Here is a 41390-nt window from a genome sequence, read left to right as displayed (position 1 = left end):
GCGGGGGCGGTGCCCTCCGTCGCGCCCATGGCACCGCCCCCGCCGCCCGTGGGAGCCCTGTCACCGCCTCCGCCACCGAACGCGGCCAAGGGCCCCGGCCTGGACGAACACCAGCTCGAGGACCTCGCGTCGCGCTGCGCGAAGCTGGACCAGAGCGACTACTTCGAGGTGCTCCTCCTGGAGCGCACCGCCACTCCCGCCGACATCAAGAAGGCGTTCTACCGGGAGAGCCGCACCTACCATCCGGACCGCTTCTTCCACATCGAGGACAAGCAGCTCAAGGAGCAGGTGCACGAGCTCTACAAGCGCGTCACCGAGGCCTACTACGTCCTGCGCGACGACACGAAGCGCAAGAAGTACCTCGCCGACGTGGCGGGCTCGGAGCGCGCGCAGAAGCTGCGCTTCACCGAGGCGTCCGAAACCGAGACGAAGGCCGCCGCGAAGAAGGAGCAGGAAGAGCAGATCGGCACCCACCCCAAGGGGCGCCAGTTCTACCAGCAGGCCCAGAAGGACATCGACGCCGGCAACTGGTCCGCCGCCGAGCGCAACCTCAAGATGGCCCTCACCTACGAGCCCTCCAATCCCCGCTACAAGGAGAGCCTGGCCGAAGCGCAGAAGCGCCTGTCGGACGAGGCCAAATCCAAGGGCGACTCGTTCAAGATTCGCTGACGTCGTCCGGAGGCGCGGCAAAGCCCCATGGTCATCGACCTCATCATCCTGGGCACGGTGCTCTTCTTCGGGCTCATCGGCGCCTTCACCGGCGCCTCCCGACAGGTGGCCAACTGGGTGGGCCTGGCGCTGGGGTTCTTCGCCTCACGCCGGCTCGGCCCCTTCGTCGCGCCAAGGCTCGCGGAGGCGCTCGACGGCCCGCTGCTCCTCGGCCTCCTCCTGGGCACGGTGCTCCTCTTCGTCGGCGTGTGGCTCACCGTGCGCTACGCGCTGGGCGCCCTGCTCCAGCGCTTCCTCTCCACCGGCAAGCAGAACGAGAACCAGGGCATCGACCGCTTCCTGGGCTTCGTGCTCGGCGCGGGGAAGACGGCCGCCTTCGCGTGGATGGCCCTCAGCGCGATGACCTTCTTCGAGCAGCACGTCATCGTCGCCGGCAAGCGCATCGGCGTGTCGCCCAAGGACTCCCTGGCGGCACAGGCCGCGCGCCGCTTCAACCTCTTCGAGATGACCCAGTTCGCCCCCATGGACGACATGGTCCAGGTGGCCAAGGCGGCGGGAGACCCGGAGCGCGCGGCCTCGCTGAGGAACGACCCCGCCTTCAAGGCCCTGCGCAAGGACCCGCGCTTCCAGCGGCTCCTCCAGGACGACAAGGTGAAGCAGGCGCTCGCCCGGGGCGACACCGCCGCGCTGTTGCGCAACGACCTGGTCCTCCAGCTCATCCAGGACCCGGACATCGCCGCCCGACTGGGCGCGGCGGCCCGGGCCTCGGAAGGTGACGGGGACGTCACACGTTGAGCTGCACGGCGTCCAGCCCCACCAGCCGCGGGCGCACGTAGTCCGCGTCCACCTTCACCTGTCGACGTCGCCGCTCGGGCGCCTCGAACATGATGTCCGCCATGACGTGCTCCAGGATGGAGCGCAGCCCGCGAGCCCCCAACCCGCGCGTCGCCGAGTAGTGCACCACCTCGCGCAGCGCCGCGTCGTCGAACTCCAGCTCCAGTTCGTCCATGGCCAACAGCTCCCGGAACTCGCGGACGATGGAGTCCGGCGGCTCCGTGAGCACGCGGATGAGGTCCGCCTCGCCCAGCAAGTCCAACTGCACCACCACGGGCAGTCGTCCGAGGAATTCCGCCAGCATCCCGAACTCCACCAGTTGCCTGGTGCTGATGCGCTTGCGGGGGCCCTTGGAGGCGCCGTCCGCGCCGAAGCCCAGGGGACGGCTGGAGGCGTCGTCACCCGCTTCGTGCAAATCGCTGAAGGTGCCCGCGCAGATGAAGAGGATGTCGCGGGTGTCCACCTGGACGAAGTCGCTCTTGTTCCAGGCCTGGGTGACGTTGAGTGGGACGTACACCTCGCGGCCCTCCAGGAGCTTCAGCAGGGACTGCTGCACGCCCTCGCCGCCGATGTCCCGGCTGCCCGCGCCGTTGCGGGCGCCCTGGGAGCGGCGGGCAATCTTGTCCACCTCGTCCACGAAGATGATGCCCCGCTGCGTGTCCTCGACGGAGTGGTTCGCCTTGAGGAGCAGGTCGGAGATCATCACCTCCACGTCTTTGCCGTAGTAGCCCGCCTCCGTGTACTCGGTGGCGTCCACGGTGGTGAAGGGCACCTGGAGGATGTCCGCCAGGTTGCGGGCGATGTGCGTCTTGCCGCTGCCGGTGGGGCCAATGAGCAGGATGTTGGATTTCTTGATGAGGGACTGCCTCCGCAGCTTCCGAGCCTGTACACGCTTGAGGTGGTTGTGGGCGGCGATGGCCACCGCCCGCTTGGCGGCGTCCTGGCCGATGACGTAGCGGTCCAGTCGCTCGAAGATTTCCCGAGGGGTCAGCGGCGCTTCTTCCCTGCGTGCGGACGACTCCATGTACCCTTCCCTTCTATCCACGCGTCCTCCCGACACTCCGTCCAAAGGGTAGGAATCAGATGGAAGGTCCGCCCGCCAGGACAGGGGCCCGGGGAGGTCGCCTGCTCGCCAGCTCGCTGTCCCTTCAGCCGGCTGTTGTATGCGGGGGTGCTTTCCTATAGTTCCCGCGCCCCTCCAGTGTTGACTGGAGTCCACCCTCCGTTTCCCTGGGAGCCTCGAACCGCCGATGCCCGCAAACGCCCCTCCGCACCGCTGGACCCTCGCTGACGCGCACGAGCTCTATGGAATCCGGAACTGGGGCTCGCCCTACTTCGGCATCAACGACAAGGGCCACGTCTGCGTCCATCCGGACGGCCCCCAGGCCCCCAGCATGGACTTGAAGGACCTGGTGGACGAAGTCCGTCGCCGGGGCATTGGACTGCCGCTGCTCCTGCGCTTCACGGACGTGCTGCGCCACCGCGTCGTCCACCTCAACGAGGCCTTCCGCAAGGCCATGGCCGACCAGGGCTTCAAGGGCGGCTACCGGGGCGTCTACCCCATCAAGGTGAACCAGCACCGCTACGTGGTGGAGACCATCATCGAGGCGGGCAAGGGCTACAACTACGGCCTGGAGGCCGGCAGCAAGCCCGAGCTGATGGCGGTGATGGCGCTCCTGGAGAACGAGGAAGCGCTGGTCATCTGCAACGGCTACAAGGACGAGGAGTACATCGAGACGGCCCTCTTCTATTCGCGCCTGGGCCGCAACGTCATCCTCGTCGTCGAGAAGCCCAGCGAGCTGCCCCTCATCGCGGAAGTCTCGCGCCGCACGGGCATCACCCCGCGGCTGGGCATGCGCGTGAAGCTGTCCACCCGTGGCGCCGGCAAGTGGGAGGCCAGCGGCGGAGACCGCTCCAAGTTCGGCCTGTCCTCGTCGGAGTTGATGAACTGCATCAGCTTCATGAAGGACACGGGCCTGTTGCCCGCCTTCGAGCTCCTGCACTTCCACCTGGGCAGCCAGATCTCCAACATCCGCAACGTGAAGAACGCGCTGCGCGAGGTGGGCTGCTTCTACGTGGAGGTGGCGCGGCAGGGCGCGCCGCTGAAGTACCTGGACGTGGGCGGCGGCCTGGGCGTGGACTACGACGGCTCCCAGACGAACTTCGCCTCCTCCATGAACTACACGACGGAGGAGTACGCCAACGACGTCGTCTTCGGCGTGATGGAGGCGTGTGACCGCGCTGGCGTGCCGCACCCGACGCTCGTCTCCGAGTCGGGCCGCGCCGTCGTCGCGCACCACGCGGTGCTGGTGGTGGACGTGCTGGGCACCAGCGAGTTCGACCCGGCGCACGTGCCGGACAAGGTGGACGACAAGGCGCCCTCCGTGGTGCGCAACCTCCTGGCCACCTTCCGCGAGGTGACGAACAAGAACCTGCTGGAGGCGTGGCACGACGCGCAGGACGCCAAGGAGGAGAGCCTCACCCTCTTCTCGCTGGGCCACCTGTCGCTGGAGCAGCGCGTGGCGGCCGAGAACATCTACTGGGCCACCTGCCACAAGATCATGCGCATCGCGAAGGAGGCCGGCGAGATTCCCGAGGAGCTGGACTCGCTCGAGAAGGCGCTCAGCGACACGTACTTCTGCAACTTCTCCGTGTTCCAGTCGCTGCCGGACTCGTGGGCGATTGATCAGCTCTTCCCGATGATGCCCATCCACCGGCTGTCGGAGAAGCCGACGCGCCGGGCGACGCTGGCGGACATCACCTGCGACTCGGACGGCAAGATCGAGCACTTCATCGACAAGCGCGAGGTGAAGGACGCGCTGGAGCTGCACGCGCTCAACGATGATGACTACTACCTGGGCATCTTCCTGGTCGGCGCGTACCAGGAGATTCTCGGCGACCTGCACAACCTCTTCGGAGACACGCACACGGTGCAGGTGTCGCTGGCGCCCAACGGCGGCTACCTCATCGACCACGTGGTGGCCGGTGACACCGTGACGGAAGTGCTGAACTACGTCAGCTACAGCAGGGACGACCTGGTGGCGCGGCTGCGCAAGTTCACCGAGATGGCGCTGCGCCAGGGCCGCATCTCCCTGGACGAGTCGCGCACCCTGCTGCGCATGTACGAGGACGGCCTGTCCGGCTACACGTACCTGGAGCGCGGCGTGGACGCGAGCTTCGCCGGCAGCGCCAGCCAGCTCCGCCTGGTGCCGGTGCCGGACGCCACCCGTCCTCCGGTGTCTCCGTCGGGCACGTAGTCACTTCGCCTTCGCCGCTTCAATCCCCGCCCTCCGCCGCGCCCCTCGAGGGGAAGCGTCGGGGGGCGTGGTGTTTTCAGTAGCTGGCGATGAGGGGCTCTCCGGCGCCGAAGGGCGTGGGCTCGTCCGCGAAGGCGACGTCCGCCGCGCGGGCCCGCAGCCGCTGGAGCCCCACCTGTTGAAGCTCACCCCGGGCGAGGAGCGACTCGAAGTCGAAGCTCGCCAGTCGCAAGTCATGGAGCTGGAGTCGGGCCAGCGTGCTCCACAGGGACAGGCGGGCCTCGGTGGCCGTGCACAAGGCCTCCAGTTCGACGAGGCGACTCAGGGGCGAGTAGCGCACCCAGTGGCCGTTGAGCTTCAGGCGGCCCGCCTTCTCCATCACCCACGCGACGCGGGACTTGAGCGGGTCCTTGCGCACGGCCAGGGCCCGCATCACCGCTTCCAGGGTCCGCTGGTCCTGCCGCAGCTCCGGGATGAGCGCGGCCAGGAAGTGGCCCACGGGGTTGCCGTGGTTCTCGGACTCGGTCCGCCGCGCCAGCTCCAGGCCCGCCACCGAGCCCGCGTGGTGATCGCTGAGATAGATGCCCAGCCGCTTCGCATCCATGTCGTCCCTCCCCGCCCCGCGGCTCCATTGCCCGCCAGGGAAGGGTTCTCACGCGGAAGCCCCCGGGCAGCCTTCGCCCGGAAGCTCCAACGGACGGTGGACAGACGGACAGGCGCCCGGCTCAGTCCGGGTAGCTGAACGTCATGGGCAGCTTCACCTCGGGGTGGAGGCTGCGGGCCACCGGACACTCGCGGCCCACCTGCTCCAGCCGGGCGCGGTGCTCGGCGGAGAGGCCCGCGGGCATCTGGAGGTCCAGCACCAGCTCGCCGATGCGGCGCGGCGGCGGCGTCATGCGCTTCTCCACGCGGGCGCGAATCTCGCCCAGGGAGATGCCCTCGCGAGAGGCGAACAGGTGCATCGTCGTCACCGCGCAGGACATCAGCGCCGCGCCCACCAGGTCCGTGGGCGAGAAGCTGCCGCCGGTGCCGCCGTTGTCCCGGGGCGCCTCCGTCTGGAGGCCCGCGTTGGAGGGCCCGTGGGTGAGCTGCGTCTTGAACTGGGCGTGGCTGACCAGGGTCATCACCACGCCGGTGGCAGGGGGCTGTTGCGTGCTCATGGGTTGGCGCTCCTTGGAGCCTGGGGGTGCTCTAGCGGACGTAGGCGTCGTGCTTCTTCGCGTCCTTCTTCGTGGAAGGCTCCGCCTCCTCCACGCTCCAGTCCAGCGTCTTCATCAGCGCCTTGCTGCGCTTCTTCACGTCGGCGTCGAGGAAGGTGATCGCCTCCGGCAACCGGTCCATCAGCCGCATGGGCTTGCGCTTGTTCTTCGGCTCGTTGAGCAGCGCGTGCGTCAGCCAGGGGAACACGGCCGTCACGTCGCAGTGCACGTAGACGGAGCCCGTCTCCACTGCTTCCACGGAGACCTTGCCCCAGGTGTGGCCCTCGCCCGCGGGGCAGCTGGACAGCGCGCCGTTGTCCACCGGGTCCACGCAGAACTGCACGTCGATGTCGAAGCCCGACGTGGGGACGTTGAGAATCTGGTCCAGCAGCGGCTCCCCCTGCAGCGTGTAGTTCTTCGGCACGCCGCCGCCGAGAATCCAGATGGCCAGCCGCTTGCTGCCGTTGTGCCGGCAGAAGTGCTGCATCGCCGCCATGGAGTAGACGTCGTCGTTGATGTCGAGCTCGAACTTGAACTCGGGCCCGAGCAGGCGCTTGAGCTTGACGATGTTCAGGAAGATGGAGCCGTCCTGCACCGCGCCCACCCAGATGGGGACCGCGTGCTTGTAGCAGGTGGACAACAGCGACGGCTGCTTCACACCCAGCTGCTTTTCGATGCCGTGGATGGCCTTGCCGAGCAGGAAGTGGAACTCCGGCGTGGTCATCTTCTTCTGGAACTCGGGCTGCCGGATGATGGCGGAGAAGAGGCGGTCGGTGTCGAGCAGCGCCTCCTCCCAGAACCCCAAGTCGTAGATGCGGATGATGCGCGCCAGCCGGTACTGGAGGTCGCCCGCGTTGGGGTTCACCTCGCGGATGGCGTGGCCGATGATGCGGTGGGCGTCGTGGTAGAGGTTCGCCCCCGTGGTGGTGATGGCGGAGATGATGCCCTTCTCGATGAGGGGAATCAGACAGCTCTGGTGCAGGCCCGCCGGCGTCATCGCGCCCGACAGAGTGAGGAAGATGGACGCGTCGTCCTCCATCGACTTGGACATCAGCTCGAACGCCGTGCGCTCCTGGCGGCCCACGTAGGCGCTGAAGGCATGGGCGAGCAGCTCCGCCGGCTTCTCCTTGCCGGTGATGGGACGCGGGTCCGCCTTGCGGGCGCCGGAGTACGCGGAGCGGAGGGACTTCTTCGGGTTCGAGGAGGTCTTGGCCATGGCGCGGCGATCTAACACCGCCCGCCCGCCAAGGGGAGCACCGCCTGAGCCTCCGCCCCTACTTGCGACGGCTCCCGCGCTTCTTGGGGGCGGCGTCGGCCGGAGGCGCGCTCAACACCCGCTCCCGGACCTCGTCGGGCGTCAGGTCCTCGGTGTCCGCCACCACACAGGAGACGAAGGCCAGCTCCGCGAGCACTCGGCGGGCGCGCTCGCGCTCCGCGGGGTCCTTGGAGCCCAGCGCCTCCGAGGCCGCCGCCACGTAGCTGCTGGCGAGCGACTCGAAGAGGTACACCCGGTTCTCGATGCTCGTATCGGCTTTCTTGGCCATGGGGCGGGCAGTCTAGGCCCGCGCCGTCACGGGCGGCGAGCCGGACTCCGGGGCGCCCTTGAGTTCAGTCATCGCCAGACGGTCCAGCGTGGTGGAGCGGTACACGTCCAGCATCCGCTGCTGGCCCAGCTTCCAGACGCCGTACATGGTGCAGCTCCCGGTGGCCTTGCAGCCATCGTGCTGCGTGTCCTGGCAGACATTGACGTGGACGGGCCCCTCGACCGCCTCGATGACGTCCAGGAACGTCACCTCGCGCGCGGGCCGGGACAGGGCATAGCCCCCGTGCGCGCCCCGGGTGGAGCGGACGAGCTTCCGGGAGACGAGGACCTTGAGGATCTTCGCGAGGAAGTCCTCGGGCACGTCCATCCGGCGCGCGATTTCCCGGAAGGGAACCATGCGCTCCAGGGGTTGTGAGGCCAGGAAGGTCATGGCCCGCAGCCCGTACTCAATCTTTCGTGAGATTTGGAGTGGGTGCGGCGGCATCGCCCTTGACGTCGTCCGTGGTTTGAAGAAGAGCCTAGGTCGCGACAGTGCGGCTTTCAACCGCTCGCCCCGGAGCCCGAGATGATCGACCTGCACTCCCACACCACCGCCAGCGACGGCCAGTACTCGCCCACGGAGCTGCTGGCGCGCGCGGCGGCGGCGGGTGTGACGGTGCTGTCGGTGACGGACCACGACACGGTCGCGGGGCTCGCCGAGGCCCGCGAGGCCGCGCGCGCGCATGGCGTGGAGCTGGTGCCGGGCATCGAGGTCTCCGCCTTCGTCCTGGGGCGCGAGGTGCACATCCTGGGGCACTTCGTGAGGCCGGATGACGAGGACCTCGCGCGCTTCGCCCAGCGCCTGCGCGGCGAGCGCGAGCAGCGCATGGAGGCCATGGTGGCGAGGATGCAGCACCTGGGCTTCCCTGTGCGCATGGAGCACGTGTTGGCCGTCGCGGGGGATGCGCAGTTGGGCAGACCTCACCTGGCGCGAGTGTTGGTGAACCAGGGCTGGGCGGTGGACATGAAGGCCGCGTTCGACCGCTTCCTGGGGACGCGGGGCATGGCCTGGGTGGAGCGCTTCAAGCTGGACGGCGCGGACGCCATCCGCCTCATCCGCAACGCGGGCGGCACGGCGACGCTGGCGCACCCGGGCTCGTCCAAGGCGGAGCGGATGGAGATTCGCGAGCTGACCAAGGCGGGGCTCTCCGGCCTGGAGGTGATGCACGCGGACCACAACCCGGGGCTGCGGCAGAAGTACCTGGCGCTGGCGAAGGAGCACGACCTGGTGCCCACCGCCGGCAGCGACTTCCATGGCGAGGCCGTGTCCGCCGAGCACCGCCTGGGCACGGCCGCGATGGCGCCGGAGCTGTTCGCGAAGCTGAAGTCCCGCGCCACGGCGTGAGTCCTCCGACGGGGCGACACTTCAGCCCCAGGAGACCACGGGCTCGGGCGCCTCCGCGTCTTCGTCCCGCGACTCCAGCCTCCGGGTGGGCCCGAAGACACGGGCCACGAAGTCGTTGACGAACTTCCCATCCGGGTCCTGGGCGCGCTGCACGGTGCGCAGCGCATGCCAGCGAACGCCATACATCCGCTCCATGTCCTCCTCCGTGGCCCGCGTCGCCTTGCCCAGGTGCACCTGGCCGCCGTACTTGAGGAAGATCTGCTCCGCCTCCTGGAACACGGCGCTGGAGTCGACGGACAGGCTGGGCGCCAGCTCGATGAAACACGTGCGCCGTCCCACGCCCGGCCCCACCGTCGCCATGGACGTCGCGGGGGTGAAGCGCACCTCGACGATGCAGACGAAGCGCCTGCGCTCCAGCAGCTCCAACACCTCCTGGAGACACTGCCGGTGCCGCGCGAAGGGAACGCCGTATTCAATCTCGTCGTGGTGGTAGAAGAGCTGTCGCGCGAAGGCGGCACACATCGGCAGCACCGTCTTGCGCCCCTGCTGCGTCAGCTTCATGAAGAACAGGCCGAGCTTCGCGAAGGGCTCCGTCAGCATCAGCACCCGTGACAGGCCGAGCAGGTAGCCCGACAGCAGCATGTCCATCAGCTCCAGCCCCATCTTCTTCACGTGACAGAGCACGGAGGGCGGATGCGTCGTGCGGTTCCACACGTTCATCCGGATGTGCTCCGCGTCCACGCCGCCCACGTAATAGAAGCTGACGTGGTCATTCGCGTCGAGGACCTCCTCCAGGTGGTCCTCGGCCCACCGACGCGGGACGACCTCCAGGCGCTTCTCCAGGTTGAACGCGGAGACACACTGCAGCTCCAACTCGGTGACGACGCCGCAGGTGCCAATCGAGCCGGCCACCGCATGGAACCCGGGCGTGCCGCGCACCAACGTCCTCGCCTCGCCCGCCGCGTCCATCACCCGCAGCGACAGCACCTGTTCGGAGAGGAAGCCATGCGACTTGCCGGTGCCGTGCAGGTCCGTGCCAATCAACGCCCCCAGGCTCTGCGCGTTCGTGGACCCGAGCACCGGTAACGAAAGTCCGTGCGCCAGGAGTTGTCGGGTGAAGTCGCGCAGCCGGATACCAGCCTGCACGCGCACCACCTTCCGCTCCACGTCGACGTCCAGGATGCGGGCCTGCGCGTCGAGCGAAATCAAGGTCCCCTGGGTCAACGGACAGCGGTTGAACGAGTGGCCTCCGCCCACGACGCGGACCTTCTCCGACTCCCGGACGATGCGCCCCAGCGCCTCTTCCGTCTCCGGCCGCTCGAAGCGCGCGGGCTGACATTCGAAGGTCCGGCTCCAGTTGCGCCACGTTCCGCACCAGCGGGTGAAGCGACCTTCATGCAGCGTCGTCGTTCCCCCCGACGCGACGTAGACAGCGGTATTGAGCGTGTTGAGGCGCCACGTGCGAGCGATGCGCCGGATGCGGTCCAGAGTCATGGTCCCCCCTCTTGTCTCGAAGGAGGGAGGCGCGAAGGCCGGGGGTGTGAGCCGTCGGCGCGGAGCAACGCTCGCCTGGACGCTCGGGTTCGGGAATGGAGACCTCGCGCACCGCCCCCCAGGGCAGCTCGCCTCTTGCGCCACCCCACCCCACCTTGCCAATCGGCCGGACGGAGTTCACCGACGGCGGGGCAACGGGGGCGGGCGCATGGCGTTGATCGGAAAATCCAAGAAGAGCAATGGCAATGGCAATGGCAATGGCCACGGCAAGCAGCCGGGAAAGAAGCCGAACATCCTGGTCATCTGGGGTGACGACATCGGCCTGTGGAACGTCAGCGCCTACAACCAGGGGATGATGGGCTACCGGACGCCCAACATCGACCGCATCGCCCGCGAGGGCGCGTTGATGACGGACTGCTACGGCCAGCAGAGCTGCACCGCGGGCCGCGCCGCCTTCATCACCGGCATGAACCCGCTGCGCACGGGCCTCACCACCATCGGCATGCCGGGCGCCCCCTACGGCCTGCAGGACTCCGACCCCACCATCGCGGAGCTGCTCAAGCCCCAGGGCTACGTGTGCGGCCAGTTCGGAAAGAACCACCTGGGCGACTCGAACCGCTACCTGCCCACGGTGCACGGCTTCGACGAGTTCCACGGCAACCTCTACCACCTCAACGCGGAGAACGAGCCGGAGTGCCCCGACTACCCGAAGGACCCGGCGTTCAAGGAGCGCTTCGGTCCGCGCGGAGTCCTCCACTGCTGGGCCACGGACCGCGATGACCCGACGGAGGAGTCGCGCTGGGGCCGCGTGGGCCGGCAGAAGATTGTCGACACCGGGCCGCTCACCAAGAAGCGCATGGAGACGGTGGACGAGGAGTTCCTCAAGTCCTCCCTGACGTTCATGGAGCGCGCGGCCAAGGACGACAAGCCCTTCTTCATCTGGCACAACACCACGCGCACCCACGTGTGGACGTTCCTTCAGGAGAAGTACCAGAACAAGACGGGCAAGGGCCTGTACGCGGACGCGATGACGGAGCTGGATGACCACGTGGGCGTCCTGCTGAAGAAGCTGGATGACCTGGGCCTCGCGGACAACACCATCGTCGTGTTCTCCACCGACAACGGCGTGGAGAAGATGGGCTGGCCCGACGGCGGCAACGCGCCGTTCCGCGGAGAGAAGGGCTCGACGTGGGAAGGCGGCGTGCGCGTGCCCTGCGTCGTGAGGTGGCCCGGCGTCATCGAGGCGGGCACCGTCATCAACGACATCTTCGCCCACGAGGACTGGATGCCGACCTTCGTCGCGGCGGCGGGCGGTCCCGAGGACATCGTGGAGAAGTGCAAGCAGGGGCACACCGTGGGGAAGAAGAAGTTCCGCGTGCACCTGGATGGGTATGACCAGCGCGGGCTGCTCGCGGGCACGGAGCCGGGACAGCGGCACGAGTTCATCTACGTGCTCGACAGCGGCAACATCGCGGCGGTGCGCTACGACGACTGGAAGGTCATCTTCAGCTACCAGGATGGCCGCGGGCCGGACATGTGGTTCAGCGGAAAGCGCTTCAACCCCGCGTGGCCCTACCTCATCAACCTGCGCTCGGACCCGTTCGAGGAGGGACTCTTCTCCGGCCTCTATACGAGCTGGTACGGCGAGCGCATGTTCCTCTTCGTCCCGGCGCAGGGCCTGGTGAAGAAGTTCGCGGAGAGCCTCATCGACTACGTGCCCAGTCAGGCCCCGGGCAGCCTGAGCATCGGCCCCCTCAAGGACAAGGTGAAGGAGAAGATGAAGGAGGCCCAGCGCGAGGGGAAGTCGGAGGTCGGCGACCAGGTGATGTCGCTCGCCAACGAGGTGGAGGAGGCCATCCGCCGCTTCCAGCAGAGCCACGCCTGAGCCGGCGCGACGGGGCCTCGTGACGTGACTACGAGGCCCTGATCTCCTCCGCCGCCGCGAGCACCTCGTGAACCACCGTCGCCACGTCCTCGCGCGTGGTGCGGTGGTTCACGAAGCAGGCGCGCAGGCAGAAGCGTCCCTCCAGCGTCGCGTTGGAGAGGTAGACACGGCCGCGCCGGTTGATTCGCGCCAGCAGCCGCGTGTTGAAGTCGTCGAGCCCCGCGTCAGGAAGTCCACCCGTGTAGCGGAAGCACACCGCGCTCAACGTCGCGGGCGAGCGGAGCTCCAGTCCGGCTGTCTCCCGGACGAGCGTCTCCAGATGCTTCGCGTTCTCCACATCGCGGCGGATGGCCTCGCGGAACGCGGCGAGCCCGTGGAAGCGGACGGAGAGCCACACCTTCAGGGCGCGGGCGCGACGTGACAGCTCCATCGACTCGTCGAAGAAGGCGAAGCCCTCCACCGGGTCCGAGTTCAGGGCGCGCGCGTAGTCCCCCGTGAAGGAGAAGGCGCGACGCGCGGCCTGGGCATCGCGGAACAGCAGCACGCCGCAGTCCGCCGGCTGGTAGAGCCACTTGTGCGCGTCCATGGACAGCGAGTCCGCCAGGCTCAGTCCCTCGAAGCGCTCCGGGAAGGCCATGGCCGCGAGCGCGCCATAGGCGCCGTCCACGTGCATCCACAACCCGTGCTCTCGCGCGAGGCCCGCAACGGCCGTCAGCGGGTCCACCGCGCCGGTGTTCACCGTGCCCGCCGTCGCCACCACGGCCAGCGGGCGCAGGCCGGCGGCCTTGTCCTCCGTGATTGCACGGGCCAGCGCATCCGGCCGCATCCGCCACTGCGCGTCGGTGGGAATCAGCCGCAGGTGCTTGCGCCCCAGGCCCAGGAGCGCGACGGCCTTGGGAATGGACATGTGGACTTCAGCCGACGCGTAGACAACGCCGGAGGGCGCGCCATCCTCGTTGGCGGGGGCGAGTGACTCGCGCGCCATGGCCAGGGCCATGAGGTTCGCGGAGGAGCCGCCGCCCGTGAAGCTCCCGGTGAAGCCCGCGCAGCCCACCGCGCTCGCCAGGCTGCGAATCACCGAGCGCTCCAGGCTCACCACCGTGGGTGCCGAGCGCCACGCGGTGACGTTCTGGTTCACCACGCTGGCCACGTAGTCGCCCAGCACGCCCACCGGCTCGCCCGAGCCGAACACGTACGCGAGGAACCGGGCGTTGCCCGCGCGAGAGCCCTCCATGAAGGGCTTCAACGCATCCAGCGCGGCGTCTCCGAGGCCCTGCTCGGGAAGTCCCTCGGAGAACATCGCCTCCGACGCGGCGCCAGAGATTGAGGGTGCGATGGGGCGCGAGTCGAGCCCCTTCAGCCACTCCTCGGCCAGGGTGGAGACACGGTCAGCCAGACGCCGGAAATGCGCGGGGGACAGTTCGAGCGAGCCCATGCGCGCGCACAGTAATGAAGTTCGACGGGTTTGCACGCCGCTGGCAGGATGACGCGATGGCGAAGCGACCCAAGCGAGACATCGAGAAGGTCTACCCCCGCGCGCAGTTCGTCGCGAAGCTGCGACGCCTCGCGGACGCGGTGGAGAGCGGCAAGGGGTTCAGCATCCAGGTGGCGGGAGAGCGGCTGCACGTCCCCGCCCACGCGCACTTCAGCATCGAGCACGAGCGCGAAGGCGACGTGGACGAGCTGGAGCTCCAGGTCCGATGGACGCGCGAGTAGCCGCTAGCTCCGCGTCGTCCTGAAGCGGCTGGTGACGGCGGTGAGTCCCTCGGCCACCGCCTGGAGGTCCTGGGCGATGCGCGTGGTGCGGCCCGTGGCATCCACGCCCTGCTTCACCAGCTCCGCCACGTTGCGCGCGCCCTGCACGGCCTGCTCGCTGGACTGACGCTGCTGCCTCGTGGCGATGGTGATCTGCCGCGCGGCCTCGCTGGTGCCGCGCGCCAGCTCCACGATTCGCTGGAACACCGAGGACGCCTGCTCCGCCACCTCGACGCCCCGGTCACTGGTGGCCATGCCCACGCGCGCCTTGGACGCGGCCTCCTCGCCGGAGTCCTGAACCTTCTCGACGATGCGGCCGATGTCTCGCGCGGACGCCGACACGTTCTCCGCCAGCTTGCGCATCTCCGCCGCCACCAGCGAGAAGCCCCGCCCCACCTCGCCCGCCTTGGTGCCCTCCAGCGCCGCGTTCAGCGCCAGCAGGTCCGAGCGCTCCGCCACCTGGTTGATGACGTGGGCGATCTTCGACACCTGCTGCAGGTCCTGGTTGAGGCCGACAATCGCGTCCGCCACGCCCTTGGACTCGGTGCGGATGTCGTTGATGCCCGCCACCACTTGCGCCACCACCGCCATCGCCTCGGCGACCGCCTCGTGCGTGCGCCGGGCGCTCGACTCCACGACTTCGGTGGAGCTGGAGATCTGCTCCGCCGTGCGGCTCAACTCCTCGAACGTCGCGGCGATCTGCTGCGCATAGGCCGCCTGCTGGCTGATGACGTGCTCCTGGTCCGCGGACGCGCCCAAGAGGCCACGCGACGCGCCGGAGAGCTGCTCCGTGCGCGACACCAGCTCCAGCACCGTGATGCGCAGCGTGCCGAGCATCTGGTTGAAGGACTGCGCCATCAACCGCACCTCGCCCGTGGCCGGCACGTCCAGCTCCACGCGCGACACGTCTCCGCGAGCCACGTCCCGCACCACGTCCGTCACCTGCGACACGGGCTCGACGATGGTCCGCCCGATGAGCGCCGCGAGCAGCAGCCCCAGCACCAGCGCGCCCACCAGCCCCGCCACCACCGCGCCCTTCAGCTCGGTGACGGACGCCGCCGCTTCATCCAGGCCCAGGCCCACCACATACGTCCGCTCGCCGCTCGCGCACCGCACCGACACCTCGCGCAGCGCGAGGAGCGACGTCGTACACCCTTCCTTCGTCACCGCCGCCTTGCCGCGCGCATGCTCGGGCAGCCGCGTCACGGACTCGTACACGGGGCGACCGTCCGGGGCGAGCAGCCCCTGGTAGCTCACCGTGAAGCCGCCTCCACCGTCGACGTCATGCGCCTCCAGTTGGGCGAGCACGGTGTCCAGGCGCTCCTTGGAGGCCTCCGAGCCGTCCCAATCCCGCGTCGCGGGGTGGTTGGCCACCAGCGTGCCGAGGACCCGAGCGCGCTTCTGCAGCAGCTCCAGGGAGACCTCGCGCTGCCGGGCGGAGAAGTTCCAGATGCACAGGCCGATGACCGTGAGACAGGGCACGAGCACCGCGATGGCCACCTGCATCCGCAAGCCGAGCCGCCCCCACATGCCGTCATCTCCCCTCGTGATGCGCTGATCGCCGGCCGTCGGCGCCGCCCGACGCTAGGCGTGCGTCCCTGGGAGCGTCAAACGAGCCCGCCGCTCGCGGGACGTGCGGGGAGCCGTCCGAGGCGCCTGGTCGCCGCCTGCGTGGACAAGCCCTGCTTTTCATCGTCATCTCAAGGGGTTGCGACGCCGAGCAGGGGGACTTTCCCTTTGACATGGCGAGGCCGGTGTCATTAGGTTCCGCGCGCGATGACTCCCTCTCCCCTCTCGCCCTACCTGCCCCTGGCGGTGGTGCTGCTGTTGGCCGGCATCATGGGCGTCGCGATTCCTTTCATCACCTCGCTGCTGGGCCCCAGTCGCCCGAGCGCCATCAAGTCCACTCCGTTCGAGGCCGGCTCCGAGTCGAGCGGCCCGGCACGCCAGCGCTTCGCCGTGAAGTTCTACGTCGTCGCGTTGTTGTTCATCGTGTTCGACGTGGAAGCCGTGTTCATGTACCCGTGGGCGGTGAACTTCCAGGCGCTCGGTTGGTTCGGGTACGTGGAGATGCTGGTCTTCGCGGTGACCTTGGTGGTGGGCCTCATCTACGTCTGGAAAAAGGGCGCCCTGGATTGGGAGAGCTGAGACATCATGGCTGATTCGGACATCGCTCCAGTGCTGACGACCCGCCGCGACGAGGCCATGGGCTTCTTCCAGCGCATGGTCTCCAAGGGCCTGGGTTGGGCCCGCAAGTACTCGCTGTTCACCTATCCGTACGCCACCGCCTGCTGCGGCATGGAGTACATGTCCGTGGCGGCCAGCCGTCACGACATCGCGCGCTTCGGCGCCGAGTTCCCCCGCTTCTCGCCGCGTCAGGCGGACTTGCTGATGGTGGTGGGCACCATCAACCTGAAGCAGGCCCCCATCCTCAAGCGCGTCTACGAGCAGATGACCGAGCCCAAGTGGGTCGTGTCCTTCGGCGTGTGCGCGTCCTCGGGCGGCTTCTACGACAACTACGCGGTGCTCCAGGGCATCGACCGCATCCTCCCGGTGGACGTCTACATCCCCGGCTGCCCGCCCCGCCCGGAGCAGGTGCTGGACGGGCTCATGCTCCTCCAGGACAAGATCGCCAACCAGGTCCACCGCATCGCCGACCGCGAGCAGCCCAACCAGACGGCCGCCCGGCACGACCTGCTCATCTCCATGGGCAAGTAGTCCTCGAGTCTCCGCTGTCCTCCCGGGGCCCCGCGTGCCTCCCCTTCCCAGGGGTGGCGTCGGGGCCCCGGGTGTTTCCACCGTCACCAGCGGTGGTACGCGGGGTGGCCTTCCTTCACCGCGACGAAGGTGCCCCGGCACAGCGCGGTCACCTTGCCTCCGGCGGTGAGGGTGCCCTCGATGATGGCGCGGTCGCCTTTGATTTCCACCGGCTTCGCCTCCAGCCGCACCGGCCCTGACATGGGCGTGGGGCGCTTGAGGGTGATGGAGTAGTCGGCCGTCACGGTGCACGGCGGCGAGGACGCGCCCTGCGCCTTCATCAGGTGCCAGGCCGCCGTCCAGTTGCAGTGACAGTCCAGCAGCGCGCCGATGATGCCGCCGTTGAGCACGCCGGGAAACGCCTGGTGATGCTCGGAGGGCGTCCAGTCGGCGACGACGAGGTCACCCTCCGCGCGGCTGCGGATGCGCAGGCCCTGGGTGTTGGCCGGGCCGCAGCCGAAGCATCTGTTGTGGGGGGCGTACTGTTCCTGGAGAGACGGGGCGTCTGGAGTCGTCGACATGGCCGGCGACCTTACGCGAGTCCCCTTCCGGCGTCCGTCCTCGCACCGTGTCCAGCCACGACTCCAGCGACAGCGCGTCCAGCCCTTCACAGTCACCCGAGCACACCCGCAGCAAGGTGCCATCCGCCTGGGGACGGTCCACCCACCAGCGCTCCCCGTCGAACGCGCCCCGGTCCTTCTCCAGCACCACGGCCTCGTGCGCCGCGTCACCCAGCTCCACCACTCCGTCCGGGCGGATGCGGTACGCGTCGAACGCACGCGGCGCGCCGGGCCAGTGCCCCGCGTCGAACACCTCCGGCGAGACATGCGTGAAGCCCGTCTCCGCGTACAGGTTCAGCGGCGGCGGCGACTCACCGCGCAAGTGCGGCGCCAACGACACGCCAGCGACATCCGTCAGCGCCGGTAGGCTCGACAGCTCCAGCAGCGTGGGCCCCACGTCCACCAGTCGCACCAGCGCGTCCGAGGTGGCGGGCGCGGTGAAGCGCCCCTTGGGAGGTTTCACCGCGAACAGGATGCGGTTCTCCAGCTCGGTCAGCCGCGCGCCATGCACGGGGGTGGCGCCCGCGAGGTCCGGCCTGTCCTCGTGGAAGCTCTCGCCGTGGTCCGAGATGAGGACGATGAGCGCGTCGTCGTAGCGCCCCGAGCGTCGCAGCGCGTCCAGCAGCATGCCCACCTGCGCGTCCGCCTGGGCGATCAGCTCGTCGTAGAGCGCCTCCGCCCCGTCGCGACTCCACCCGCCCTTCGCGCCTGGAGACACCGGCGCGAAGTGCATCCGCAGCCGTCGCTCCAGGGGCTCGGACGGCGACACGAAGCGCCGGTAGAAGGGATGGACGGGGTCGCCCGGAAAGTGCGCGGCGGTGGCGTGGAAGGCGAACAGCGTGGGGCCCTGGCTCGCCTCGTCCAGGAGCGTGTCGGTGAGTCGCTCCGCGTAGCCCATGGGGTCATGGATGCCGGCCAGCGCACGGTTGTCGATGAACTCCGGCACCCACGCGGCACCGACGGAGTGGTCCGCGAAGACGCCGAGCGCGCGGTAGCGCAGCTTCTCCAGGAGGAAGTTCACCGCGCCGCGTGGTGGTTGCAACCGGGTGGCGAAACCCGAGGACGGCCCCTCCGCGTGGAAGCGTGAGCAATCCGTCGCGAACACCGTGCGCCACCCCGCCCGCGCGAAGGACTCCGGGAAGGTGGGCTGGAGCTTCATGCGCGACTCGGACGTCAGCGCGTAACGCACGCCCGTCTCGTGCGGCCAGCGCGCGGTGAGCAGCGAGCGCCACGCGGGTTCCGTCTGCGCCACCGGCGTGTACGCGCGGGTGAAGAGCGTGGAGTCCGCGACGAAGCGGTCCACGTGAGGCGCCACCTCACCTGTACCGCCCAGCGTCCGCAGCCGGTCTGGTCGGAAGGCATCGATGCCGATGAGCACCACCAGCGGAGGCTTCGTGTCATCCGTCCCGCCGCCCACCATGCGCCCCGCGACGAACAGCACCACCACTCCGGCCAGGAGCCCCGTGCCCGCCTGGAGCCGCCGCCTCCACGTCGGAAGCCGGGCCAGGAGCGCCGCGGCATGCACCAGCGCCAGCCCCACCGCTACCGCGCGCGGATGCCACGGCGCGCCATGGTCCACGAGCCACGCCAGCAACGGACGCACCGCGGGCAGGTCATCGAAGAGGGCCGGGCGGGCGATGGCCCGGTCCCACGCCAGCAGCAGCGCGAGCACGCACCAGCCCAGCACCGTCGCCCCCACCCCACTCCGTCCCCAGATGCGAGCCAGGCCCCAGGCCACGCCCGCGAGCACGCCTCCCGCCACCACGTAGACGGCCGCGACGCGCAGCAGCAGGCCGGGCAGAATCGGCCGTACCGCCGCCGACAGCGCCGCGTAGGGCCCGTCCACGTTGATGTCCACGCCGACCAGTCCCGAGCGCAAGAGCAGCCAGGACTCCACGGCGAACAACACCAGTCCCAGGCCCGCGCCCAGCACGAGGCGCCAACCGAGCGAACGGAACGGATGAGGGGGAACGGGCTCAGCCATGCGTCCCCGTGTATACCGCAACGCGACACGCTCGCGAGGACAGGAGCCTTTCCGACCCGGAAGGTGCGAGCGCCGTCGAGACGGGGCAAGATGCGCGTGCAGCGGAAGGGTGGAGCCTGGGATGGGGGGTGAGGCCCTGAGGTCCAACGCGCCAGAAGGCATCCAGGACTCGGTGAACCGGGCCCTCGACGACGAGCGCCGACGCAACGCGCGCCAGATGTCGAGGATTCGCTTCGTCGCCGTCTCCGTCATGCTCGTGATGTCGGCCTGCCTGGGCCTGGGCGCGGGCAAGCCGGACTGGCTCGAGTACCTCCGCCCCCTCTCCATCTACTGGCTCTGCACCGCCGCGGTGTGGGTGGCCGTGGCCCGCTCACCGCGCGCGGTGCGCTGGGCCGGCATGTCCGTGGCCTTCATCGACGTGCCCGCGGTGTACTGGCTCCAGAGCCAGGCGATTCCGGTGTCCCCCTCCCCCGGAGGCGTCGCCGGCTTCACGCTCGGCATCTTCGCGGTGCTGGTCATCCTCGCGGCGCTCTCCTTGCGCAACACGGTGACGCTCGTCGTCACCGCCTTCGCAGCCGTCGCGGAGATGGCCCTCCAGCACCAGGCCGGCATCGGCATCGGCGCCCAGCTGGCCTCCGTCGTCATGCTCTCCGTGGCCGCCGCGGGCGCCCGCCACCTGCTCAACCGCATCCGCGCCCTCTCCGCCGCCGTTTCAGAAGAGGAGCTCAAGCGCGCCCGCCTGGGCCGCTACTTCGCCCCCGCCGTCGCCGAGCGCCTCCAGCGCCTGGCCTCCCCCGAACCCGAGCTGCGCGAAGTCACCGTCCTCTTCGCCGACATCCGCGACTTCACCGGGATGAGCGAGCGCCTCCCTCCGGGCGAGGTCGTCAAGCTCCTCAACGCCTACTATGGCCGGATGGTGGAGGTGGTATTCCGCCACGGAGGAACGCTCGACAAGTTCATCGGGGACGCACTGATGGTGTACTTCGGCGCCCCGCTGGCGGACGCCGAGCACGCCACCCGCGCGGTGTGGTGCGCCCTGGACATGGTGAAGGAGCTGGAGTCCTTCAACGCGGAGCGGGCCCTCCAGGGAGCCCCGGCCATCCGGATGGGGGTCGGCGTGCACACTGGCCCCGTCATCCTGGGCAACATCGGCTCCACGGCCCGGCGCCTGGACTACACGGCTATTGGCGACACGGTGAACCTGGCCAGCCGGATTGAGGGGCTGACCAAGCGGGTGGGCGTCCCGGTGCTCGTCTCGGAGGCCACCCGGGAGCAGGTGGGCCCCCTCTTCCACTGGGAGGCCATCACCCAGGCGCTGGTGCCCGGCAAGAGCCGGCCGGTGGCCACCTTCGTCCCCCTGCCGCGGGCCCCCTCGCTCGTCAGCACCCCGGGCTCGGCGGCTTGAATTCCTCCTGGACGGAGATCCACGTGCCCGCTCGGACGCCGCGTGCGCAACGCGGGCTTCTGGGCTTCCTAAGTGGCCTACATGGTTGAGGGTTTACGTTGACGCCCCCCTTCTGGGCTCCTTATAAAGCCGCGGATTCTTCTCCCTCAGTCATTGGGTCCCCCTTGAGCACTTTCGCGTTGGACAGGGTCTCCGCCCACTTTCCCGAGGCGGTGGTGGAGCGTTATGTGGACCGGGCCGGTGGCGCCTGGGCCGTGATCCATCCCGACTCGCTCCCGAAGGTCGCCGCGTTCCTCAAGAACGACGCGGAGCTGGAGTTCAAGCTCTTCGGCTCCATCGACGGCGTGGACCGGCTGCACCTGGCGGAGAGCGACCCTCGCTTCGAGGTCGTCTACTTCCTGTACTCGTTCAAGCGCCATGAGCACGTGCGGCTCAAGGTGCGCGTGAGCGAGCATCAGCCCGTCATCCCCTCGCTGGCGACGCTGTACCGGGGCGCCAACTGGTGGGAGCGCCTGACCTTCGACTTCTACGGCATCCGCTTCGAGGGCCACCCGGACCTGCGCCGCATCCTCCTGTACGACGAGTTCCAGGGCCACCCGCTGCGCAAGGACTACGCGCTGCGAGACAGGCAGCCGCTCATCCCTGAGCGCCCCATCAAGGACATCTTCCGCGGTCCCGGCACCAGCGGGCACTCCTGAGGACGACACCATGGCCGACAGCCACACGTTTGATGCGAAGGGCCACAATCCGGACACCGACGGCTCGCTGCCGCCGGAGGGCTCGGAGCTGGAGGCTCACCTCCAAAGCAAGCACATGGTCATCAACATGGGCCCGTCCCACCCGGCCACGCACGGCACCGTGCGGCTGAAGGTGGAGCTGGACGGCGAGACCATCGTCAAGATCGACCCTGAAATCGGCTTCCTGCACCGCGGCTTCCAGAAGAGCTGCGAGAACGTCACCTGGACGCAGTGCCTGCCGTACACGGACCGGCTCAACTACCTGTCCGCGATGATGAACAACTTCGGTTTCCTCAACGCCGTGGAGAAGCTCATCGGCCTGGAGATTCCGGAGCGCGCCCAGTACATCCGCGTCATCGGCAGCGAGCTGCACCGGCTGACGGACCACCTGACGTGCGTGGGCGCCACCGGCCTGGAGATGGGCGGCTTCGCGCCGTTCCTCTACGGCATGGAGGCCCGCGAGCTCATCCAGGACCGCGTCACGGAGCTGACCGGCGCGCGCCTCACCACCAGCTTCGGCCGCGTGGGTGGCATCAACCGCGACCTGCCGGAAGGCTGGGCGGACAAGGTCCACAAGACGCTCACCCGCACGGAAGAGCTGCTGGTGGAGATGGACGGGTTGCTCACGCGCAACCGCATCTTCGTGGACCGCACCAAGAACACCGGCGTCATCTCCGCCGAGGACGCCATCGACTACGGCTGGACGGGCCCGGCGCTGCGCGCGTGCGGCATCGACCACGACCTGCGCAAGGCGCACCCGTACTGGGTCTACGAGCGCTTCAACTTCAGCGTCGCGGTGGGCGAGCACGGCGACAACTACGACCGCTACCTCGTCCGCATGGAGGAGATGCGTCAGTCCATCAGCATCATCCGCCAGGCGTTGGAGACCATCCCCGCCGGCCCCATCATCGTGGATGACTGGCGCATCGCCCTGCCTCCCAAGCCGGAGGTCTACGGCACCATCGAGGGCGTGATGGCGCACTTCAAGCTCGTCATGGAGGGCATCCAGGTGCCGCCCGGCGAGTGCTACGACGCGACCGAGGCCTCGAACGGCGAGCTGGGTTGGTACCTGGTGAGCGACGGTCGCGGTCGTCCGTACAAGGTCCATGTGCGCGCCCCGGGCTTCCCGGTGCTCGCGGCGGTGCCCCATATCATCGAGGGGAAGATGCTGGCGGACCTCATCCCCACGTTTGACACCATCAACATGATTGGCGGCGAGGTCGAGCAGTGAGCAACGACGACACGAAGAAGCCGACCGGTGACGCGCAGCCGCCCCCCAAGGGCGCGCCCACGGACACCCCCGCGGCGAAGATCGGTCCCGAGCCCTCCAACCCTCCGGCCGGTCCGAAGATGGACACGCCTCCCGCGGCGGCCAGCAGCGTCACGCCTCCGCCCAAGGCCGCCGCCCCTCCGGGACCGCCGCCCAAGCCCGCGCCGAAGAACCCGGGCTTCGTCACCTGCACCATCGACGGCAAGGAAGTCGTCGTGAAGCCGGGGACGAACATGATCGAGGCGGCCAAGACGGTCGGCTCGGAGATTCCGTACTACTGCTACCACCCGCGCCTCTCCATCGCGGCCAACTGCCGCATCTGCCTCATCGAGGCGTCCAACGCGCCCAAGATGGTGCCCGCGTGCCAGACGCCGCTCGCCGAAGGTGTCGTCGTGAAGACGACGACGCCCAAGGTGAAGGAGCAGCAGCGCTCGGTGATGGAGTTCCTGCTGCTCAACCACCCGGTCGACTGCTCCATCTGCGACCAGGCCGGTGAGTGCAAGCTGCAGGACTACTACATGAAGTACGACTACCGCCCCTCGCGCCTGGAGGGCGGCAAGGCCCTGAAGAACAAGCGCAAGGTGCTGGGGCCGCGCGTCGTGTTGGACCAGGAGCGCTGCATCATGTGCACCCGCTGCGTGCGCGTGATGAACGAAGTGGCCAAGGAGCCGCAGCTCGGCGTGTTCGGCCGCGGCAGCCACGAGCGCATCGACGTGTTCCCGGGCAACGAGCTGGACAGCGACTACTCGATGAACACCGTGGACGTCTGCCCGGTGGGCGCGCTGCTCAGCCGCGACTTCCGCTTCAAGGCGCGCGCGTGGTTCCTCTCCGCCACCCCGTCCATCTGCACGGGCTGCGCGAAGGGCTGCAACACGTACGCGGACTGGATGTCGCAGGACACCTACCGCATCCGTCCTCGCGAGAACGAGGAGATCAACAAGAGCTGGATGTGTGACCAGGGCCGGCTCATGTACAAGTCCTTCAACCTGGGCCGCGTGCTCCAGGCGAGGATTGGCCGCGCCACGGGTCAGGCCGCCGAGGCCGTGCCGGTGGTGACGCGCAAGGAGGCCGCGCAGGCCGCCGCCAAGGCGCTCAAGCCGCTGGTGGGCAGTGGCAAGCTCGCGGTGCTCGCCTCGCCGGTGTCCTCCAACGAGGAGCTGCTGGCGGGCCTCACCTTCGCGAAGGCCACGCTGGGCATCTCCACCGTCTACGTGGGCGGTCGTCCGGCGGGCAAGTCGGACCACTTCCTGAAGACGGCGGACAAGAACCCCAACAGGAAGGGCCTGGAGTGGATCGCCAAGGGCCTGGGCCTGAAGGTGGAGACCTTCGAGGCGCTCACCACCGCCCTGGACAAGGGAAGCGTCAAGGCGCTCTACGCCATCGGCACCGAGGTGCCGGGCGACGTGGCGGCCTTCGCGCAGGCGGCCTCCAAGCTGGACGTCTTCGTGGTGCAGGAGAAGAACGAGTCGCCGGTGACGGCACAGGCGACGGTGCTCCTGCCCGCCTCGATTCACGTCGAGGACGAGGGCTCCTTCACACAGATGGACGGCATCACCCAGCGCTTCCGCAAGGCGTACCCTCCCAAGGGCGACGTGATTCCGGGCTGGAAGTGGGCCGCGGAGCTGACGCGCGAGGTGGGCGGCGAGGCGCCGGCCTGGACCTCCGCGCGCGACGTGTGGCGCGAGCTGTCCGGCAAGGTGGCCGAGTTCGCCGAGTTCAACTGGGACAAGGCCTCTCCGCCGGACCGGGAGAAGCCGGGTATCAATCCGCTGCCCACGGGCGCTGACGGGCGTCCTCCGGGCTACCGTGAGTTCGGTTCTCCCCGGGTGAGGGGTATCTAGCGATGAAGCGCGTACTGACTGTCCTCTTCGCGACGGGCTTCATCGTCGCGACCCTCGCGGGTGTCTCCGCGGCGGCGTATGCCGTGGCCGGCCTGGCCGAGAAGTACCTCTTCCCGGGTGCGAGCCGGCTGTCGAACATCATCTTCCTGATGCTCGTCTTCGTGATGATCATCGCCACGCTCCTCACGCTCGCCGAGCGCAAGTGGAGCGCGCTGATGCAGGACCGCGTGGGTCCCAACCGCGCGCGCATCGACCTGCCCGGCCTGCGCAACCGCTCCCTCGCCGGCATCCCGCACATCCTCACGGACGTGCTGAAGATGCTGACGAAGGAGGACTTCATCCCCGGCACCGCGAACCGGTTCCTGTTCAAGCTGGGCCCCATCCTCGCCTTCGCGCCGGTGTTCGCGCTGTTCGCCGTGGTGCCCGCCGGCCCTTCAGTGACGGTGTTCGGCCACCACGTGGACATGGTGGTGGCGACGCCCGACTTCGGCGTGCTGTACCTGCTCGCGATTGCGTCCCTGGCCGTCTACGGCACGGCGCTGGCGGGCTGGTCCTCCAACAACAAGTTCGCGCTGCTGGGCGGCGTGCGCGCGTCCTCGCAGATGATTTCGTACGAGGTGGCGCTGGGCCTGTCGCTGGTGGGCCTGTTCATGGCGTTCTCCTCGCTGCAGCTGCCCGCGCTCGTCGGAGACCTGGGCCTCGCCGGGGCGCAGGCCACGGGCCAGGCGCAGTACCTGTGGCGCACGGATGGCGCGTTCGACCTCGGCATTCCGGCCTGGGGCTTCATCCTGCAGCCCATCGGCTTCATCGGCTTCTTCGCCGCGTCCTTCGCGGAGACCAAGCGCGCGCCCTTCGACGTGCCAGAAGGCGAGTCGGAGATCATCGGCTACTTCGTGGAGTACTCCGGCATGAAGTTCGGCATGTTCATGATCTCCGAGTTCGTGGAGGTCGTGGTGCTGGCCGGTGTGACGACGGCGCTGTTCTTCGGCGGCCACCACCTGCCCGTCGGCAACGAGTGGCTGGCGAACCAGCCGCTGATGCAGGAGCACGGCTGGCTGTACGGGACCATCCTCGGCACCGTGTTCTGGGTGAAGGTGGTCTTCCTCATCTGGGTGCAGCTGGTGATTCGTTGGACCTTCCCCCGCTTCCGCTACGACCAGATCCAGACGCTGGGCTGGAAGATCCTCCTGCCGCTGGGCCTGGTGAACGTGTTCGTCACCGGCGCGCTGGTGCTGTGGGATCCGTCCCTGCGGGCGCTCGCGGTGGTGGGCATGCTGGAGATTGGCGTGGTGGTGGTGCTGACGATGACGAAGAAGGCAGAAGCGGCGGAGGGCGGTGCGCACGGCGCGCATGGAGCCCATGGCCATGACCACGGGCACGACGCGCATGGGGTGCCGTCCCACGCCAGCGCGGCGTCTACGCACTAGGCCCTAGGGCACCGGGAATCGAGACACCATCATGGCCATCAAGGTTACCAAGGTCACCCAGGACCCCCGCACGGACATCCGGGAGCGGATGTACATCCCGGGGCTGCTGCACGGTCTGGCCATCACGACCAAGCACTTCTTCCGCAACCTCTTCGGCACGCGTGACACGAACACGCAGGTGCAGGACCGCACGGGCTCCAGCCTGATGACGACGGTCGAGTACCCCGAGGAGAAGCCCATCTACCCGGAGGGCTACCGCGGTCTGCACCGGCTGGTTCCGCGCGAGGACGGCAAGCCGCGCTGCGTGGCCTGCTACATGTGCGCGACCATCTGCCCGGCGCAGTGCATCTACATCGAGGCGGGTGAGTACGAGGAGACGGACGCTGACGGCGAGTCGCGCGTCATCGAGAAGTACCCCACCCAGTTCGTCATCGACGAGCTGCGCTGCATCGTGTGTGGCCTGTGCGTGGACGCGTGCCCGAAGGACGCCATCCGCATGGACACGTACATGCACACGCCCTCCGAGTACACGCGGCAGAACTTCGTCTACGACATCCCGAAGCTCTTGAAGGGGCCGGCCGTCTCGCACCCCTCGGACCCGTGGAACAAGCGCGAGGGCTCCGAGGAGCCGCACCACACGCACAAGGAGGCCCACACGCGCATTGGCGAGGGCCTGGTGCAGCTCAAGACGCCGCAGCTGGGCGCGGGGCATGACAATCACGGCGGGCACAGCAAGGCCGTCGTCGCTCACGGGCAGACCGTGGTGACGCAGCAGGGCCCCATCCAGGTGACGAAGTTCCTCAAGTAGATCCATCCCCGCGCCCCGCGCGTACGGATGTGAAGCAGACCGGCCCGCCTCCCCGCTCCTCGAGCGGTAGGCGGGCCGGTCTCATTTCGGGGTGCGGGTGATGACGTTGCAGCTCTTCAATGGCCCTGGCGACTGGCGTCCGGGCTTCCGCCCCCGGGAGGGTGTGGACCGCGGCCTGGCTCACGATGTTGGAGGTCGGCTGCTTTCGCTCGGGGTGTGGACTCCGTAGGGTGGGTGGTGTCTTGGCGATGAAGCGCTACCGCTTGTCCGTGTGCAAAGGGTCGACCTGCAAGGCCGGCGGCGCGGACGGTGTGCATGCCGCCGCTCGGGACGCGCTCTCCGAGCAGCGCCTGGTGCCGCGCTGCGAGCTGTACCGGGGCGGCTGCTACGGCTTCTGCCACATGGGGCCCAACGTGGTGGTCCGCGAGGACACGGGCCGCAAGAGGGACCCGCTGTCACCCGAGGACTTCCAGCTCATGGGCTGGGACGGCGAGGTGTACTACTCGGAGATGACGCCCGAGAAGATGCGCCGCGTCGTCAATGAGCACATCGCGAACGATGCGCCCGTGCGCGAACTCTTCGGCCAGCCGGATACGCCGGACCCCGACGACGGCTGAGGCGCGCGGACACGAGCGTCACGCCGCGACAGCGATGTGCTCACCCTCATCCACGCCGTGCACTCCGTCCCACTCCGCGGGTGGCGGCGTGACGATGAAGCGGGCACATCGCGCCGCGTACACGGCGGAGACGGGGTCCTTGAAGTCGGTGGCGGAGCGCTCGAAGAGGGCATGTGCCTCCGCGAAGCGGCGCTGGTGGTACGCGGTGAGGGCCTTCTCGTGCATCGCGAGCTGCTCCTGCTGCGGGCCGGTGATGTCACCCTTCCGTCCCATCAGCTCGTGCACGCGCAGCGGCTCCGCGCGTCCCTTGAGCCTCACCCGGTCCACCACGCGGAACACGTAGTTGTCGCCCGCGAGCGACGCGGTGCCATCCCCCACCAGCACATAGGTGCCGTACACCTTGTTCAGCGACTCCAGTCGGGCGGCCATGCCCACCGCGTCACCGAGCACGGTGTAGTTGGACTTCAGCTCGCTGCCCATGTCGCCGACCACGACTTCGCCCGTGTCCACGCCGGCGCGGAAGCTCAAGCGGCGGCCGAACTTCTTCTCCCAGGCGTCCTGCTTCTCCGCCAGCACCGCGCGCAGCTTCAACGCGGCCTCGCAGGCCAGGTGCGCATGGCGCTCCGTGCGCACGGGCGCGCCCCAGAACGCCATCACCGAGTCGCCGATGTACTTGTCCACCTGCCCGGCCGTGGAGCGCACCACCGCCGCCATCTCCAGGAGGTACTCGTTGAACAGGCCCACGAGCTGCTCGGGCGTCATGCCCTCCGACAGGCGCGTGAAGCCCTCGATGTCGCAGATGTACACGGACATCCGGCGTCGCTCGGGGCGCATCAGGCTCAAGTCCCGCGTCACCAACCGGGCGACCTCGGGGCTGACGTAGCGGCCCAGCGCCGTCTGCACGAAGTCGCGAATCTGCTGCTCGTTGCGGAAGGCGTAGACGGTGGTGACGGCGAAGGCCCCCACCATGGCCAACAGCGGCCCCGCCATCGCCACCCAGAGCCGCTGCTCGATGAACACGTAGAAGACCGCCGCCGTGTAGCCCGCACCCGCGAGCGCCAGTCCACTCACGTAGAGCAGCGCGCCCCGCAGCGAGCGCAAGAGGAAGCTCAGCGACAGCGCGAGGAAGGCCCCCAGGAACGCGAGCCCCACCGTCAGCCCCAAGTCGTAATCCGCGGGGGCCCGGGAGATGCCCTCGGAGCGCAGGATGTTGGCCAGCGCCTGCCCCAGAATCGCGCCCCCCGGAGTCTCCAGGCCAATGGGCGTGTGCCGCAGGTGGCCGGACTCGCCCGCCGTGCGCGTGAGGACGACGGTGCGGCCCTCCAGGTCGTTGTCGAAGCGCGCGGGGCGCTCATCCGCCACGTCGAAGACATTGAGCAGCACGTTCCACGCGCGAATCGAGCGCGCCAGCGAGCCGCGAGAGCCCCGCCCCGCCGTCGGCGCGTCCCAGCGCATCAGGCTGTAGCCCGACGCATCCATCGGCACCGAATACGCATCCCCCACGTGCAGCCGGCCATCCACGTAGCGAAGCGTGCGCGTGTTGGCCAGCCGCATGGCCGCCGCGAGCGGGAGCGACGGCAGCACGTGGCGCCCATCCCGTGCTGGATACGCCACCAGATGGGGGATTCCGCGCACCACGCCATCCGGGTCCGCCGTCAGGGTGACGGCCCCATAGCCCGAGCCACCGCCCATCAGCGGCGCCACCGGATGCTGGAGCTGGCGCACCTCCACCAGCTTCGCGGGGTCAATCCCCTCGACCTGCACCTCCGCCAGCGAGATGAACAGTTCCGTGGGGCCGATGCGGTACGTGTCGTCCGTGGCACGGCGCTCGGCGATGGCGGCCCCGGGCGAGCCCAGCCGCGTCCCCAGCTCCTTCCCATCCGCCTCGTCCGAGGCACCGCCCCAGACCTCCACCTGACTTCCCGCGGGGATGACGAAGGCGGGGCGCTGCACGGCGAGCACCGCCTGCGCCCTCGCGCGCGCCTCGGCGGAGCTGGGGAACGTGCCCACCTTCACCCGATAGGGCCAGAGGCGACTCGCGGGAGGCAGCACCCGTGAGCCCTGCGACTCCCAGGAGAAGGACAGGAGCGCCTTGCCCGAGTCCCGCTCCAGGAACTCGCGGAACGAGGCGTCGTCGCTGGAGATGGCGCCGGGTGACAGCTTCGGGTTGACGCATGCGTTGGGGCTCAGCTCGGGGAACGGCAGGTCCAACAGCACCAGCAGCGCGCCCTCCTCCACCAGCCGGTGCGCCATGGCGCCCACGAGCTGCCGGGGCCAGGGCTGGGTGGCGATGCCAGGGCGGTCATCCTGACGCGCCTCGGCGAGGGTCTCCTCGTCGATGGCCACGACGACGGCCTCATCCGGCCGCTCCGAGCGAGCCCCGAGCTCCAGCACGCGCCAGTCGTAGGTGCGCCGCTCCAGCCCTTCGAGCCAGGCCTGCGCCATCTCCACGACGCCCGAGGGCACCCACGTGGGCGAGTCCCCTCTCGGGGCCGCCGGCTGGGGGGCCCGCAGATACACGAGGATCCCCAGCACACAGCCGAAGAATGCGGCCATGGCCAGGGAGAAGCCGAGCCGCTTGAAGAAGCGCCGGCTCGCGGAGTGAACGCGGTGTCCTTGCACGAGTGCCCGCAGGATACCCCGAGAAGCCCCAGTGCGCGGGGCTTGTCGCGCGTGCCTGCTATGCTCGGCGGACTCGCCGCACCCTGGGTCCACCCGATGAAACGCCTCCTCCTGTCCGCCTCCGTGACTGCTCTCTTCCTTGCTCCCCTGGCGTGCGACCTGGAGAAGACGGGGGCCCAGCTCACCGCCGACCACGTCATGGTGGGCACCCTCCTGGCCACGCCAGAGGTGGAGATCTCCGCCTCGGCGCTCGCGGGCTTCGACGCTGGGACGTTCAGTCCGGATGGCGGCGACGTCATCTCGCTGCCCGCGCAGACGGCGGCCCTGGTGTTCTTCGGCACGAAGTCTGGCGAGAACTCGCAACCCTCGGGGGTGTCCGGCGCCACGGCGACGTTGCAGCCCACGGGAGGAACCGCCACGGCACTGACGGAGGACGGCTCGGGCAGCTACAGCCGCACCAACGTGGGCGGGAGCGACCCGGGCCTGGCGTACCAGTCCGGCGCCACGTATCAGTTCATCGCCTCGCGCAACGGCACCCGCTACGTGGGACAGGTCGAAGATGCGCCCATCCAGGAGGCCATCGGCAAGTTCCACCCCGCGGAAGGGTTCCTGCGCCACGCCTCCGGGACGTCACTGACGTTCGACCGGGCCGCGGCTTCGGGCGGCAAGGAGCGCACGCTGGGCTTCGTCACCGTGGTGCCGCTCAGCTCCGATGGAGAGAAGGGCCAGCCGACGTACTCGAACATGCCCACCACGCCCCTGGAGTTCCTCCAGCTCGTCGCGGTGCCGGGCTCATTCCGCGAGGCGCAGGTGACGATTCCGGGCACGGCCTTCCCCAGGGCCAATCAGACGTACCTGGTCATCTTCCAGGCCGTGCGGCTGGGCGGCGCGGAGTCCGACAACCTGTTCATCGGCAGCGCGCTGCTCGCGGGCACCGCCGACGTGGGCATCATCCGGACGAACTGAGCCGCGCACGGTGGCGCCTCGGCGCGGGCTCACGTGCATGGCGGGGCTATCGATGGGCGACCTGAACAGGGGCTGAGCCGGGCCCCTGCTTCCGGAGGTCGTGAAGGCGCGCGCCAGGGACAGCGTCTCTACAAGAGGCCGTCCTGGGCGCCAGCGGAGCCAGCACCGCCGCTCTGCCAGGAGAGTCGTCGCGAGAGGGCGACACTCCCTGGGGCAGGAGCGCCGCCGCGCTGGAGTAGACACCCTCGTCGCGGTCCACGGACCTCAACCAACGGAAAGAAGTCCGCGAGGCGAAGCACCCACGCACCGGCGCCCACCAGCAACAACGGCCACCAGGGATGGTTGGCTCGACGCTCGATCGGTAGCGCTCACTCAGCCCGCTTCGATATCCAGGTCGATGCGCCCCGCCAGCTTGAGGCGCAACAGGTGCCCCGCGAAGCGCTCGGACTCCTCGCGACCGAGGACATTACGGAACGTCGCCCCCTCCGCCAGCTCCACCTCGAGCACGGCTCCGCGCTGGAGGAGTCGGAAGAAGTCCTCCCCTCCTCCCGGGCGCGGCACGGCCAACGGCAACATGCCCTTCACCGGAAGCACCTCCCCCGCGTCGCGCACGCGCGCCACCAACGCGGAGGCATCCGGCCTCACATCCGAGGGAGCCACCCCCTCGTCGGGATAGAGCGGCGCGGGTGGCAGGGCCACGTCCTCCGTGGAGTCATCCAGGAGGAACCCGTACCGCGACGGAATCCTCCCCGAGAAGAGCAGGCACAGCAGCACGGGCGTGTCACCCGACACGCGCTCGACATGGAGGATGGAGCGCTCCGCTCCCACGCGGCGCAAGAGCAACGTCAGACGCGGACGCTGCACCGCCAGGTGTCGCTGCACCCGGTCCTTCAGCGTGGAGCGAATCTCCGCGAAGGCCGCCGAGTAGCCCGCCTCGGACTCCGCCTCACGCGCCGCGAGCGCCTCGCGCGTCTTCGCCAGCTTCTCCTCGGCATCGCGCAGGAAGTCCCCCGCTGACGCCGATGCGGGCACCAGCCCCGGCTCCGTGGACGCCGTCGGCTCCAGGCCCGCCGCGCGCACGGCGCCCAACAGGAAGGAGCCCTGTTGATCCAACCGCTCCCGCTCCTCGCGGAACCGCGCGACGGAGGCCGCGTGCTCTCCCTTCAGCTCCAGCCACGCCTCATAACCCGACTCGAGCGTCTCCAACGCCCGCAGCCGCGCCAGCGCCGTCTCCGGCCCCGTCGCCGCGCTCACGGGCCCCAACACCCCACCCTTCGTCGTCTCACTCACGGCGGCGGAGTCTACACCCTGCCCGAAGCGGGGTTTCACGCGTCGACGCCAGGCCCGAGGCCCGCTCGGCCCCTCGCGCTCCAGAAACACGAAGGCCCCCACCCGACGCCGACTCGCGGCACACGGATGGAGGCCCTCACATCACGACAAGGTCCGCGCGGTGCGCTCGGACACTACGCCGTGCGGGACACGGGCGACTGCGCGCCCTGGGAAGGCGTCGTCTCGCCCTTGCCCAGCGTGTTCGTCAGGTACTCCTGGCCGCTCTGCAGCCGCTGCTTGAGGTCATCCCGGAGCTGGTTGCCCGGCTTCGGGGCCAGCAGCAGGCCCAGGCCCGCGCCGACCAGGATGCCCGCCGCGAACGCGCCCAGCACCGGCAACACGTCCTCCGCCGCGCTGCGACGGCTCTCCAGACCGATGAGGTTGAGCAGGTCGTCCTTGTCCATCTTCTTCAGGGAGTTCAGGTTCATTCGTGACTCCAACCAGGCTGTTACGTCGTGGGGAGATGAGACAGCGAAACGCTAGTAGGACGGCGGGCGCGGAGTCCCGGCGACGGACGCATCCGCCGACGCGGAGCCTTCCCGCGCGGGCGAGCCCATCACGCTCCGCCCCGTCTGATAACCCTGGAAGGCCGTCTCGGCCATGCCCAACAGTTCGTCCTTCACCAAGGGCAGCGCCGCCAGCCGCACGCCCAGCTTGAGGATGCGCGCGGTCAACGGCGTGAAGAGCCCGCCACCCAGCACGTAGCCCACGCCAATCGCGGCCGCCAGCATCCCGTACGGATTGCGCTCCACGCGGCCCCGCAAATCCAACGTCTGTCCCAGGTCACCCACCGCGCCCCTCGCATCGCTCCAGAGCTGCTGCGCCTCCGAGCCAATCTGGTCCACCCGTTGGCCGAACCCGGCGTCCGAGCCCTGCTCACGGGACGAAGGGTTGCCGTTGCCTGAAGCCCCTGGATAGTTCGTCATGAGTACCCTCTCTTCAGCGACGCGAGGCGATGCGTCCAACAAGGAAGCCCACGGCCACCGCGCCCAACAGGCACGTGCCGGGATTGGCGCGGATGAAGCTCACCACGCGGTTGTTCATGTCCACCAGGTTCTGCCGCGCCTCATCAATCTGGGGCACCACGCGGTCCTGGAGCTGACGGGCCCGGTCGGCCACCTGCTGCGGATTCATGTCCATGAAGGTCTTCTCCTCGGTTCAGTCAAAAGGTGAAACCACGAAGTCATCGGCCCGCGTTCAGCGACGCGAGCCCAAGAGGAAGCCCACCGCGAAGGCCGCGGCCACGCACTCGTGCGGATGGCGGCGCACCCACTCGCGCCAGTCGGCGGCGACCGCCACCTCCTCGCGCAGCGCGCTCACCGACGTGGCCAGCTCCTCGCGCGTCCGCTCGATATCCTGACGCAGGGTCGCGCTGGTGCGGGGCCCCGCCGTCTTCGGATGTCCATTGCTAGCGCCCATTCGAAAGTTCCTTCACAGGGGCCGGTGCCCCCAGGGCCGCCATGCTCCTCGACAGCTCATCCGTTGAGTCATCCATCATCTTCCGCGCCTTCAGCCGTTGCATCGCCCAGGCGATACCACCACCACCCGCCACCAGGTTGAGCAACGACACCGCGCCGAGCGCTCCAGCCCACCCCAGGTACGCGGACAGCACCGCCGCGAGCGCGCCGCACGCGAAGGCGTACCCCACCAGGATGAAGGGCACGAAGGCGGCGATCATCGCCACGTTCATGCCCGTGGCCTTCAGGTCCTCCGCGAGCTCCAGGCGTGCCAACTGGAGATGCTGCGTCACCAGCCGGCTGAAGCTGTCCGCCATGCGGCCGACGAGCGCGGCCAGGCCACGCTCCGTCTGTTCGCTCCCCACGTGCATTCACTCTCCGGCCGGCGCTCACGTCCTTACAGAAGTGGCGCCAACCTAGGCACCCCTGCCCTCCGGGACAACCTCATCCCGGCGTTTCTGTCCGGCGTTCGCAAGCGTCGGCCAGTCAACGCGCCCGCCGGTCCCCCACGCTACCCGATGAGCTCCACCGGTGGAGAGAGGGGAGACGTCGTCTGGGCGATGGGCGCCGTGAAGCGCAGGACGAGCGGCAGGTGGTCGGATGCAATGCGGCTGCGCTCCGTCCGGTGAGGGTGGATGGCGAGCGGCTTGACGCCCGAATCCACGTAGATGCGGTCCAACCGCAGCACGGGCCACCGCGTGGGGTAGGTCCGAGCAGGCGTCCCCAGCTCCAGCGCCGCGTCGTGGATGGCCTGGCGCACCAGCGAAGGCACCGCGCCGTTGCCCCAGTAGTTGAAGTCCCCGCACACCACGGCCGGGTCCTTGCGCACGGCGTCCCGGAGGATGTCCGAGCCCAGGAGCAACGCCTCCTGACGCCTGCGCTCCGACACCCGCAAGCCCAGGTGGAGAGAGAAGACATGGAGCTGCTGTCCCCCGCCCAGGTCCAGATCGCATCGCAGCGCGCCCCGAGGCTCGCGCCGCCCCACGCTCAAGTCGTAGTTCTTCGAGTGGAGGATGGGCAGCCGCGTGAGGACGGCGTTGCCGTAGCGCCGGCCGTTGCGCACCACGTTGGGGCCAAAGGCCATGTGCATCCCGAGCATGTCCGCCAGGTGTTCGGGCTGGTCCTCACGCGAGGTGCGCGCACGGAAGTCACCCACCTCCTGGAGCGCGACGATGTCCGCTCCGACTTCCCGGAGCACCTCACCCACGCGGCCCAGGTCGAACCGGCCGTCCGTCCCGATGCCGCTGTGGATGTTGTAACTGACGAGCGTCAGCTCCACGGAGCGCGGCTAACCGTGGAGGGGATTGAGGCGCCGCGCCGCCAGGCGGACCGCCTCGAAGGGCAGCGCCGCCAGCCGCGCCACCGCCTTGGCCACATCCCCCAGTCCGCCGCGCAGCGTCTGCAACTGACGCCCCGCTTCGTCGAAGAGGTCCGGCAGTCGGCCGCGCGGAGGCTGCTCGCTCGTGGGCGGCAGCGCGCCAATGGGCGTGGTGCCCCCGATGACGGGCTCCACCTCCCCCTTCGACGCCACCTTCTTGTTCTTGTCCTCCCGGAGCTTGTCCTCGCGGGCGGCGCGCTTCGACGCCGCGCGAGCGGGCATCGACGTGCCGTGGGAGAACTTGCCGTCGGGTTCCTGGCGGGCCAGCTCCTCCAACTGCGCCTCCATCTGTCGCGCGTGGAAGATCTCCTCCGTCTCGGAGAAGGACTTGCCGTAGTGGACTCCTTCGCGCTCCGCCAGCTCTTCGGTCTGCGAACGGGATTGAGCGAGGTGCTCCTTGTCCCGCCGACGCATGCTGCGGCTCTGCGGCAGAGTCTTCGGCGCCTGGAAATGGTCGAAGCTATAGGGACGAGGCATCCGCGAGTCTCCAAGAGTAATTGGGTCCAAGCAGAAGCTAGGAAGCCTGGAGGCGCGCCGGTACGGCTTGACGCCATGGCTGACAGTCGGCTGCCTGCTCTCCAGCCCGCCGGGCCGCGATTCCAGGCCCCTGCGACGTCCAAGTGCCGACAATGTCAGGCGTGCGCCGCCCGCTCGGAGACCGGGCAGCGGTGCGGGGCCGAGCAGGCACCCCAGCGGGCGCTCCTGGGGAGAGGAGCAACCGTTCGACACCTCGAGTTCCCGCCCTGGGAAGAGTCCGGGACTTCGTGGTGTAAAGAACGGCTCATGGCTCCGCACCCCGCTCGCTGGTTGAATTCCGCGCCCTCCCACGCGCTGCTCGCTCTGCTCGCCCTTGGCGCGAAGGCCCAGGCCGCCGAGCCCAAGCCCGGCGACCCGGTGTTGGTCTCGGTGCGGGGCATGGCGGGGATGCCCACCGGCACGCTCGCGGGGCGCCCGCTGCGCTTCTTCGCGTGGGGGGATGGCTTCCTCGCGGTGACAGGGCTGCCGGTGGAGCTGGCGCCGGGCAGCGCGCTGGCGCAGGTGGTGGGCCCGTCCTCGCTGGGCGGCGCGCCGCTGGAGCTGACCGGGAGCCTGGACGTGGTGGAGCCGGGCTATCCGTCGCGCGAGCTGCGCGTGTCCGGCAAGTACGTGGCGCCACCGGCCTCGGTGAAGGCGCGCATCGTCGCGGACCGGAAGGCCTTCGCGGTGGCGTTCTCCCAGCCCTTCAGCGCGCCACACTTCGCGCAGAACTTCGTCTGGCCCCGGCAGGACCGCATCACCGCGCCCTTCGGAGACCGGCGCACCTTCAACGGCAAGCTGTCCAGCCAGCACTTCGGCGTGGACATCGACGGGGACCCGGGCGCGCAGGTGACGGCCAGCAACGAGGGCACCGTCGTCATGGCGCGCGACAACTACTCCTCCGGCAAGACGGTGCTCGTGCACCACGGCGGAGACCTCTTCACCGCGTACTTCCACCTGTCGAAAATCCAGGTGAAGAAGGGCGACAAGGTGCAGCAGGGGCAGGCGCTGGGCCTCGTGGGCAGCACCGGCCGCGTCACCGGCCCCCACCTGCACTGGGGCGTGAAGGTGGATGGCATCTGGGTGGACGGCGAGTCGCTGCTGCGCCTGGACTTCTTCCCGCCCACCGCGCCCGCCGTGGCCAGCGGAGACACCGCGCTCAACAACCCCTGAGCGCGGGCCCCTTGAGCTCGGCCCGACAGCGCTCGCGCGAGGTCAGCGGTCGTTCCACTTCGGCGGGCGCTTCTCCATGAACGCGGAGACGCCCTCGCCGGCATCATCGGCCAGCACGTTGAGCGACAGCTGCGACGCGAGGAACTCCAGCGCCGCGGGCAGGGGCAGGTCCTCCGCCGTGAAGAAGGCGCGCCGGCCCAGGGAGAGCACCGCCTGGCTCTTGCCGGCCAGCTTCCCCGCCAGCGCCGCCACGGTGGCATCCAGCTCGGCTGGCGGCACCACGCGGTTGAGCAGGCCCAGCGCCAGCGCGTCGCGCACGGGGAGCCGGTCTCCCGTCAGCACCAGCTCCAGCGCCCGCTTGCGGCCCACGTGACGCTGCAGGAGCGCCATCATCATCATCGGGAACAGGCCCACGTCGATTTCAGGCGTACCCAGGTCCGCGCCCTCCACCGCGACGGCCAGGTCGCACGCGAGCACCAGACCCAGGCCGCCCGCCAGCGCGTGCCCGTTGACGCGCGCCACCGTGGGCTTGCGCGCCTCCTGGAACCGGCTCAGCAGCTTGCCGTAGGAGCGGCGCCCCTCGTGGGTGGCGAGGAAGCCCCCGTCGCCCACCATCTGCCCCAGGTCTCCGCCCGCGCAGAAGACCTTCTCGCCCGCGCCGGTGAGCACCACCACGCGCACGGCGGGGTCCGCATCCGCGCGCTCCAACCCGTCCATCAACGCCTTCACCACCGTGGGCGACAAGGCGTTGCGCGCCTTGGGCCGGTTGATGGTCAGGGTCGCTTGGGGGCCTTGGACTTCGTAGAGGACTTCTCCGACGACGGCTTCTCCGGCTTCCATGCGGCGCTCTCCGCGCCTGGCGACGCGTCCGCCAGCACGCCATGAAGGAAGGTATCGGCGATCTGCGCCTTCGCCCGCTCCAACGCCTGCGCATCCCGTGAGTCCGCAAGCCCCGTCACGAAGGCCGTCAGCCCCATCTCAATCGCGCCGAACAGCAGGGCGGAGGACAAGAGCGGGTCCGTGTCCGCGCGCAGCTCTCCCGCCTCCTTCGCCCGGATGAACAGCTCCGAGCTCAGGCGGATGGCGTCCACGAAGGCCGTCTGCCGGTTGATGCGGGAGCCCGCGGGACTCCGGGCAATCTCCAGGATGAGGACCTTCACCGCGCGCGGGTCCACCCGGTACGCCTCGAAGGCCACGTCCACCACGCCGTGCACCTTGGCCGAAAGCGGCCCCTCCCCCTCCACCACCGCGCGCACGCGCGTGACGAAGCCGCTCCAACCCGTGTCGAACACGGTCTCGAGCAACTCATCCTTGTTCTTGAAGTAGTGGTAGACGAGGCCGTAGGCGACTCCCGCCTCCTTCGCCACGTCAGCAATCCGGCAGCCGTGATAGCCCTTCCGGGCGAACACGTCGATGGCCGCCCGAAGGATGGTCCGGCGGCGCTCGCTCTCGCGATTCCCGTTGTCCGCCGCCGACTTGCTCTGGGCCACGACGTCCTCCACCGACTGGTTGATTCTTCAATCAGCCGGCGGGACCCTACGAACGCGGGCCCCCGGGGTCAATGGGTACTTCTCCGGGGGGCCCGCGCGAGACAGCGGACTAGAGCACGTCGCCCGTCACGACGGGCGCGGTGACGGACACCTTGTGCCCCTCGAGCTGGGCGGCGGTGTACGTGCAGGTGGCTTCCGTCTTCCAGACGACGGGCGCCGGGAACGGCCCGGGCTGCGGCTCCTGGGTGACGTCATGCTTGTCGCTGATGAGGTAGCGCTCCACGCTGTACGACGGGTACGTGAGCGGAATCTGCCCGGTGATGAAGGGGTCGACCTTCACCGGCCCCTCGGCGCCGCCGGTGCAGCCGTCCGACTCCGAGTTCTGGGCGATGTGGTTGTACCAGGGGTCCGACACCAGGAAGGTGGCGCCGGCCGAGCCGAAGTGGGTGATGTGGACGTTGGTCGCCGGAGGCGCCGGGGAGATCTGCCGCACGGTGTCCGCCTTGTCCAACTCATGGGGCACACCCGTCCAGAGGATGCGCTCCTGGACCCAGATGTTCGTGGACGCGTCATAGGTGCCGTTCTTGCCGTTCCACCGGCCATCGCCGTTGGTGTCGACGAAGCGCTCGCCCGGGTCCCACGTGCCGTTGTCGTTGTTGTCGACGAAGGGCTCGGTCAGGTCCACGAAGGCCTCGCCTGTGTCCCACTGGCCGTTGTTGTTGTCGTCGTCGAAGGCCTCTTCGCCCGTGGTGACGGCGATGAGGGCGACCAGGTTGTCGCGCGGGTTGTTGATGATGCCCGGGCGGATGGGGTCGGCGCGCTGGGGCTCCGGACGGTTGATGAACGGCTGGGGCGGGGTGTTGTAGGCCGCCAGCGGGCTCTGATCCCAGAGGAAGGGCTGCATCCACAGCGGGGCCAGGTACTCGCCGGTGTGGGTGGCGTCGTTGGTGGGCGTCCAGGAGAACTCGCCCGGCGCCACGTCATCCGGCAGCGGGAACGAGGTCTTGTAGAGGACCTCCGCGCTGCCCACCACGTCCGTGGTCGTCGTGGACGTGGGGCCGATGGTGCCCGCCTCGGTGAGGAAGGAGACCTGCGCGCCTTCGATTCCATCGCCGTTGCGATCAGCCACGTGGGCGAAGCAGCGCACCTTCACGCCGGCGATCAGGTTGCGCGCCTCGTCCCAGGCGCCAATGGCGTGGTGCAGACCGGACCCGTCACCGGACCACGAGCCGCACTGGAACGTGAACTGACGGGAGCTGGAGTCGGTGCCCGCGAAGCTGATGACCGGGGAGATGACCGACTTGGCCTCCGCACCCGTTCCCGCCGACGCGACGACGACCACCGAGGCGACGCGGCCTCCTCGGGCGACCACCTGCATGGAGACGATACCGTCGCCGGGGTTGGTCGTCCCCACCGCGGGAGAAATCTCGACACCCGGTACCGGTGACTGGAGGGTGAAGGTCACCTGCGTGCCGGCTTGCGCCATGCCTCGCGAGTCCACCGCGCGGAAGCGCAGGGTGGTGATTTCTCCCAGTCGCGGCCGAGCCGGAGACTGATCCACGAACTCAAGCGTGGCAGGAGCTGGCGAAGAGCACGCCAACAACACCATGCTCGTAAAGGCCACAAACGAGGCCAGACCCGGACGCATCAGCGACGACTCCTTGACGAAGAAGGAAGCGCGCTGTGCGCAAGCGGCGCACAGCGCATCTCCATCATCTTCCCGGTCAACCTACCGTCCAGTCAAGGACAGGACAGGAAGACCTCGGGGCCCCTTGCGTCCAACCAGGGGCCCCGAAGGTGCGATTCAGGCGACAGTGCCGCTGAACATCACCCGGGCGACCCCTAGCAGGCGGTCCACGTCCCGTGCGGTGAGGCCCCGGGCGCGCGCGAAATCAGAAAGAGGACGCAGCAGGTCCTCCGTCTGGGCAAGGGTCTGCTCCGTTCCCGTGAAAAGCTCTCCAAGGCTGACGCCGAGGGCGTTGGCCAGGGCGGCGAGCGTTTCCACGTGGGGCACACGCTCTCCACGCTCGATCATGGAAAGGAAAGAGACGCTGATCTGAGCCCGCTCCGCGAGCTCCTCCTGCGTCCACCGCTCCGGCCTCTGCGTACGAAGCTCGCGGATGCGCTGGCCGATTCGTTTTCCGAGATCCGACACGAAGTACTTCTCCTGGCTGCTTGGGGTTTGTGGAACCACCATGCACATGGGGTGATTCCTAGCCGCCCGAACCGAACGACCCGACACCGGCGACGCTGACATTGACATCGGAAAATTCCAACCGATTGTCACGCCGCAAAGTCACAACCCCTTCGATTCGCCAGCAGTCACACGCTGGTCCATACGACACGCCCAGTGTCTGCTGGGCGAAGGGCTTGAACTCTTGAGTTGTTTGATCTTGGTAAAGGGGCTGCACCAGAGCTTCGTACCGCACCCCGAGGCCAAATCCGAGCCTCAAACGCGCACCCGCGATGAGTGCCTGGGCCCGCTCGGCCGAGGGGATACCGGGCGTTTCCCGGGATACGCCGCCTACCAGGGCATCCAGAGGGCGCCGGATGGCATCTGGCCCCTGGGCGAAGGGAGATTCGCCGCTATCAATGGCGAGCTGGCGGGTGGTGAGGATGTCGTCGTAGCGGGCGTACAGCGCGGTGCCCTTGCCGTTGTCGATGGTGAAGTCCGCGCTGAGCTGGGTGATGCGACCGGACCGGGGGTCCATCCGGACCAGGCCCCCCGCGTTCAGCACGCCGGCGCTCACGCTGAGGCGCGCGAAGGTGTCACGCAGGACCGGCTCGGGGTCTCCCAGCTTGTTCGCGGCCGGAACATACCGCGTCAGGTCGAAGCCCTGGCCGATTCTCAGCCGGATGGGCTCCCGGACCAGGGCGCCCGTCTTGATGCGCAGGGACTGGTCCACCGCGAGCACGCCCTGGAGGAAACCCCGGGTGGAGCCGTCGAGCGCGAGCGGCACGGCGCGATCAATCTCGTCGTAGGGCTGGGCGAGCCCGTCCTCCTCGGCGCCCGCGGACGGCACCCTGCCCCAC

The 41390-nt window shown here is 69.0% G+C and carries 41 protein-coding genes and 1 pseudogene; 17 read left to right on the top strand and 25 right to left on the bottom strand.

What is annotated here, in order from left to right; all coding sequences use genetic code 11:
- Nucleotides 1-669: J domain-containing protein (locus tag HUW62_RS16550; RefSeq protein ID WP_255203466.1), on the top strand; the 669-nt coding region annotated here is incomplete at its 5' end.
- Nucleotides 670-696: 27 nt separating this feature from the next.
- A complete protein-coding gene (locus tag HUW62_RS16545) occupies nucleotides 697-1464 on the top strand; it encodes a CvpA family protein (RefSeq protein WP_176435003.1) in 768 nt (255 codons plus the stop codon).
- Here the strand turns inward: HUW62_RS16545 and clpX are convergent.
- On the bottom strand, nucleotides 1454-2527 hold the full coding sequence (gene clpX, locus HUW62_RS16540; protein WP_176435002.1) for an ATP-dependent Clp protease ATP-binding subunit ClpX: 1074 nt from the start codon (nucleotides 2525-2527) through the stop codon (nucleotides 1454-1456). The genes HUW62_RS16545 and clpX overlap by 11 nt on opposite strands.
- Before the next feature lie 226 nt (nucleotides 2528-2753).
- On the opposite strand from clpX, the gene speA reads away from it, so the two are divergent.
- Nucleotides 2754-4760 carry a biosynthetic arginine decarboxylase gene (gene speA, locus HUW62_RS16535; protein WP_163868486.1) on the top strand — a complete coding sequence of 669 codons (2007 nt, stop codon included), beginning with the start codon at nucleotides 2754-2756 and terminating at the stop codon, nucleotides 4758-4760.
- Between the two features lie 76 nt (nucleotides 4761-4836).
- Here speA and HUW62_RS16530 read toward each other — a convergent pair whose 3' ends face one another.
- The 5 genes from HUW62_RS16530 to HUW62_RS16510 form a co-directional block, all read right to left on the bottom strand.
- Nucleotides 4837-5364 carry a hypothetical protein gene (locus HUW62_RS16530; protein ID WP_163868485.1) on the bottom strand — a complete coding sequence of 176 codons (528 nt, stop codon included), beginning with the start codon at nucleotides 5362-5364 and terminating at the stop codon, nucleotides 4837-4839.
- Between the two features lie 121 nt (nucleotides 5365-5485).
- Complete coding sequence (locus HUW62_RS16525; protein ID WP_163868484.1) at nucleotides 5486-5920, bottom strand: OsmC family protein; 435 nt, start codon at nucleotides 5918-5920, stop codon at nucleotides 5486-5488.
- A gap of 31 nt (nucleotides 5921-5951) precedes the next feature.
- Entirely contained in the window at nucleotides 5952-7175 is a 1224-nt protein-coding gene (locus HUW62_RS16520) for a deoxyhypusine synthase family protein (protein ID WP_163868483.1), read from the bottom strand.
- A 58-nt stretch (nucleotides 7176-7233) separates the two neighbouring features.
- Entirely contained in the window at nucleotides 7234-7503 is a 270-nt protein-coding gene (locus HUW62_RS16515) for a hypothetical protein (protein WP_163868482.1), read from the bottom strand.
- A gap of 12 nt (nucleotides 7504-7515) precedes the next feature.
- Nucleotides 7516-7986 (bottom strand): Rrf2 family transcriptional regulator, encoded by a 471-nt coding sequence (locus tag HUW62_RS16510; protein ID WP_163868481.1) that lies wholly within the window; start codon nucleotides 7984-7986, stop codon nucleotides 7516-7518.
- Between the two features lie 81 nt (nucleotides 7987-8067).
- Here HUW62_RS16510 and HUW62_RS16505 point away from each other — a divergent pair, with 81 nt between their 5' ends.
- Nucleotides 8068-8886 (top strand): PHP domain-containing protein, encoded by an 819-nt coding sequence (locus HUW62_RS16505; RefSeq protein ID WP_163868480.1) that lies wholly within the window; start codon nucleotides 8068-8070, stop codon nucleotides 8884-8886.
- Nucleotides 8887-8907: 21 nt separating this feature from the next.
- On the opposite strand, the gene HUW62_RS16500 is transcribed toward HUW62_RS16505, so the two are convergent.
- The gene (locus HUW62_RS16500; RefSeq protein WP_163868479.1) at nucleotides 8908-10380 is read right to left on the bottom strand and encodes a D-arabinono-1,4-lactone oxidase; all 1473 of its coding nucleotides are present in this window, start codon (nucleotides 10378-10380) and stop codon (nucleotides 8908-8910) included.
- 208 nt (nucleotides 10381-10588) lie between these two features.
- Here HUW62_RS16500 and HUW62_RS16495 point away from each other — a divergent pair, with 208 nt between their 5' ends.
- On the top strand, nucleotides 10589-12265 hold the full coding sequence (locus HUW62_RS16495; protein ID WP_176435001.1) for an arylsulfatase: 1677 nt from the start codon (nucleotides 10589-10591) through the stop codon (nucleotides 12263-12265).
- Nucleotides 12266-12293: 28 nt separating this feature from the next.
- Here HUW62_RS16495 and HUW62_RS16490 read toward each other — a convergent pair whose 3' ends face one another.
- The gene (locus HUW62_RS16490) at nucleotides 12294-13700 is read right to left on the bottom strand and encodes an aminotransferase class V-fold PLP-dependent enzyme (protein WP_176435000.1); all 1407 of its coding nucleotides are present in this window, start codon (nucleotides 13698-13700) and stop codon (nucleotides 12294-12296) included.
- Between the two features lie 56 nt (nucleotides 13701-13756).
- Between HUW62_RS16490 and HUW62_RS16485 the strand changes: the two genes are divergently transcribed.
- Nucleotides 13757-13981 carry an amphi-Trp domain-containing protein gene (locus HUW62_RS16485; protein WP_163868476.1) on the top strand — a complete coding sequence of 75 codons (225 nt, stop codon included), beginning with the start codon at nucleotides 13757-13759 and terminating at the stop codon, nucleotides 13979-13981.
- A 3-nt stretch (nucleotides 13982-13984) separates the two neighbouring features.
- Here the strand turns inward: HUW62_RS16485 and HUW62_RS16480 are convergent, their stop codons facing one another.
- A complete protein-coding gene (locus HUW62_RS16480) occupies nucleotides 13985-15550 on the bottom strand; it encodes a methyl-accepting chemotaxis protein (protein WP_176434999.1) in 1566 nt (521 codons plus the stop codon).
- A 246-nt stretch (nucleotides 15551-15796) separates the two neighbouring features.
- Here HUW62_RS16480 and HUW62_RS16475 point away from each other — a divergent pair, with 246 nt between their 5' ends.
- On the top strand, nucleotides 15797-16168 hold the full coding sequence (locus HUW62_RS16475; protein WP_141642904.1) for an NADH-quinone oxidoreductase subunit A: 372 nt from the start codon (nucleotides 15797-15799) through the stop codon (nucleotides 16166-16168).
- A 6-nt stretch (nucleotides 16169-16174) separates the two neighbouring features.
- Nucleotides 16175-16738: an NADH-quinone oxidoreductase subunit B gene (locus tag HUW62_RS16470; RefSeq protein WP_141642903.1), complete on the top strand. Its 564-nt coding sequence runs from the start codon at nucleotides 16175-16177 to the stop codon at nucleotides 16736-16738.
- A gap of 83 nt (nucleotides 16739-16821) precedes the next feature.
- Here the strand turns inward: HUW62_RS16470 and HUW62_RS48785 are convergent, their stop codons facing one another.
- Complete coding sequence (locus tag HUW62_RS48785; protein WP_368670425.1) at nucleotides 16822-17127, bottom strand: PaaI family thioesterase; 306 nt, start codon at nucleotides 17125-17127, stop codon at nucleotides 16822-16824.
- Nucleotides 17128-17179: 52 nt separating this feature from the next.
- Nucleotides 17180-19321 carry a sulfatase-like hydrolase/transferase gene (locus HUW62_RS16460; protein WP_176434997.1) on the bottom strand — a complete coding sequence of 714 codons (2142 nt, stop codon included), beginning with the start codon at nucleotides 19319-19321 and terminating at the stop codon, nucleotides 17180-17182.
- 121 nt (nucleotides 19322-19442) lie between these two features.
- Between HUW62_RS16460 and HUW62_RS16455 the strand changes: the two genes are divergently transcribed.
- The 7 genes from HUW62_RS16455 (at nucleotide 19443) to HUW62_RS16425 (ending at nucleotide 27426) form a co-directional block, all read left to right on the top strand.
- Nucleotides 19443-20726 carry an adenylate/guanylate cyclase domain-containing protein gene (locus HUW62_RS16455; RefSeq protein WP_176434996.1) on the top strand — a complete coding sequence of 428 codons (1284 nt, stop codon included), beginning with the start codon at nucleotides 19443-19445 and terminating at the stop codon, nucleotides 20724-20726.
- Nucleotides 20727-20905: 179 nt separating this feature from the next.
- On the top strand, nucleotides 20906-21424 hold the full coding sequence (locus tag HUW62_RS16450; protein WP_163868511.1) for an NADH-quinone oxidoreductase subunit C: 519 nt from the start codon (nucleotides 20906-20908) through the stop codon (nucleotides 21422-21424).
- 10 nt (nucleotides 21425-21434) lie between these two features.
- The gene (gene nuoD / locus HUW62_RS16445; protein WP_141648282.1) at nucleotides 21435-22694 is read left to right on the top strand and encodes an NADH dehydrogenase (quinone) subunit D; all 1260 of its coding nucleotides are present in this window, start codon (nucleotides 21435-21437) and stop codon (nucleotides 22692-22694) included.
- Nucleotides 22691-24574 carry a 2Fe-2S iron-sulfur cluster-binding protein gene (locus tag HUW62_RS16440; protein ID WP_163868470.1) on the top strand — a complete coding sequence of 628 codons (1884 nt, stop codon included), beginning with the start codon at nucleotides 22691-22693 and terminating at the stop codon, nucleotides 24572-24574. Before nuoD ends, HUW62_RS16440 begins: the two co-directional genes overlap by 4 nt.
- A 2-nt stretch (nucleotides 24575-24576) precedes the next feature.
- The gene (locus tag HUW62_RS16435; protein ID WP_176434995.1) at nucleotides 24577-26001 is read left to right on the top strand and encodes a complex I subunit 1 family protein; all 1425 of its coding nucleotides are present in this window, start codon (nucleotides 24577-24579) and stop codon (nucleotides 25999-26001) included.
- A 31-nt stretch (nucleotides 26002-26032) separates the two neighbouring features.
- Nucleotides 26033-26809: an NADH-quinone oxidoreductase subunit I gene (locus tag HUW62_RS16430; protein WP_163868468.1), complete on the top strand. Its 777-nt coding sequence runs from the start codon at nucleotides 26033-26035 to the stop codon at nucleotides 26807-26809.
- A gap of 248 nt (nucleotides 26810-27057) precedes the next feature.
- Complete coding sequence (locus HUW62_RS16425; RefSeq protein ID WP_176434994.1) at nucleotides 27058-27426, top strand: ferredoxin; 369 nt, start codon at nucleotides 27058-27060, stop codon at nucleotides 27424-27426.
- A gap of 18 nt (nucleotides 27427-27444) precedes the next feature.
- Here HUW62_RS16425 and HUW62_RS16420 read toward each other — a convergent pair whose 3' ends face one another.
- Nucleotides 27445-29982 (bottom strand): adenylate/guanylate cyclase domain-containing protein, encoded by a 2538-nt coding sequence (locus HUW62_RS16420; RefSeq protein WP_176435006.1) that lies wholly within the window; start codon nucleotides 29980-29982, stop codon nucleotides 27445-27447.
- Nucleotides 29983-30144: 162 nt separating this feature from the next.
- Here HUW62_RS16420 and HUW62_RS16415 point away from each other — a divergent pair, with 162 nt between their 5' ends.
- Nucleotides 30145-31014 (top strand): hypothetical protein, encoded by an 870-nt coding sequence (locus tag HUW62_RS16415; RefSeq protein ID WP_176434993.1) that lies wholly within the window; start codon nucleotides 30145-30147, stop codon nucleotides 31012-31014.
- Nucleotides 31015-31386: 372 nt separating this feature from the next.
- Here HUW62_RS16415 and HUW62_RS16410 read toward each other — a convergent pair whose 3' ends face one another.
- The 8 genes from HUW62_RS16410 to HUW62_RS16375 all read right to left on the bottom strand — a co-directional run bounded on the left by HUW62_RS16410 (nucleotide 31387) and on the right by HUW62_RS16375 (nucleotide 35655).
- Entirely contained in the window at nucleotides 31387-32304 is a 918-nt protein-coding gene (locus HUW62_RS16410; protein WP_176435005.1) for a hypothetical protein, read from the bottom strand.
- A gap of 173 nt (nucleotides 32305-32477) precedes the next feature.
- Nucleotides 32478-32771 (bottom strand): YtxH domain-containing protein, encoded by a 294-nt coding sequence (locus HUW62_RS16405; protein WP_163868465.1) that lies wholly within the window; start codon nucleotides 32769-32771, stop codon nucleotides 32478-32480.
- A 51-nt stretch (nucleotides 32772-32822) separates the two neighbouring features.
- Nucleotides 32823-33269 (bottom strand): hypothetical protein, encoded by a 447-nt coding sequence (locus HUW62_RS16400; RefSeq protein WP_163868464.1) that lies wholly within the window; start codon nucleotides 33267-33269, stop codon nucleotides 32823-32825.
- Nucleotides 33270-33282: 13 nt separating this feature from the next.
- Entirely contained in the window at nucleotides 33283-33483 is a 201-nt protein-coding gene (locus HUW62_RS16395; RefSeq protein ID WP_141648728.1) for a hypothetical protein, read from the bottom strand.
- 57 nt (nucleotides 33484-33540) lie between these two features.
- The gene (locus HUW62_RS16390) at nucleotides 33541-33762 is read right to left on the bottom strand and encodes a DUF3618 domain-containing protein (protein ID WP_163868463.1); all 222 of its coding nucleotides are present in this window, start codon (nucleotides 33760-33762) and stop codon (nucleotides 33541-33543) included.
- Nucleotides 33752-34171 (bottom strand): phage holin family protein, encoded by a 420-nt coding sequence (locus HUW62_RS16385; RefSeq protein WP_163868462.1) that lies wholly within the window; start codon nucleotides 34169-34171, stop codon nucleotides 33752-33754. The genes HUW62_RS16390 and HUW62_RS16385 overlap by 11 nt, the downstream gene beginning before the upstream one ends.
- Nucleotides 34172-34311: 140 nt before the next feature.
- Entirely contained in the window at nucleotides 34312-35079 is a 768-nt protein-coding gene (locus HUW62_RS16380) for an endonuclease/exonuclease/phosphatase family protein (protein ID WP_163868461.1), read from the bottom strand.
- 9 nt (nucleotides 35080-35088) lie between these two features.
- Nucleotides 35089-35655, bottom strand: coding sequence for a hypothetical protein (locus HUW62_RS16375; RefSeq protein WP_176434992.1), 567 nt, complete (start codon nucleotides 35653-35655; stop codon nucleotides 35089-35091).
- Nucleotides 35656-35961: 306 nt separating this feature from the next.
- On the opposite strand from HUW62_RS16375, the gene HUW62_RS16370 reads away from it, so the two are divergent.
- Nucleotides 35962-36867: a M23 family metallopeptidase gene (locus tag HUW62_RS16370; RefSeq protein ID WP_176434991.1), complete on the top strand. Its 906-nt coding sequence runs from the start codon at nucleotides 35962-35964 to the stop codon at nucleotides 36865-36867.
- A 42-nt stretch (nucleotides 36868-36909) separates the two neighbouring features.
- On the opposite strand, the gene HUW62_RS16365 is transcribed toward HUW62_RS16370, so the two are convergent.
- The 5 genes and pseudogenes from HUW62_RS16365 to HUW62_RS16345 all read right to left on the bottom strand — a co-directional run.
- Nucleotides 36910-37707 carry an enoyl-CoA hydratase/isomerase family protein gene (locus HUW62_RS16365; RefSeq protein WP_163868458.1) on the bottom strand — a complete coding sequence of 266 codons (798 nt, stop codon included), beginning with the start codon at nucleotides 37705-37707 and terminating at the stop codon, nucleotides 36910-36912.
- Nucleotides 37641-38357 (bottom strand): TetR/AcrR family transcriptional regulator, encoded by a 717-nt coding sequence (locus HUW62_RS16360; protein ID WP_176434990.1) that lies wholly within the window; start codon nucleotides 38355-38357, stop codon nucleotides 37641-37643. The genes HUW62_RS16365 and HUW62_RS16360 overlap by 67 nt, the downstream gene beginning before the upstream one ends.
- A gap of 109 nt (nucleotides 38358-38466) precedes the next feature.
- On the bottom strand, nucleotides 38467-40005 hold the full coding sequence (locus HUW62_RS16355; protein ID WP_163868456.1) for a hypothetical protein: 1539 nt from the start codon (nucleotides 40003-40005) through the stop codon (nucleotides 38467-38469).
- A gap of 156 nt (nucleotides 40006-40161) precedes the next feature.
- A complete protein-coding gene (locus HUW62_RS16350) occupies nucleotides 40162-40512 on the bottom strand; it encodes a helix-turn-helix domain-containing protein (protein ID WP_015348690.1) in 351 nt (116 codons plus the stop codon).
- Between the two features lie 58 nt (nucleotides 40513-40570).
- A pseudogene (locus HUW62_RS16345) lies at nucleotides 40571-41390 on the bottom strand (LPS-assembly protein LptD); the annotation flags it as partial.

The organism is Myxococcus sp. AM011 (assembly GCF_013372595.1).
In the GTDB taxonomy this organism is placed as follows: domain Bacteria; phylum Myxococcota; class Myxococcia; order Myxococcales; family Myxococcaceae; genus Myxococcus; species Myxococcus eversor.
The sequence above is the reverse complement of the archived record's forward strand: the minus strand, read 5'-3'. Positions and strand labels throughout refer to the sequence as shown.

Coding starts and splice junctions, on each gene's coding strand:
- HUW62_RS16545 (WP_176435003.1), top strand. CDS start 697: ATGGTCATCGACCTCATCATCCTGGGCACGGTGCTCTTCTTCGGGCTC.
- clpX (WP_176435002.1), bottom strand. CDS start 2,527: ATGGAGTCGTCCGCACGCAGGGAAGAAGCGCCGCTGACCCCTCGGGAA.
- speA (WP_163868486.1), top strand. CDS start 2,754: ATGCCCGCAAACGCCCCTCCGCACCGCTGGACCCTCGCTGACGCGCAC.
- HUW62_RS16530 (WP_163868485.1), bottom strand. CDS start 5,364: ATGGATGCGAAGCGGCTGGGCATCTATCTCAGCGATCACCACGCGGGC.
- HUW62_RS16525 (WP_163868484.1), bottom strand. CDS start 5,920: ATGAGCACGCAACAGCCCCCTGCCACCGGCGTGGTGATGACCCTGGTC.
- HUW62_RS16520 (WP_163868483.1), bottom strand. CDS start 7,175: ATGGCCAAGACCTCCTCGAACCCGAAGAAGTCCCTCCGCTCCGCGTAC.
- HUW62_RS16515 (WP_163868482.1), bottom strand. CDS start 7,503: ATGGCCAAGAAAGCCGATACGAGCATCGAGAACCGGGTGTACCTCTTC.
- HUW62_RS16510 (WP_163868481.1), bottom strand. CDS start 7,986: ATGCCGCCGCACCCACTCCAAATCTCACGAAAGATTGAGTACGGGCTG.
- HUW62_RS16505 (WP_163868480.1), top strand. CDS start 8,068: ATGATCGACCTGCACTCCCACACCACCGCCAGCGACGGCCAGTACTCG.
- HUW62_RS16500 (WP_163868479.1), bottom strand. CDS start 10,380: ATGACTCTGGACCGCATCCGGCGCATCGCTCGCACGTGGCGCCTCAAC.
- HUW62_RS16495 (WP_176435001.1), top strand. CDS start 10,589: ATGGCGTTGATCGGAAAATCCAAGAAGAGCAATGGCAATGGCAATGGC.
- HUW62_RS16490 (WP_176435000.1), bottom strand. CDS start 13,700: ATGGGCTCGCTCGAACTGTCCCCCGCGCATTTCCGGCGTCTGGCTGAC.
- HUW62_RS16485 (WP_163868476.1), top strand. CDS start 13,757: ATGGCGAAGCGACCCAAGCGAGACATCGAGAAGGTCTACCCCCGCGCG.
- HUW62_RS16480 (WP_176434999.1), bottom strand. CDS start 15,550: ATGTGGGGGCGGCTCGGCTTGCGGATGCAGGTGGCCATCGCGGTGCTC.
- HUW62_RS16475 (WP_141642904.1), top strand. CDS start 15,797: ATGACTCCCTCTCCCCTCTCGCCCTACCTGCCCCTGGCGGTGGTGCTG.
- HUW62_RS16470 (WP_141642903.1), top strand. CDS start 16,175: ATGGCTGATTCGGACATCGCTCCAGTGCTGACGACCCGCCGCGACGAG.
- HUW62_RS16460 (WP_176434997.1), bottom strand. CDS start 19,321: ATGGCTGAGCCCGTTCCCCCTCATCCGTTCCGTTCGCTCGGTTGGCGC.
- HUW62_RS16455 (WP_176434996.1), top strand. CDS start 19,443: ATGGGGGGTGAGGCCCTGAGGTCCAACGCGCCAGAAGGCATCCAGGAC.
- nuoD (WP_141648282.1), top strand. CDS start 21,435: ATGGCCGACAGCCACACGTTTGATGCGAAGGGCCACAATCCGGACACC.
- HUW62_RS16435 (WP_176434995.1), top strand. CDS start 24,577: ATGAAGCGCGTACTGACTGTCCTCTTCGCGACGGGCTTCATCGTCGCG.
- HUW62_RS16430 (WP_163868468.1), top strand. CDS start 26,033: ATGGCCATCAAGGTTACCAAGGTCACCCAGGACCCCCGCACGGACATC.
- HUW62_RS16425 (WP_176434994.1), top strand. CDS start 27,058: ATGAAGCGCTACCGCTTGTCCGTGTGCAAAGGGTCGACCTGCAAGGCC.
- HUW62_RS16420 (WP_176435006.1), bottom strand. CDS start 29,982: ATGGCCGCATTCTTCGGCTGTGTGCTGGGGATCCTCGTGTATCTGCGG.
- HUW62_RS16415 (WP_176434993.1), top strand. CDS start 30,145: ATGAAACGCCTCCTCCTGTCCGCCTCCGTGACTGCTCTCTTCCTTGCT.
- HUW62_RS16405 (WP_163868465.1), bottom strand. CDS start 32,771: ATGAACCTGAACTCCCTGAAGAAGATGGACAAGGACGACCTGCTCAAC.
- HUW62_RS16400 (WP_163868464.1), bottom strand. CDS start 33,269: ATGACGAACTATCCAGGGGCTTCAGGCAACGGCAACCCTTCGTCCCGT.
- HUW62_RS16395 (WP_141648728.1), bottom strand. CDS start 33,483: ATGGACATGAATCCGCAGCAGGTGGCCGACCGGGCCCGTCAGCTCCAG.
- HUW62_RS16390 (WP_163868463.1), bottom strand. CDS start 33,762: ATGGGCGCTAGCAATGGACATCCGAAGACGGCGGGGCCCCGCACCAGC.
- HUW62_RS16385 (WP_163868462.1), bottom strand. CDS start 34,171: ATGCACGTGGGGAGCGAACAGACGGAGCGTGGCCTGGCCGCGCTCGTC.
- HUW62_RS16375 (WP_176434992.1), bottom strand. CDS start 35,655: ATGCCTCGTCCCTATAGCTTCGACCATTTCCAGGCGCCGAAGACTCTG.
- HUW62_RS16370 (WP_176434991.1), top strand. CDS start 35,962: ATGGCTCCGCACCCCGCTCGCTGGTTGAATTCCGCGCCCTCCCACGCG.
- HUW62_RS16365 (WP_163868458.1), bottom strand. CDS start 37,707: ATGGAAGCCGGAGAAGCCGTCGTCGGAGAAGTCCTCTACGAAGTCCAA.
- HUW62_RS16355 (WP_163868456.1), bottom strand. CDS start 40,005: ATGCGTCCGGGTCTGGCCTCGTTTGTGGCCTTTACGAGCATGGTGTTG.